The 57,099-nt window shown below is 54.2% G+C and carries 55 protein-coding genes and 1 pseudogene (1 of these 56 only partly in view); 14 read left to right on the forward strand and 42 right to left on the reverse strand.

The genetic code is table 11. The features are described from left to right. From KQJ18_RS02440 to KQJ18_RS02465, 6 genes and pseudogenes are all read right to left on the reverse strand, one after another. Window positions 1–394: hypothetical protein (locus tag KQJ18_RS02440; protein ID WP_216421346.1), on the reverse strand; the 394-nt coding region annotated here is incomplete at its 3' end. Between the two features lie 738 nt (window positions 395–1,132). Next, window positions 1,133–1,270 (reverse strand): annotated as a pseudogene (locus KQJ18_RS24600) (hypothetical protein); the annotation flags it as partial. 422 nt (window positions 1,271–1,692) lie between these two features. After that, complete coding sequence (gene yfeX, locus KQJ18_RS02450; RefSeq protein WP_085049238.1) at window positions 1,693–2,592, reverse strand: porphyrinogen peroxidase; 900 nt, start codon at window positions 2,590–2,592, stop codon at window positions 1,693–1,695. Window positions 2,593–2,685: 93 nt separating this feature from the next. Next, entirely contained in the window at window positions 2,686–3,261 is a 576-nt protein-coding gene (locus KQJ18_RS02455; RefSeq protein WP_159121837.1) for an RpoE-regulated lipoprotein, read from the reverse strand. Window positions 3,262–3,320: 59 nt separating this feature from the next. Then, on the reverse strand, window positions 3,321–3,770 hold the full coding sequence (locus KQJ18_RS02460) for a DUF2919 domain-containing protein (protein ID WP_216421348.1): 450 nt from the start codon (window positions 3,768–3,770) through the stop codon (window positions 3,321–3,323). Further along, window positions 3,757–4,182, reverse strand: a complete 426-nt coding sequence (locus tag KQJ18_RS02465) for a GNAT family acetyltransferase (protein ID WP_006683546.1) — start codon at window positions 4,180–4,182, stop codon at window positions 3,757–3,759. The genes KQJ18_RS02460 and KQJ18_RS02465 overlap by 14 nt, the downstream gene beginning before the upstream one ends. 211 nt (window positions 4,183–4,393) lie before the next feature. Here KQJ18_RS02465 and amiA point away from each other — a divergent pair, with 211 nt between their 5' ends. Next, window positions 4,394–5,263, forward strand: a complete 870-nt coding sequence (gene amiA / locus KQJ18_RS02470) for an N-acetylmuramoyl-L-alanine amidase AmiA (RefSeq protein WP_085049240.1) — start codon at window positions 4,394–4,396, stop codon at window positions 5,261–5,263. Between the two features lie 2 nt (window positions 5,264–5,265). Next, window positions 5,266–6,165, forward strand: coding sequence for an oxygen-dependent coproporphyrinogen oxidase (gene hemF / locus KQJ18_RS02475; RefSeq protein WP_216421350.1), 900 nt, complete (start codon window positions 5,266–5,268; stop codon window positions 6,163–6,165). 84 nt (window positions 6,166–6,249) lie between these two features. Here the strand turns inward: hemF and eutR are convergent, their stop codons facing one another. The 18 genes from eutR to maeB all read right to left on the reverse strand — a co-directional run bounded on the left by eutR (window position 6,250) and on the right by maeB (window position 23,558). Next, a complete protein-coding gene (eutR, locus tag KQJ18_RS02480; RefSeq protein WP_038642516.1) occupies window positions 6,250–7,302 on the reverse strand; it encodes an HTH-type transcriptional regulator EutR in 1,053 nt (350 codons plus the stop codon). 48 nt (window positions 7,303–7,350) lie between these two features. Further along, entirely contained in the window at window positions 7,351–7,881 is a 531-nt protein-coding gene (gene eutK, locus KQJ18_RS02485) for an ethanolamine utilization microcompartment protein EutK (protein ID WP_038642518.1), read from the reverse strand. 11 nt (window positions 7,882–7,892) lie between these two features. Continuing rightward, on the reverse strand, window positions 7,893–8,552 hold the full coding sequence (gene eutL / locus KQJ18_RS02490; RefSeq protein WP_003838537.1) for an ethanolamine utilization microcompartment protein EutL: 660 nt from the start codon (window positions 8,550–8,552) through the stop codon (window positions 7,893–7,895). A gap of 9 nt (window positions 8,553–8,561) precedes the next feature. Further along, window positions 8,562–9,458, reverse strand: coding sequence for an ethanolamine ammonia-lyase subunit EutC (eutC, locus tag KQJ18_RS02495; RefSeq protein WP_085049242.1), 897 nt, complete (start codon window positions 9,456–9,458; stop codon window positions 8,562–8,564). A gap of 20 nt (window positions 9,459–9,478) precedes the next feature. Beyond that, window positions 9,479–10,840, reverse strand: coding sequence for an ethanolamine ammonia-lyase subunit alpha (eutB, locus tag KQJ18_RS02500; protein ID WP_003038029.1), 1,362 nt, complete (start codon window positions 10,838–10,840; stop codon window positions 9,479–9,481). Between the two features lie 11 nt (window positions 10,841–10,851). Further along, on the reverse strand, window positions 10,852–12,255 hold the full coding sequence (gene eutA / locus KQJ18_RS02505; RefSeq protein ID WP_216421351.1) for an ethanolamine ammonia-lyase reactivating factor EutA: 1,404 nt from the start codon (window positions 12,253–12,255) through the stop codon (window positions 10,852–10,854). Further along, on the reverse strand, window positions 12,252–13,484 hold the full coding sequence (gene eutH / locus KQJ18_RS02510; RefSeq protein WP_038642526.1) for an ethanolamine utilization protein EutH: 1,233 nt from the start codon (window positions 13,482–13,484) through the stop codon (window positions 12,252–12,254). Before eutH ends, eutA begins: the two co-directional genes overlap by 4 nt. Window positions 13,485–13,603: 119 nt before the next feature. Beyond that, a complete protein-coding gene (gene eutG, locus KQJ18_RS02515; RefSeq protein ID WP_085049244.1) occupies window positions 13,604–14,791 on the reverse strand; it encodes an ethanolamine utilization ethanol dehydrogenase EutG in 1,188 nt (395 codons plus the stop codon). After that, entirely contained in the window at window positions 14,781–15,620 is an 840-nt protein-coding gene (gene eutJ / locus KQJ18_RS02520; protein ID WP_038642530.1) for an ethanolamine utilization protein EutJ, read from the reverse strand. The genes eutG and eutJ overlap by 11 nt, the downstream gene beginning before the upstream one ends. Before the next feature lie 12 nt (window positions 15,621–15,632). Beyond that, window positions 15,633–17,036 carry an aldehyde dehydrogenase family protein gene (locus tag KQJ18_RS02525; protein ID WP_038642532.1) on the reverse strand — a complete coding sequence of 468 codons (1,404 nt, stop codon included), beginning with the start codon at window positions 17,034–17,036 and terminating at the stop codon, window positions 15,633–15,635. Window positions 17,037–17,047: 11 nt separating this feature from the next. Then, window positions 17,048–17,335: an ethanolamine utilization microcompartment protein EutN gene (gene eutN, locus KQJ18_RS02530; protein WP_121529386.1), complete on the reverse strand. Its 288-nt coding sequence runs from the start codon at window positions 17,333–17,335 to the stop codon at window positions 17,048–17,050. A gap of 114 nt (window positions 17,336–17,449) precedes the next feature. Beyond that, on the reverse strand, window positions 17,450–17,743 hold the full coding sequence (eutM, locus tag KQJ18_RS02535; protein ID WP_003835054.1) for an ethanolamine utilization microcompartment protein EutM: 294 nt from the start codon (window positions 17,741–17,743) through the stop codon (window positions 17,450–17,452). Between the two features lie 40 nt (window positions 17,744–17,783). Beyond that, the gene (gene pta, locus KQJ18_RS02540) at window positions 17,784–18,800 is read right to left on the reverse strand and encodes a phosphate acetyltransferase (protein WP_038642535.1); all 1,017 of its coding nucleotides are present in this window, start codon (window positions 18,798–18,800) and stop codon (window positions 17,784–17,786) included. Continuing rightward, on the reverse strand, window positions 18,797–19,600 hold the full coding sequence (eutT, locus tag KQJ18_RS02545) for an ethanolamine utilization cob(I)yrinic acid a,c-diamide adenosyltransferase EutT (RefSeq protein ID WP_087856433.1): 804 nt from the start codon (window positions 19,598–19,600) through the stop codon (window positions 18,797–18,799). The genes pta and eutT overlap by 4 nt, the downstream gene beginning before the upstream one ends. 9 nt (window positions 19,601–19,609) lie before the next feature. Further along, window positions 19,610–20,314, reverse strand: a complete 705-nt coding sequence (gene eutQ / locus KQJ18_RS02550; protein ID WP_069324481.1) for an ethanolamine utilization acetate kinase EutQ — start codon at window positions 20,312–20,314, stop codon at window positions 19,610–19,612. Then, the gene (gene eutP, locus KQJ18_RS02555) at window positions 20,292–20,771 is read right to left on the reverse strand and encodes an ethanolamine utilization acetate kinase EutP (RefSeq protein WP_003037998.1); all 480 of its coding nucleotides are present in this window, start codon (window positions 20,769–20,771) and stop codon (window positions 20,292–20,294) included. The genes eutQ and eutP overlap by 23 nt, the downstream gene beginning before the upstream one ends. A 12-nt stretch (window positions 20,772–20,783) precedes the next feature. Beyond that, entirely contained in the window at window positions 20,784–21,119 is a 336-nt protein-coding gene (gene eutS, locus KQJ18_RS02560) for an ethanolamine utilization microcompartment protein EutS (RefSeq protein WP_003037995.1), read from the reverse strand. 159 nt (window positions 21,120–21,278) lie between these two features. After that, complete coding sequence (gene maeB / locus KQJ18_RS02565) at window positions 21,279–23,558, reverse strand: NADP-dependent oxaloacetate-decarboxylating malate dehydrogenase (protein WP_038642540.1); 2,280 nt, start codon at window positions 23,556–23,558, stop codon at window positions 21,279–21,281. Window positions 23,559–23,837: 279 nt separating this feature from the next. On the opposite strand from maeB, the gene tkt reads away from it, so the two are divergent. After that, window positions 23,838–25,832: a transketolase gene (tkt, locus tag KQJ18_RS02570; RefSeq protein ID WP_121529387.1), complete on the forward strand. Its 1,995-nt coding sequence runs from the start codon at window positions 23,838–23,840 to the stop codon at window positions 25,830–25,832. On the opposite strand, the gene KQJ18_RS02575 is transcribed toward tkt, so the two are convergent. From KQJ18_RS02575 to aegA, 3 genes are all read right to left on the reverse strand, one after another. Continuing rightward, entirely contained in the window at window positions 25,822–26,865 is a 1,044-nt protein-coding gene (locus tag KQJ18_RS02575) for a DUF1176 domain-containing protein (RefSeq protein ID WP_038642544.1), read from the reverse strand. The genes tkt and KQJ18_RS02575 overlap by 11 nt on opposite strands. 123 nt (window positions 26,866–26,988) lie before the next feature. Further along, window positions 26,989–27,564, reverse strand: coding sequence for a GDP-mannose pyrophosphatase NudK (nudK, locus tag KQJ18_RS02580; RefSeq protein ID WP_006683526.1), 576 nt, complete (start codon window positions 27,562–27,564; stop codon window positions 26,989–26,991). Between the two features lie 67 nt (window positions 27,565–27,631). Next, entirely contained in the window at window positions 27,632–29,611 is a 1,980-nt protein-coding gene (gene aegA, locus KQJ18_RS02585; RefSeq protein ID WP_216421352.1) for a formate-dependent uric acid utilization protein AegA, read from the reverse strand. A 263-nt stretch (window positions 29,612–29,874) separates the two neighbouring features. On the opposite strand from aegA, the gene narQ reads away from it, so the two are divergent. Both narQ and acrD read left to right on the forward strand, forming a co-directional pair. Then, window positions 29,875–31,572 (forward strand): nitrate/nitrite two-component system sensor histidine kinase NarQ, encoded by a 1,698-nt coding sequence (gene narQ, locus KQJ18_RS02590; RefSeq protein ID WP_087856429.1) that lies wholly within the window; start codon window positions 29,875–29,877, stop codon window positions 31,570–31,572. Between the two features lie 184 nt (window positions 31,573–31,756). Beyond that, window positions 31,757–34,870 carry a multidrug efflux RND transporter permease AcrD gene (gene acrD / locus KQJ18_RS02595; protein WP_069324476.1) on the forward strand — a complete coding sequence of 1,038 codons (3,114 nt, stop codon included), beginning with the start codon at window positions 31,757–31,759 and terminating at the stop codon, window positions 34,868–34,870. Between the two features lie 75 nt (window positions 34,871–34,945). Here the strand turns inward: acrD and ypfM are convergent, their stop codons facing one another. Continuing rightward, window positions 34,946–35,005 (reverse strand): protein YpfM, encoded by a 60-nt coding sequence (gene ypfM / locus KQJ18_RS02600; protein WP_001386977.1) that lies wholly within the window; start codon window positions 35,003–35,005, stop codon window positions 34,946–34,948. A gap of 387 nt (window positions 35,006–35,392) precedes the next feature. On the opposite strand from ypfM, the gene KQJ18_RS02605 reads away from it, so the two are divergent. From KQJ18_RS02605 to KQJ18_RS02615, 3 genes are read left to right on the forward strand one after another with little or no spacing between them, the layout of a single operon-like run. Further along, window positions 35,393–35,749 (forward strand): ArsC family reductase, encoded by a 357-nt coding sequence (locus KQJ18_RS02605; RefSeq protein ID WP_069324475.1) that lies wholly within the window; start codon window positions 35,393–35,395, stop codon window positions 35,747–35,749. A 3-nt stretch (window positions 35,750–35,752) separates the two neighbouring features. Further along, window positions 35,753–36,880: a succinyl-diaminopimelate desuccinylase gene (gene dapE, locus KQJ18_RS02610; protein ID WP_216421359.1), complete on the forward strand. Its 1,128-nt coding sequence runs from the start codon at window positions 35,753–35,755 to the stop codon at window positions 36,878–36,880. A gap of 27 nt (window positions 36,881–36,907) precedes the next feature. Next, window positions 36,908–37,108 carry a membrane protein gene (locus KQJ18_RS02615; RefSeq protein WP_003037974.1) on the forward strand — a complete coding sequence of 67 codons (201 nt, stop codon included), beginning with the start codon at window positions 36,908–36,910 and terminating at the stop codon, window positions 37,106–37,108. Window positions 37,109–37,211: 103 nt separating this feature from the next. On the opposite strand, the gene ypfH is transcribed toward KQJ18_RS02615, so the two are convergent. From ypfH to dapA, 6 genes are all read right to left on the reverse strand, one after another. Continuing rightward, on the reverse strand, window positions 37,212–37,910 hold the full coding sequence (ypfH, locus tag KQJ18_RS02620) for an esterase (protein ID WP_069324473.1): 699 nt from the start codon (window positions 37,908–37,910) through the stop codon (window positions 37,212–37,214). A 73-nt stretch (window positions 37,911–37,983) separates the two neighbouring features. Next, window positions 37,984–39,999 carry a GNAT family N-acetyltransferase gene (locus tag KQJ18_RS02625; protein WP_137347057.1) on the reverse strand — a complete coding sequence of 672 codons (2,016 nt, stop codon included), beginning with the start codon at window positions 39,997–39,999 and terminating at the stop codon, window positions 37,984–37,986. A 15-nt stretch (window positions 40,000–40,014) separates the two neighbouring features. Next, window positions 40,015–40,878, reverse strand: coding sequence for a neutral zinc metallopeptidase (locus KQJ18_RS02630; protein WP_085049253.1), 864 nt, complete (start codon window positions 40,876–40,878; stop codon window positions 40,015–40,017). Window positions 40,879–41,006: 128 nt separating this feature from the next. Continuing rightward, window positions 41,007–41,720 (reverse strand): phosphoribosylaminoimidazolesuccinocarboxamide synthase, encoded by a 714-nt coding sequence (gene purC / locus KQJ18_RS02635; RefSeq protein ID WP_003835086.1) that lies wholly within the window; start codon window positions 41,718–41,720, stop codon window positions 41,007–41,009. A 111-nt stretch (window positions 41,721–41,831) separates the two neighbouring features. Then, window positions 41,832–42,866 carry an outer membrane protein assembly factor BamC gene (bamC, locus tag KQJ18_RS02640; RefSeq protein ID WP_038642564.1) on the reverse strand — a complete coding sequence of 345 codons (1,035 nt, stop codon included), beginning with the start codon at window positions 42,864–42,866 and terminating at the stop codon, window positions 41,832–41,834. A 16-nt stretch (window positions 42,867–42,882) separates the two neighbouring features. Then, the gene (gene dapA / locus KQJ18_RS02645; protein ID WP_006683510.1) at window positions 42,883–43,761 is read right to left on the reverse strand and encodes a 4-hydroxy-tetrahydrodipicolinate synthase; all 879 of its coding nucleotides are present in this window, start codon (window positions 43,759–43,761) and stop codon (window positions 42,883–42,885) included. Window positions 43,762–43,906: 145 nt separating this feature from the next. Here dapA and KQJ18_RS02650 point away from each other — a divergent pair, with 145 nt between their 5' ends. Both KQJ18_RS02650 and bcp read left to right on the forward strand, forming a co-directional pair. Continuing rightward, entirely contained in the window at window positions 43,907–44,479 is a 573-nt protein-coding gene (locus tag KQJ18_RS02650; RefSeq protein ID WP_038642566.1) for a glycine cleavage system transcriptional repressor, read from the forward strand. Then, a complete protein-coding gene (gene bcp, locus KQJ18_RS02655; protein WP_038642568.1) occupies window positions 44,479–44,949 on the forward strand; it encodes a thioredoxin-dependent thiol peroxidase in 471 nt (156 codons plus the stop codon). Before KQJ18_RS02650 ends, bcp begins: the two co-directional genes overlap by 1 nt. 110 nt (window positions 44,950–45,059) lie before the next feature. Here the strand turns inward: bcp and iadA are convergent, their stop codons facing one another. The 4 genes from iadA to KQJ18_RS02675 all read right to left on the reverse strand — a co-directional run bounded on the left by iadA (window position 45,060) and on the right by KQJ18_RS02675 (window position 48,588). Continuing rightward, a complete protein-coding gene (gene iadA, locus KQJ18_RS02660; RefSeq protein ID WP_085049254.1) occupies window positions 45,060–46,223 on the reverse strand; it encodes a beta-aspartyl-peptidase in 1,164 nt (387 codons plus the stop codon). Window positions 46,224–46,234: 11 nt separating this feature from the next. After that, window positions 46,235–46,696 (reverse strand): YjiG family protein, encoded by a 462-nt coding sequence (locus KQJ18_RS02665; protein WP_003037948.1) that lies wholly within the window; start codon window positions 46,694–46,696, stop codon window positions 46,235–46,237. A 1-nt stretch (window position 46,697) separates the two neighbouring features. Beyond that, the gene (locus KQJ18_RS02670; protein WP_085049255.1) at window positions 46,698–47,357 is read right to left on the reverse strand and encodes a nucleoside recognition domain-containing protein; all 660 of its coding nucleotides are present in this window, start codon (window positions 47,355–47,357) and stop codon (window positions 46,698–46,700) included. A 166-nt stretch (window positions 47,358–47,523) separates the two neighbouring features. Next, complete coding sequence (locus tag KQJ18_RS02675) at window positions 47,524–48,588, reverse strand: AI-2E family transporter (protein ID WP_006683504.1); 1,065 nt, start codon at window positions 48,586–48,588, stop codon at window positions 47,524–47,526. 226 nt (window positions 48,589–48,814) lie between these two features. Here KQJ18_RS02675 and bepA point away from each other — a divergent pair, with 226 nt between their 5' ends. Next, on the forward strand, window positions 48,815–50,278 hold the full coding sequence (gene bepA, locus KQJ18_RS02680) for a beta-barrel assembly-enhancing protease (RefSeq protein ID WP_216421361.1): 1,464 nt from the start codon (window positions 48,815–48,817) through the stop codon (window positions 50,276–50,278). Between the two features lie 71 nt (window positions 50,279–50,349). Then, complete coding sequence (gene arsC / locus KQJ18_RS02685; RefSeq protein WP_216421366.1) at window positions 50,350–50,709, forward strand: arsenate reductase (glutaredoxin); 360 nt, start codon at window positions 50,350–50,352, stop codon at window positions 50,707–50,709. Between the two features lie 34 nt (window positions 50,710–50,743). Here arsC and KQJ18_RS02690 read toward each other — a convergent pair whose 3' ends face one another. The 4 genes from KQJ18_RS02690 to KQJ18_RS02705 form a co-directional block, all read right to left on the reverse strand. Continuing rightward, window positions 50,744–51,445, reverse strand: a complete 702-nt coding sequence (locus tag KQJ18_RS02690; RefSeq protein WP_216421371.1) for a DnaA inactivator Hda — start codon at window positions 51,443–51,445, stop codon at window positions 50,744–50,746. A gap of 95 nt (window positions 51,446–51,540) precedes the next feature. Next, window positions 51,541–52,830 (reverse strand): uracil permease, encoded by a 1,290-nt coding sequence (gene uraA, locus KQJ18_RS02695; protein ID WP_038642578.1) that lies wholly within the window; start codon window positions 52,828–52,830, stop codon window positions 51,541–51,543. Between the two features lie 96 nt (window positions 52,831–52,926). After that, entirely contained in the window at window positions 52,927–53,553 is a 627-nt protein-coding gene (upp, locus tag KQJ18_RS02700; RefSeq protein ID WP_038642580.1) for a uracil phosphoribosyltransferase, read from the reverse strand. Window positions 53,554–53,736: 183 nt separating this feature from the next. Next, on the reverse strand, window positions 53,737–55,167 hold the full coding sequence (locus KQJ18_RS02705) for a 6-phospho-beta-glucosidase (RefSeq protein WP_159121852.1): 1,431 nt from the start codon (window positions 55,165–55,167) through the stop codon (window positions 53,737–53,739). A gap of 295 nt (window positions 55,168–55,462) precedes the next feature. On the opposite strand from KQJ18_RS02705, the gene purM reads away from it, so the two are divergent. Together purM and purN are read left to right on the forward strand one after the other, a co-directional pair. Next, the gene (gene purM, locus KQJ18_RS02710) at window positions 55,463–56,500 is read left to right on the forward strand and encodes a phosphoribosylformylglycinamidine cyclo-ligase (protein WP_069324467.1); all 1,038 of its coding nucleotides are present in this window, start codon (window positions 55,463–55,465) and stop codon (window positions 56,498–56,500) included. Then, window positions 56,497–57,099 carry the 5' portion of a phosphoribosylglycinamide formyltransferase gene (gene purN / locus KQJ18_RS02715; RefSeq protein ID WP_216421367.1) on the forward strand. Its footprint extends 39 nt past the window's final position, so the window shows 603 of its 642 coding nt (coding positions 1–603); it begins with the start codon at window positions 56,497–56,499; its stop codon lies beyond the right edge, outside the window. The genes purM and purN overlap by 4 nt, the downstream gene beginning before the upstream one ends.

The raw sequence follows: 57,099 nt of genomic DNA on the forward strand, positions 1-57,099 counted from the left end.
ACAGGTTTGCGCAGGTCATAACTCCTGCCAGACTCTGGTTCTGCTTACGATTCACGCTGTTATCCATGCTTTCATACAGCGTGGCAACAGTATCATCATCAAGGCCATGACTTGCTGAGAAAACAATCTTGTTGGCATCACCAAGTAAATAAGAGTGTTTCTGCGCGTTCTTATTACGTAATACGCTTACACACTTACTTATTTCGATAAATGAGAAAATAACAATAAATGTACCGGTCAGATACATAATAATAATGATGGAACTGTAGAATGCCGCGACATGCCATGTTTCAAAAACATAGGCGCGTAAGCCAGGAATGCACAGCAAAATAACAGGCAGAAATGCGAACACTAATGCAATAATAAATGCATGATACCGCTTTAAGTTATTCATTATTTATCATTCACTCTTGGTAATGACGGCACTATTCGTCAACGTTGTTGCATCATTAACGACTGAGATAGAAACTTCCGTGTTAGGATATTTGCTTTTGACGACCTTTAGCAGGATCACACCGCGCTCGTAGGCCAGACGCATCGCATCTGAAATAGCGATGGAGGGACTGACATAGGCATAAACCACAATGCTGACCGGCTTATCTGTGCCAAACCATTTAGCCATCTCATCAATGATTTCTTGCGGATAGCCTTGCTCCATTGATTTGAAATGAACAATGAACTGATTGCTCTGAGTCTCCCAGGATGGGTTCGCTTTCGAGGTATCGAATTGACCGGAAGTTTGCCCTTTAATCGAGGTGGCAGTTTGGTTATCGGCCAGTCTAATCACGTCACTTTTTTTATCTTCACGGCCCGCTTGCTCTGACTCGTCTGCAGGAGATGCTGCTGAAGCGGCAGTAGAATCAGAGGCGGTGGCGAAATCTGCACCGGTAGCAGCGCCAGCATCAGTTGAAGCAGAAGCAGAAGCAGAAGCAGAAGCAGAAGAAGCGGCCAACATATCAGCCTCAGCATCCTGGCTACGATTTTTATTATCGTCTGCCGCAGTTGCTTCAACTGGCTGTGTTTGATCACCCGTACGGGTTTGATTGGGTGTTGTGCTGACAGCACCACTGCTGGATCCGCTACCACTTACCGAGGAGGCTACTGGCTGAACAGTTTGTTCAGCCAGTAAAGGGGCTTCATAACGTTTTTTAGAGCTTTCATACATGATTAACATACTGTTAAGTACGAAAACTAACATCAGAAATATAAAAATACATAAAACCGTTGAAAATGCATCAACGAATGTTGGCCATGGGTTACTCTCTTCCATAAAAGCACCATATAAAATAAATTAATCATTCCTCAGCGGACATTATATTCATCAAAAAATAGAAAAAATACTCGCAAATTATATTTTAAGAAAAAACCAATACACCAAACAATATAAATAAATTCATTTTCATTCATCAAAATAATATCGCCAACAAAAACAACAGTCATCACCGAGCGACGCCTTTAATTTACCCGCTTGAATTCTAAATAATATAAAACATGCCGCACGCTTGTTTTTTAGATGAAAGAAAATCCGTTCATGTAAAAGCGATCCCAAGAATCATTAATATTATTTATGTAAGAAAACGCAGTTTATGGGGCGTAAAAAAAACGGCTCCTTATTACAGAAGCCGTTGTGGTATCACCGTTTTAATCTGTTCAGCATTGCCCGCGGGCAATGCTGCTAATAATAGTGCGACATTACAGTGCCATCAGTCGGTCCAGCGACGGAGCAAAGTAATAACCACCGGTCACCGGTTTGGTGAAGCGCAGCATGGCGTCGCGCTTACCGTCAGTGTCACCGAACATGCTTAGCAGTTGCTGCTCAATATTATGCAGACGTGCGCAGTAAGCGCAGAAATAGAGACCGTGCGTGCCGCTGGCCGTGCCGTATGGCAGGCTCTGGCGCACAATTTTGAGCCCTTTACCGTCTTCTTTCAGATCAACGCGGCTCAGGTGAGAAGTAACCGGACGGTCATCACCGTCGATCTCTTCGTTAGCTTCTTTGGTGCGACCAATCATCATTTCCTGGTCATGAATGCTCATGCGGTTAAGCTGCTTCAGGTTATGTTCCCAACGCTGCACAAACACATAGCTGCCGCCAGCATCCACGCCATCTTTGATCACCGCGACTTCACGGCGCGTTTCTTCACCAGCCGGGTTTTCCGTACCGTCAACAAAGCCGCTGAGATCGCGTTCTTCAACCCAACGGAAACCGTGGATCTCTTCTTTGACGTCAACACAGTCACCAAATGCTTCCATTGCCGCCTGCGCGACGGAGAAATTCACGTCATGACGCAGAGAGAGTATATGGATCAGCACGTCATATTGGGTAGCCGGCGCCAGACCTTTACCATAAGGGATAAAATCTTTTAACTCTTCCGCCCCAACGCCGCCGCTTAATGCACGCCAGGTGTTGTTGCCGAAAGCCACAACCGCGCCCAGATGCGCATCCGGGAACTTCGCTTCAAAGGTCGCCAGTTTATCGGCAAAGATTTTGCTGGCCGCACGCAGGGCCTCAACGTCGCCTTTTACATTGGCTTCAATCCAAATCGCCGCACGGCAATGTTCTGGCAAAATGCCACTCTGAACCTGAGACATTGTTCCTCCTGAAAAAAAGATGCCACGACCTCGTGGCATTGATTGGCGCTATTCTACCTGTTTTTTTAGCAAGTCGATTTGTTCAGACGCAAATTAACGCCGCCAGATGATTTTGCTGACTTTCCACGTTTTCAGCGTGTCGTCCGACGGCATTAAGCCCTCAGGCCCGCTCCATTCGCCGGAAAAAATATAGCTAATATGCTGACTGCCTTCAGCTTTACATTCAACGTTCGCACTGTCATCGCCGGTTGCTTTCTGGCAATTACCAAAGGCTTTGGTGTAAAGGTCGCTAAACGGTGTACCGATTTCGGCACCCGCGTCTGATGAAATATCGCTGTCCAGGACATCAATACGGCTGATGGTTCCCTGACTGCCATTGATGACCATTGCCAGCTTGTCATCTTTCATCGCTTCATAGAAGCGCACCACATTACCGTCATCGGTCTTCATCCCGCTGCGCAGGCGGTAATCACCGTCCAGCGCATCAGCAATAGCTTTTTCATCCAGCGGCGTAGCGCCAGTTAACGCGCCGACGCCCTGCTCAGTGACCTGCGTTGAAGAACCGAACCAGTTCCACGGATTGGCGGCAGACCAGTTCACCGACGACAGCGTGGAACACCCGGCCAATAGCAGCGGCATCGCGCATAAAGTCAAACGCAGTGATTTCATTTCACTTCCTTCCTTATTTATCAACGTTGCTTGGAGTCCGGTTTCGCCAAAAAGTGCCGTTATTCTTTCTCAAGGGAAAAACAGGCGCGCAGACGTTGATTGGTTAACAGCCAGACCAGCGCGACGATATCCGCAACCAGCAGCGCCAGTCCGATGCCGTTGACAGGATCGCCTGCCAGCCACATCGCCGGTTGCCAGCAAAGCAGCACCAGTTGCGCGAGAATCAGCAATCCGCGCAGCCAGCGCCACAAAACAGGAAACGCAAAACGCCACCCGCTGAGTAAAAAAGCCACCACCGCGGGAACGCCGGGAAGCAACCCCAGCCAGAACGCGTTATGGTCGGGATAAAACAGATTCAGTAGCGTATTGCCCTGCTCCCGGGAAGAGCCGGCAATCACAAACAGTACCCAGGTGCGTGCCTGCAGCAGCAGTACGCACCAGAACAGAAAAGGCAGGCGCAGACGTCCGTGACCGTCATAGTCGGCGGGGTGAAATTCAGTACTCTTCATCTTCGATCAAGCGCTTACCGAGATTGAGTACATCCGCATGTTCATAGCCCAGGCGTTCATACATCCCCAACACCAGATCATTATCCTCACGCACCATGATTTGAATCTTCGGACACCCGCGGGCGATGAGTTTTTTCTCCAGTCGGTTAAGCAGCGCATTGGCGATGCCGCGACCGCGAAACTCAGGATGCACGCCCAGGTAATAGGCCGAGCCGCGATGGCCGTCGTAACCGCCCATCACCGTACCGACTACCTCGCCGTTCACTTCAGCGACCAGGAACAAGCTGACGTCATGATTTACTTTACGCTCAATGTCCATTTCCGGGTCATTCCATGGACGCAGCAAATCACAGCGCTCCCAGAGGGTGATCACCTCTTCGAAATCTTCCTGGCGAAAAACGCGTATTTCCATGGTATTGGTTACCTTTTCAGGACGTTAAAAAGCGATTATGGCGCGAACGGCTGATTTAGCCAATATCTGACGCGAAGCGGCGGAAAAAATGGCATAATACGGAATTGTCACGTATTGAAATGAAAAGTAAAACAATTCTTATCCCGATCCGTCGCAACGGACTACGCGATACGATATAACGTCTGGAACCTTTTTTTACAACTCAGGCCGTATGAGCACTTTTAAACCACTAAAAACACTCACATCGCGCCGCCAGGTGCTGAAAGCCGGGCTGGCCGCCCTGACGCTGTCAGGCATGTCGCAAGCCATCGCTAAAGAAGAAGCGCTAAAAACCAATAATGGACACAGCAAACCGAAAGCGAAAAAATCAGGCGCTAAACGCGTGGTTGTCCTTGATCCGGGTCACGGAGGGATAGATACCGGCGCAATTGGACGCAACGGTTCGAAAGAAAAGCACGTGGTACTGGCGATTGCCAAAAACGTGCGCTCTATTCTTCGCAATCAGGGGATTGATGCGCGCCTGACCCGCTCTGGCGATACATTTATTCCGCTTTACGATCGCGTCGAGATCGCCCACAAACACGGGGCCGATCTGTTTATGTCGATTCACGCCGACGGTTTTACCAACCCGAGCGCCGCGGGCGCATCGGTCTTCGCGCTGTCCAATCGCGGCGCCAGTAGCGCTATGGCAAAGTATCTGTCCGATCGCGAAAACCGCGCCGATGAAGTCGCCGGGAAAAAAACCACCGATAAAGATCACTTGTTGCAGCAGGTGCTATTTGATCTGGTGCAAACCGATACCATTAAAAACAGCCTGACGTTAGGCTCGCATATTCTCAAGAAGATCAAACCAGTACACCGTCTGCACAGTCGCAGCACGGAACAGGCCGCCTTCGTGGTGCTAAAATCACCCTCAATTCCTTCGGTACTGGTCGAAACGTCGTTCATTACTAATCCGGAAGAAGAACGTCTGTTGGGTACGGCGGCATTTCGTCAAAAAATTGCTACCGCTATCGCCAATGGCATCATCAGTTATTTCCACTGGTTTGATAACCAGAAAGCACACTCGAAGAAACGTTAATCATGAAGCCCGATGCACAGCGCGTAAAACAGTTCCTGCTTAGCCTGCAGGACGATATTTGCCAGCGATTATCCGCCGTAGACGGCGCCGAGTTCAGTGAAGATAGCTGGCAGCGTGAAGCGGGCGGCGGCGGGCGCAGTCGGGTGCTGCGTAACGGAGGTATTTTCGAGCAAGCGGGCGTCAATTTCTCTCACGTCCACGGCGACGCGATGCCGGCCTCGGCCACCGCCCATCGACCAGAGCTTGCCGGACGCAGCTTTGAAGCCATGGGCGTCTCGCTGGTGGTACATCCACTCAATCCCTACATTCCGACCAGTCATGCCAACGTGCGGTTTTTTATCGCGGAAAAACCGGGTGCCGACCCAGTCTGGTGGTTTGGCGGCGGCTTTGACTTAACGCCCTACTACGGCTTTGAAGAGGATGCGGTACACTGGCACCGTACGGCGCGGGATCTGTGTCAGCCGTTCGGTGATGACGTTTATCCCCGTTACAAAAAGTGGTGCGATGACTACTTCTTCCTTAAACACCGCAACGAGCAGCGCGGCATTGGCGGGTTGTTTTTCGATGATTTGAATACGCCGGGTTTCGACCACTGCTTCGCCTTTATGCAGGCGGTGGGGCAAGGTTACACCGAGGCGTATCTGCCCATTGTTGAGCGACGTAAAGCGATGAACTGGGGCGAGCGCGAGCGTGATTTCCAGCTTTATCGTCGCGGGCGCTATGTCGAATTTAACCTGGTGTGGGATCGCGGCACATTGTTCGGTCTGCAAACCGGTGGGCGCACGGAATCAATTCTGATGTCAATGCCGCCGCTGGTGCGCTGGGAGTATGACTGGCTGCCGGAAGCGAACAGCCCGGAAGCTGCCCTTAGCGAGTTTATTCAGGTCCGCGACTGGGTGTAATTGCCTGATGGCGCGACGCTTATCCGGTCTACAATCCGTAGGCCGGATAAGACACAAAGCGTCGCATCCGGCACCATAATCTTATCACGCCCACTGCCGCATACGCTGATGCAGCGTCAACGACGGTTTTTCCGCAAACAACTGCTGGTAGTCGGTAGCAAACTGCCCTAAATGCCAGAATCCCCACTGCATGGCGGCATCTTTCACCGTCGTACTCTGCGACCACGGGCTTATCAGCTCGCGACGCACGGCGTTCAGGCGAATACGTTTTAACCAGGCATTCGGACCAATACCCAGAATCGCGTGAAAGGCGTTTTGCAACGTCCGGCGACTAACGTGCAGTTGGTTACACAAATCGAGCACGGTCAGCGGCTCTGACATGTTTTCCAGCACATACTCGCGCGCACGCGACAGCAAACGACGATAGCTCTGATGGCTGATGCTCTCAGCGGTTATAATCGGCTGCGCTTCTTCCAGCATAGTCCCCATCGCCAGCAACAGGTTATCGCCCAATACCTTGCGTACCGCAGGTTGACGCAGGTTTTCCGGATTCTCGCTAAACGTCGCCAGCGCCTGCTGCACAAAGCCCCATAGCGCGGCTTTGTGCTGTTCTTTGACTTCCAGCGCCGACTGGTTACGCAGCATATGCAGCACCCTTTCCGGGTTATGCAGGAAGTTGGCCTGACGGGCAATCGCCTCTTCCGAAATGACAACCCCCAGAATGGTGTAATCATCCGGCGTACTCAGTTCAAACTCCGTCCCGCCTGGACGGGTGGCAATTTCAGCACTGCCCAGACATTGGGCGCCAATAAATCCCTGTTCGCCGCGCGTGGCCGGAATACCAAACCAGAACGAGTTCGGCCAGACAAGGCATGACTGGCGCAGCGCGAGTCCGGTGTATTCACGGAAAACCTGAATATCGTCGAGCAGGATTTCCGTGAACTCGCCATGAAATTTTCCCGGATGCAGCTGGTCGTAAATCTGCTGCCAGGCGGTAATCGTCAGCGCGTGTTCATATACATCCGTTGTTCGCCGCTGGTGAACGTTGTCCACCTCTACTTTCGGCGTAAGTTTAACGTCTTCGGGTAGTGCTTCATGATAAAGATGGTGCAAGTTTGCAGTACGGTTCTTTTTCATGATCTTTTAAGCCGGAAGCTTCAGGGAAGCCCCCGGCCCTCCGACAGGTTAATTTTTTAAGCGATAGCGACTACTACGTTTACGCAACGCTCCGTCAGAAAAGAGCTGTTCCAGCGCCTTTCTGGCTTCATCAAGTGACCAGCCAAAGTGGGCAGCCACTTCCCCTGCCGTCATTCCTTGACGGACCGATGCCAACAGCGTCAGAAGTTGTGCAGAGGATTCAGACGTCAACGGGGCGTCCTGCGTCTTCTCTGCTTTTACGTCTGTTTTTACATCTGGCTTCTGTTCTGGTTTTTTCGGCTGGCGCTTAAAACCGCCGATCAGCCACTGGGTGTCATCGTCCGGTCGGCCTATCTCTTTACGGCTGATAACACGGCCTGTACGCGCTGCGGCGGCGCTGCCGGCATCAAGCGCTGCGCGGCACGCCGCCAGATCGCCTTCCACCACCAGCGTCAACCTGCCAGGATCGAGCACTTCGTGGCTCAGCAGGCGTACGTTCGCGGCTTTCAGCATGGCATCCGCCGCGTCTACGGCAGCCACCATGCCATCCACTTCCAGTAATCCCAGTGCATTGATCATCACAACCTCTCTTACGCGCGCTGGATTGGATTACGGGCAATATCCAGAACGGCATCGGCAAAGGCGTTACATGCGGCTTTACAAGCGGCCTGGCTACCGGTCAAAAACGCTGCTGAATAGTTGGTTTCTGACGGCGGCGGCACGTAGGTCACCAGTTGTACATCGGCAGATTTCAGCGCCGCATCAATACCAAATGTTGCTTCCAGCGGCGGCGCCACCAGATACGCCATCGGATCGCCAAGTCGGCATCCCGCCGTCGCGGAAAGATACGAACCGGTACGCGAAACCACGTGCGCCAGGAAAGCGGTATCTTCTGCGTCATTCGCCCACTGGAACGCTGCGCCGCTTTCAATGTTGGCCACCATCGCGTCCAGACCCGCACGAACTTCAGCCGGGTTGGGTCCACCGAGCATAATCAGTACTTCGCCCGAGGTTGGAGAGGGACTATGCGCCGCCCCGGCATACAGCGAGCGGCCATAAACCACTTCCACCATCGCCTGTTTTGTCGCTTCGTCTGCGGCAATATACGCCACGTCATCAGAGTCTGCTGTGATGAGTCCGAGGCTACGGATATGTGGCGGTAACTTAAGCTCGCGGGCAAAACCGTCATTTACCGAGGCAATCACGCGCATTGCGGTGACTGAAGGTCTAATCAAATCTAATGCTGGCATGATGCCTCCTTAACGGGTCATATTGATGCCGGAGGCTTTTTGCTCCAGCATGCGCTTGGCCAAATCCACAATTACCGCCGCTGCTTCAACCGGTGGCGTACCGCCCTGGTGAATGTTCGAGATACAGGTACGGTCAGCTTCTACGGTCGTCGCAACGCGCGGCGAATAGACGGCGTAGCAGGAGAGACTTTCCGACTGACCGAGGCCCGGACGTTCACCCACCAGCAGGATCACCGCTTTCGCGCCCAGCAGCTCGCCAATCTGATCTTCGATTTTCACGCGACCATAGCGAACGAAGAACGGGGTCCCAACCTTCAGTCCGGCCTGTTTTAAGCCCGACAACAATGGCGGCAGAATCTCTTCGTAGTTAGCGGTGATGGCGTCAGTAGACAGGCCATCAGAGATAATCACCTGCACATCCGGGTTCATCACACACTGCGATTTCAGCGCATCAATGGCTTCCGCGCTCAGACGACGGCCAAGATCCGGGCGCGTCAGATACAGGTTTTTGTCGCTAATTTCCGAGCGTACTTCCAGCAGTCCCTGCGCTTTTACCCACTCTTCCGGCACTTCTTTTAATACCGTATCTTTTGAACGCGAGTGGTCGGCCAGGAAGCGCAGCAACGCCTGGGTACGCGGACGAGGACCGGCGCGACCGGTACATACACGCGCCGCGGTACTGCGCCGCAGTTCAGTCAACACCTCTGCGCGGTGCGGATTCTCAACGCCTATCCACGCTTTGGCTTCGGCTGAACCTAAGTCCATCGCACAACTTTCACCAGTCGGCGCGGCGCACTGCGTGGTGCTGCATTTTGCTGGTGCTGACGATTCTTGAGCCTGCGGCTGCGACTCCCCCATTGACGCCATTACGCTGCGTACAATTTCTTCAATCTGTTTTTGATCCATCGTGTTTCATCCCCGCATCATCAAAAGAACAGTGACGGATCGCCCGCCCGTTTGGTCAGGCGACCGTTTGCCATAATGCCCATGGTTTCCAGCCAGCGTTCAAATTCCGGCGACGGGCGCAGGTTCAGCAACTGGCGGACGGTCGCGGTATCGTGGAATGCGGTGGTCTGATAGTTGAGCATGATGTCGTCGCCGAGCGGCATGCCCATGATGTAGTTGCAGCCAGCGGTGGCGAGCAGAATCATCAGGTTTTCGTTAAGGTTCTGGTCAGCATCAGCATGGTTGGTGTAGCAGCAGTCGCAGCCCATTGAGATGCCGCTCAGCTTGCCCATAAAGTGATCTTCCAGACCGGCGCGAATGATCTGACGGTCGTTGTAGAGATACTCCGGCCCGATAAAGCCCACGACGGTATTCACCAGGAACGGATCGTAGTGGCGCGCCAGCCCGTAATTACGCGCTTCCATTGTTACCTGATCGGCGCCGAAGTTTGCGCCAGCGGAGAGCGCCGACCCTTGTCCGGTTTCGAAGTAAAGACAGTTTTCCCCGGCGATACGGTTGAATTCAGCGCCAACTGCGCGCGCTTCGTCGAGCATTGCCAGCTCAACACCGAACTCTTTTAAGCCTTTCTCGCTGCCGCAGATACTCTGGAAGATCAATCCACCCGGCGCGCCGCGACGAATCGCTTCAATCTGGGTGGTAACGTGCGCCAGTACACAGCCCTGGGTCGGAATATTGAATTTATCGATAACGCCGTACACGGTATCGAGCACGCGGCTTAAGTTTTCCACGTCATCCGTTACCGGGTTTACGCCGATCACCGCATCGCCCGCCCCGAAAGACAGCCCTTCATAGATTTGCGCCGCAATACTCTGCACGTCGTCACGGGTGTCGTTCGGCTGCAAACGGCAGCTAAAGGTGCCCGGCAGACCGATGGTGGTGTTAGCCTTTTTGATCACTGGCATTTTCTTGCCGCCGTAGATCAGGTCCGCGTTGGAGCAGATTTTTGCTACCGCAGCGACCACCTCCGACGTTAACCCTTTGCGCGTAAACGCGATGTCATCAACGGAAGTTTCATCGCTCAGCACGTACTCGCGCAGCTCGCTGATACTCCAGTTTTTGATGCGGTTATAGGCCGTTTCATTGACGTCATCCTGAATCAGACGCGTCACGCAGTCCTCTTCATAGGAAATCACCGGGTTATTGCGGATATCCGCTACCGTCATTTCCGACAATACCTGCTTGGCCGCCACGCGTTCCTGTGAACTGGTTGCAGCTACCCCTGCCAGCACATCCCCCGAACGCAGTTCGTTGGCTTTAGCCAGCACCTCTTTAACATCCTTAAACTGATAAACATTGCCGAACAATGTGGTCTTTAGTTTCATAAGTCGTTCCCTCAGGAAGGAAATGCGAGTGATTTCACCGTCACCGGCACAACCGATCCGCCAAAAAGAGGCGTACCAATGTCGATATAGTCCCCCGCCCGGACAACCACCTCATCGATGACCGCCAGCGGGTGTTGCTGTAACTGTGGGCGTAACAGCATGCCCAGGGCTTTACCAAAATCCTGCTCGGCTACCACCAGCAGGGGATGCGGATTCGGATAACGCGCGACAAAAGCCAGCAGCGCATCAATTACCGTTAACAGCGCGGCGTAGCGCACCGGCAGAGAACCGGGCAACGCCAGCACGTAGGCGTCCGTTTGCGGATCCAGATCGAGCCGCATTAACGCCTGTTGCCAGGCGGCCACCAAATCAGCCTCATCAACCGGAATAGCCACCGGCAGATTGCGCAGCGGAAGCGCCACGCCTTCCAGCCAGATGGTGCTGCCCGAAAGCGACAGCGTATGCGCCCCGGCGCCAATCACCGTGGCGCGCACGGTTTGCGCCGGGAACTGCACGTTCATCTCACGCAGGCGCGGATGTTCATGCAGCGCCGTGGCGAGCAGCGGTCCAATGTCGGAAAAACAGAACGGATCGGCAGGTTGGTTGCGGTAGCACTCGCCTACCCCGCCGGACAACGTAATCACTTCCGGCTTCACGCCCGCAGGCAGCAGACCGGTTTGCATCAGCGCCTGCGCCAGCGGTGAAAGCGTGCCGTCAATCACCTCCACAATCAGCGCCGCCATGCGTCGCGCCACCGCAACCAGTTGCGCCGCATTGAGGGTTCGGGCGTCAAAGCCCGGACCAAATACGTCATCAACAATCATCTGTCCCGGCTGATGCGCGTGCACCACGTGCCCCTGACCGTCGGTTTCCAGCAGTCGCCCGCCGACGTTCAGACAGGCCGAACCACTGACTTTTCCGGCGTCGAACAGCGCATAGTTCGACGTCCCGCCACCGATGTCGATATTCAGTACACGGCACAACTTCTGCTCAGACAGCGTTTGCGCCCCCGCGCCGTGACCGGCGATCACCGACTCCAGATGCGGACCGGCGCTGGCAACCACGAAGTCCCCCAGCGACTGGGAGAGCGTCATTACCGCCGGGCGGGCGTTACGGGTTTTGGCGCTTTCTCCGGTGATGATGATCGCGCCGGAATCAACGGTCTCAGGTGCGATGCCTGCCGCCTGATACTGGGCAAGGATCAGTGCCTTAAGTTCGGCCTCTTTCAACCCGCCCTGCTTATCAACAGGGGTAAAGAACACCGGGCTTTGCCAGCTAATTTCGCGTTTGATGAATTCATAGCGCGGCACCTGCGACACAGCCGCACGGTTAACCAGCTCAAGGCGCGAGAAGATCACCTGAGTCGTGGTGGTGCCGATATCAATACCGACGCTCAGTAGCTGGCGAGTGTTCACGATTGCGCCTCCGGGTTGGTTTCTACTTCTGCTGGCACGTTTTCATCTTTCGGTACCAACAGCATAGCCACGCCAATCGCCGTTACGCCGCCTATCAGCTTGCCGACAATCATCGGGAAGATCATGGCGTTCATGTTGGCGGCGGCGAAACCTAAGTGGTCACCCAGGGCGAAGGCCGCGGAGACCGCAAAGGCGCAGTTGATCACTTTCCCGCGGGTATCCATATTCTTCATCATGCCGAACATTGGGATGTTGTTGGCCAGCGTCGCCACCATGCCAGCAGCCGCAATATTATTAACTTTTAACAGGTTACCGACACTCATCAGCGGCTTTTCAAACCAGCGGGTCAGCAGCAGCACCATCGGGTACGCACCCAGCAGCACGCAGGAGATAGAACCGATAACTTCGATGGCGCGCATTACTTCACCCGGCTTGTCGCCCGGTGCCATGAAGATAGGGTCCAGACCCGGGATCAGCTCCCAACCAAGCAGGAATTTGATGACTGCCGCCGCCAGACCGAGAGTGATCAGCGCCACCAGAAATTTCGCGAAGATCTGGAAACCGTTGATCATTTTTTCCGGGATAAATTTCAGCCCCAGCGCCACCAGCACAGCAACGATGATCACCGGGATCATGTTCATCAGGATCAGCGCGAAGGTAAACTCCACCGGCTGCCCGTTGATTTCGACGCCGGAGTACATCGCGACCAATCCCCCCGCGATACAGCCAATCGGAATGGTGACGATACCGGCCAGCACGCCCAGCGCCAGATAACGACGGTCAGACGGTTCAATAATCCCCAGCGCAACCGGAATAGAGAACACCAGAGTCGGCCCCATCATCGCCCCAAGGATCAGGCCAGAGTACAGCCACGCCGCAACGTCGCCGCCCGCCAGTTCTTTCGCCAGGAAGAAGCCGCCCATGTCGCACGCCAGCAGCGTTCCGGCAAACATCGACGGGTTCGCGCCCAGCATTTCGTACAGCGGAATAATCACCGGTCCGAGCAAATGCGCCAGTACCGGCGCCAGTGCGGTCATACCGACCATCGCCAGGCCCAACGCGCCCATCGCCATAAAACCTTCTTCAAACTGACCGCCCGACCCCTCAATACTCTTACCGAATTTACCGAGGAAGCGCGCTGAACCGCCGAACTGCGACAGGATCCTGTCCACGGCGGCAATCAGCATAAAGAACATCATGATGTACATGATGATTTCGTTAATTCCCATAGCCCCTACTCCCTGTCATTTGTGATTTGTAGGCCGGATAAGACGTTTCCGTCGCCTCCGGCATTAACGCCGTGTTATTGCCGGATGGCGGTGCGAGCACCTTATCCGGCCTACAGGCATTACCCGGCAACCGCGTACAGGTCGATAATCTGCGCCTGCGTGGCGGTGCGAGGGTTACTGCGAATACAAATATCCTCCAGCGCGGCGTCAGCCCATGCGCTGTAATGCTCGGGCTTTGCCCCAACGTCAGAGAGCCGTTTGGTCTGGCCCACTTCGCTAATCAGCTCGCTGACGGCATTGATGGCATCGCGATCGTCCGCCTTCTTGTTGGTTAACGCCCGTCCGATATGGCTGAAACGCTCGCGACACACCATGCGGTTGAACCCCATTACCGTGGGCAGCAACATGGCGTTAGCCTGTCCGTGCGGGATGTGCAGCGTAGCACCCGGCTGGTGCGCCATCGCATGACACAGGCCCAGCCCCGCGCTGGAAAACGCCATCCCGGCCATACAGGAGGCCAGCAACATGCTCTCCCGCGCCGCCAGATCCTGCCCATAGCCGACGGCCTTCGGCAGCGATTTACCGATCATCGCAATCGCACCAATCGCCAGGCTGTCGGTAAACGGCGTCGCGTTCAGGGCGCTGTACGCTTCAACGGCATGCGTCAGCGCATCAATACCCGTCATCGCCGTAACGTGCGCGGGCACACCTTCCGTTAGCGCTGCATCAAGAATCGCCACGTCCGGCATCAGAGACGCATGCGCCAGTACTTTTTTAAGTCCGCTCGCGGCGTCGATAATCACCGTGACATTAGTGGTTTCCGACCCCGTTCCGGCGGTAGTCGGTACGGCAATCAGCGGCAAACGCGGTCGTAACGCGCTGTGCTCGGTCATGTCAGCCAGGGTCTGCGTGGGATTAGTCACCAGCAACGCCACTGCCTTAGCGGCATCCAGTACGGAACCTCCGCCAAAGGCCACCACGCCGTCGCACTTCGATTCACGCAGTTGCGCGACCGCGGCGCAGACATCCGTAATGCACGGTTCGCCCACCGGGCACGGCCACAGCGTCATCGCCACACCTTTCATCGCCAGGCTGCGTTCCAGTGCGGCGGTCATTCCCGCCTGATGCAGGAAGCTGTCGACCATGACAAACATGTGCGTCAGTCCGCGCGTTTGTGCTTCCTGTCCGCAGGTACTGAGCGCTCCCAGCCCACAAAGGGTGACCGGTGGAACGCTAAACGTTTTTACGCGTTGCAGATTCAGGGTATCGAATGCCTGAAAGAGCGCGGTCTGCAATTCAGCTTGCATAGATTCCTTCCGCTTTTTCTTTTCCGCTGTTGGCAATCGCCAGCGGGGTCATAAACAGGCTGTGCTGAGGTAAATGCACCTGCAGTTCCGGGAAGCGCTTACGGAACAGCTCATCCACGCCCGGCTGCATGCAGGAACCGCCGGCCAGCCATAAATCGGTGACACCCTGCCCGGCAATATGGTGAGCCACGATTTCCGCCATTTTTTCGTAGACTGGCTTCACCACCGGCCAGATCTCCTGACCGTTGCTGCGTTTGTACTGTTCGGCTTCTTCCAGTTGGATACGGCGGTTCCCGGCCAGCGTCAGAGAAATGTGGTGCCCGCCGGTCGCTTCATCGGCGGAATACGTCACTTTGCCCTGCTTAACAATGGCTATCCCGGTGGTGCCGCCACCGATATCCACCACGCCAGCGTTATCGAGCTGCAACAGATCCGCCACGGCGGTCGGCTCGTCGAGCACATGACTCACTTCAAGTCCGGCTGACTCCAGCACGTTGATGGAGATACGTGGGTCCGTTCCCGGTGGGAATGAGGTTGCCGCATGGGTAAATCGACAACCCAGTTGTTGCTCAAGCGTATCGAGATGGCGACGAACAATGGTTACTGCGCCGAAGAAATCCCAGACGATGCCATCGCGCACGACATCGGCCCAGTCGAGGCAAACCGCTACCGGCTGCCCGTCACCGTCGACGACCATCGACACCACATCACACGTCCCCAAATCAACGCCCAGCCATAGCGGTGATTCGCTCTCAGCAGGCGTCTGGTTGCATAGCGTGGCTGCTTTTTGCAGTCTGGGTGTCAGCCAACGTTGTTCGTCGTGCGCCATCTCTTTTACTCCTTATACAATTCTGAAGGCGTCCACCAACACACAGCGACGCAGACGCACAAACGTACGCGCGCTGGTCACCCCTTCCCCGGTTGGCGTGGTAATGGTCATCGTGGTCCAGCCTTCGCCGCCAAGTCCCAGACCGGCAATACACGGCCCGTTCTTAACGAAAATGCTGGTATCAATGGCGTTCGCCATGCGGTTCATGTTGTCGATGTTGCGTGAGTGCATCGCCGCCGTATGGTGACAACCGCCTTCAAGCCTGACCGCCAGTTCAATGGCGTCATCGACGTTAGCGACTCGCACGACCGGTAGAACCGGCATCATCAGTTCGGTGACGGCAAACGGATGCGTCGCGGAGGTTTCGACGAATAACAGCCGGGTTTGCTCCGGTACGTTCAGACCAATCGCCGCTGCGATTTTTCCTGCATCGCGCCCTACCCAGTCACGACTGACCGTGCCTTTACCGCGCTCATCGATATTTTTCAGCAGCACTGGTTGCAGCTGTTCAGCCTGGGCCGCGGTCAGTTTCACCGCATGCTGGCTTTCCATCAGACGCATCAGCTCATCGGCGACGCTGTCGACCACAATCAGCACTTTTTCGTCGGCGCAGATGATGTTGTTGTCAAACGAAGCACCCTTGACGATCGACTGCGCCGCGCGGGCCAGGTCGGCCGTTTCATCGACCACCACCGGCGGGTTACCCGCACCGGCGGCAATCAGACGTTTGTTGGTGTGTTTACGCGCGGCATCTACTACGGCTTCGCCACCGGTGACGACCAGCAGGCCGATACCTGGGTACTTGAACAACCGCTGGGCGGTTTCGATGTCCGGGTTAGCAACGGTCACCAGCAGGTTTGCCGGACCGCCTGCAGCGACCACCGCCTGGTTAAGCAGGGTGATTGCGCGCTGAGAAACTTTTTTCGCCGCCGGATGCGGCGCGAAGACCACGCTGTTGCCAGCGGCGATCAGGCTAATGGCGTTGTTAATAACGGTTGCGGCCGGGTTGGTGGACGGTGTCACCGAAGCCACCACGCCCCACGGTGCGTTTTCAATCAGCGTCAGGCCGTTATCGCCGGTCAGGACCTGTGGAGACAGGCATTCCACTCCCGGCGTGCCGCGCGCCTGCGCCACGTTTTTGGCAAATTTATCTTCTACGCGTCCCATGCCGGTTTCTGTAACGGCAAGCTCCGCTAATTCTCTGGCGTGCTTTTCGCCCGCCTCACGTAGCGCCGCGATAGCCAGTTGGCGCATGGCGACGCTTTTCAGCCCTTGCTGGGCCAGTTTTGCTGCCGCCACTGCGTCATCCAGGGAGGCAAAAACGCCCATTTCTTGAACGGCACTGACGGGTTGGCTGCTGTCTTTCATTTTCAGCAGTACCGCTTTCACGACCTGTTCAATATCCTGTTGATTCATGATTTTCTGCCTTATTTATGGAAGATCACCTGACCACCTGCCACCACTTCATCGACAATGCCAATCACGCACAGATCGACAGGTGATGATTCGTTACGGTGCGCCTGACGGGCTGAGCTTCCGCTGACCAGCAGCACCCACTCTCCGGTTCCCGCCCCGATGCTGTCGATAGCAACAGCACATTGCCCGTTGGGATTACCCTGGGCATCAATCATTTCCACCATCAGCAACTTGTCGTGCGCGAGCCCCTGATGGCGTACGGTACAAACAATTTGTCCTGTGACGATTGCCAGTTTCATACGCGCCTCCGTGGCATATTTCAGGTAAAACCTCCCCCTACCCTCCGCAGAAGGTAATGTGAAAAGGAGAGAGGGTGACGCCAGCAATGCAGTCTGTGGCGTCACATGGACGACTTACATGTCGTTGCTGTCGCCTTTAAAGCTGATCGGGAATACTTCTTCCAGATCGCCATGCGGACGCGGGATCACATGTACGGAAACCAGCTCGCCAATACGCTGTGCAGCCGCAGCACCTGCGTCCGTTGCGGCTTTGCATGCCGCTACGTCGCCACGGACCATGGCAGTGACCAGACCGCCACCGATCTGCTTCACGCCAACCAGTTTCACGCGTGCCGCTTTAACCATTGCGTCAGAAGCCTCAATCAGTGCAACCAGGCCCCGGGTTTCAATCATTCCTAATGCTTCCATTATGCTTTCCTCTTAAGTCAAAGGGGTCCAGAACGGGACCTTATACAACCAGTGTGTGCGAGGCGTTTTCACGACTCACGTCAGTCTGGCGCGGCACTGCTGCCACCAACGCCAGTTCGATAATTTCCTGTACGCTACAGCCGCGAGAGAGGTCATGAAGCGGTGCGGCAAGCCCCTGGATCAGTGGCCCGACTGCACGATAACCTCCCAAACGCTGGGCGATTTTGTAACCAATATTGCCTGCTTCAAGCGACGGGAAGACCATCACATTGGCATTGCCCTTTAACGGACTTGCAGGCGCTTTTTGCGCGGCGACATCCGGAACAAAGGCGGCATCAAATTGCAGTTCGCCATCCACCATAAGCTGCGGCGCACGTTCACGAACGATCTCCGTGGCCTGCTGCACGTTAGCGACGTTGGGGTGACGGGCACTGCCATTACTTGAAAACGACAGCATGGCCACGCGCGGTTCTTCCCCCGTAATTGCCTGCCAGGTCTGCGCGCTGGCAATCGCAATATCCGCCAGTTGTGCGGCGGTGGGCTGGGGTACGACGCTGCAATCGGCAAAGCCTAATGACGGTCCGAGATACTGCGGCAGCATCAGGAAAATTGACGACAGCGTTTTACAGCCAGGCTGTAGCCCAATAATGCGTAACCCGGCGCGCAGCACGTTTGCCGTCGACGAAAGATTGCCGGCAATACAGACATCCGCTTTTCCCGCGCTAACCATTGCGGCGGCGAACATTAATGGGTCATTGAGTTTTTCCAGCGCATCGGCTGGCGTTTTATCTCCCGCGCGGGCCAGCCAGCGCAGCGCAAACTCTTCGCGCATTGCCAGATTGCTTTGCGGATCGATAACCTGGATACCATCCATCGCCACCCGATGGCTGAGAGCAAACTGGCGCAAGGCAAATGGACTGGCGACGAGAATGGGGCGCGCCAGACCGTGCTGATGCAGATAATTCGCCGCTTTCAGCACCCGGACATCCAGCGCATCCGGGAACACCACCCGGGCAGGTGAGCGTTGGGCGAGTTGACGAGCACGTTCAATGATCATGGCTTCTCCCCCAGTCGCTGTTGAATTTGGCTAACCGTCAGCGGATGCTTCGCCACGCTCAGAATCATCATCACGTAGACTGTACTGGAAAGGCGGTTAAGCGCCTGCATGATGTCCGGTCGCATAACGTCAAAACTGCGGGTGATGAAGACCTGCGCCGCCACCGTCTCCGTTTCACGGACTTTGGTACGCAGCAGATTCAGCAACGCGCAATCACGTCCGTGGCTGGCCTCAGGCACCAGATGATCGTGATCCAGATAGCGCAGCGGATGATGTGAAAGCCGGTGTAAATCTTCGTCGCTCAAACCGACGATAGCTTGTGCGGCCAGCGGCTCGTCCATAGCATCGGCGCGCATAATATTGCCCAGACGTGAGCGAATATCCGCCAGCCATGGCTGCCACGGTTCCGCCAGCTCGATCTGCAACCACACGGCCAGAGCGATAGTGCTGTCCAGCGCGGCGCGAAATCCCAGACGCGGATCGCTTTTGGCTACCATCTTGTCTGCCGTCAGATGCGTCAGCGTGTCTGGTTTCTTCGCCACCGGTTGATGACACAGTTCGCAGCTGGCCTGGGGATGGGTAGCGCTGCTGGTTAAACCATGCACCGGCTGCGGCTGCTGTTCTTCGTCATCAATAAACAGGCTGCCCTGCTCGTCGATAAACTTAATGCGCAGATGTCGGCTTTCCAGTAATTCCCGGGCAGACGGCGTCAGGCGAGCATCAGCGGGGAGATGAATTTCAGCCCCTTCGCTGAGCGTATGATTCGCTCTGAGCCATGCTTCGGTAATGAAATCCTTCATACATCCGCCTTAGCAGGACTGCCAGTTCGCAGGCCAGGCCACATACAGAAACTTCACCGTCGATGGCGTACCAAATTCAATGCTGGAGCCTTTCGGGATAAACATGACGTCCCCGGCTTTAGCAATCATGGTTTCGCCTTCGTGACGAACGTGCAGCTCGCCTTCCAGAATCATGTCGATTTCGTCGTAGTTCAGCGTCCATGGGAAAAAGGCGTTATCCCACTGCATGAACCCGGCGGCCATGCTGCTACCGTCCTGGTCGGTCACCAGGTCGGTTAAGCCAACGCAGTGCGGTTGCGCGCCGTCAAAACGCCCAAACTTCACGCTGCTACCGTCGATGACTTTGACACCACCTTTGCCGGTGACCGATTTAAAGCTCGGCTGCATTCCGCCCTGCTCCAGCGACTGTTTCTCCTTCATGACTTTGTCCATCAGCTGCGCGACCAGGCTTTCGGTAAATTGCCCTTCGGGCAATTGCGCAATGATGGTTTCACGAATGCGCTGGCTCTCCGTTTTGCCATCATCCGCCGCAGCCGGTGCAGCAGCGGCGGCAGTTGGCGCGGATTCGTCGCATTCACGGATAGTGACGCCCAGCAGCTCCGCCACTTCGCGTGCCTCTGGGGTGATGATGCTGGCGCGCAGAACAACCGACATTTCCTGTTCGCCGCGTGCGTGGGCCGCACGAATATCGTTAGCTGTGATGAGTTTTTTCACCTGCCCTTTCCTCCTTTTGGCTGAGCTCAGTCAGATAATCCACCAGGTGCTGCACGCTGCGCGGGTCATGGCTATTGAGCTCGAAAATCGGCTCCTGAAACCCCATCCCGCGAAGTAATTGTCGCGTTGCGGCGACGTCGGCATCCGGCATGTCCGTTTTGCTGATAACGGCGATTTGTCGTTTACTGGCGCCGATATCCAACAGCCCGGCAGGTAAGCGACTTTCTTTATCATTTGCCGCGTGTATATAAATCAACGTATCGACATCCTGCAGCGTGGTAATTAAGGCGTGGTACCAGCGCGGATGGCTAAAATATTCTCCCGGCGTATCGATATCGCCATTTTCATTAAACTCAACGGCCTGTGTTTTTCTGGCGAGGGAATAATTCCCCTGTAGCGCATTAAAGAGCGTTGTTTTCCCCGCGCCCACCGTACCGACAAACGCAATACGTTTCATCGCCGCCTCTGATTAACTTTTTGTCAGGTTGCACAACGTGAAATTTAATAACCGACCCAGACCGCTCACCGTCTGTAATAGCGCTTCTTCTACCGCGCCTACCGAGCCATAAATCACCAGTGCCCCGCTGAATCTATCGAGAAAGCCGATATGTACATCCGCCGCCTTCATGGCTAAGTCACCGGCAATCATCGCGGTTTCGCCTGGCGTCAGCGTCATAATGCCGATGGCGCCCGCCTCGGGAACGCCGATCTTTTTCGCCAGTTCTTCGCCAGGGTGCGCAATGAGATGCGCCAGCGTGACCTGTTTCCCCGGCACAAATTCCTGAATGATGCGTTCTTTTTCCATTGCTCACCGCCTCCGCTGAAACTGCCCTCATCGTGGCAATTTTTTGTCAGAGTAAATAACAAAATTCGGCAACCAGGTTTAAAAGGTGAAGTGGATCACTAAGAAAAGGAAAATAAAAAGGCGCGGGAGAGACCCGCGCCAGAAATAATTAAAGTGAAATTACAGCGGCTGTGTTTGAGCTTCTACAACGGCCAGCGCCACCATATTAACGATACGACGAACAGAGGCGATCTGCGTTAATACGTGCACCGGTTTCGCTACCCCCATCAACACTGGGCCGACCGTTACGCCTTCGGAGCTGGAAACACGTAGTAAGTTGTAACTAATACGAGCAGCCTCCATATTCGGCATCACCAGAATATTGGCTGAGCCTTTCAGTGGGCTATCCGGCATACGGTCGTTACGGATACTTTCCACCAGCGCGGCATCACCGTGCATTTCACCGTCAATCATCAATTCTGGCGCACGCGCCTTAATCAGCGCCAGTGCTTCACGCATTTTGCTGGCAGACGGACAATTTGATGAGCCAAAGTTGGAATGTGACAGTAATGCCACCTTCGGTTCGATACCAAAGCGACGCACGGTTTCTGCCGCCATCACGGCGATTTCAGCCAGTTGCTCCGGCGTTGGGTCATCGTTGACGTAGGTGTCGGCGATAAAGGTGTTACCGCTTGGCAGCAGCAGTGCGTTCATCGCCCCGGCTGTATGCACGCCATCACGGTGACCAAACACCTCTTTCACCACGCTGAAGTGCTCATGATAGTCACCAATCGTACCGCAGATCATCGCATCGGCTTCACCGCGCTGCACCATGATCGCGCCGATAACCGTAGTGTTGGCAATCACCGCACGCTGCGCCTGCTCCTGGGTAATACCACGGCGCTTCATGATCTGGTAGTACTCGTTCCAGTACTCTTTAAAGCGCGGATCGGACTCATTGTTAACGATTTCAAAATCGACGCCGGCTTTGATCTGCAGTCCCAGTTTCTGGATACGCATTTCGATCACACTCGGACGACCAATCAGGATCGGCTTCGCCAGACCTAAGGTGATCAGCTCCTGAGTCGCATGCAGCACACGCGCCTCTTCCCCTTCCGTCAGCACCACACGCTTCGGCGCTTTACGTGCCTGGGAGAAAATCGGCTTCATGAACAGGTTGGTTTTGTAGACAAATTCGGTCAGCTTATCGATATAAGCGTCAAAGTCAGCAATCGGACGCGTTGCCACACCGGAGTCCATCGCCGCTTTTGCTACCGCCGGGGCGATTTTAACAATCAGACGCGGGTCGAACGGTTTAGGGATGATGTATTCCGGGCCAAAGCTCAGGTCCTGGTCGCCATAGGCGGAGGCCACCACTTCGCTCTGCTCGGCGTGCGCCAGCTCAGCAATGGCGTGTACCGCGGCCAGTTTCATCTCTTCGTTGATGGCGGTAGCGCCGACGTCCAGCGCGCCACGGAAGATGAACGGGAAGCAGAGAACGTTGTTAACCTGGTTCGGATAGTCGGAACGACCGGTACAAATGATAGCGTCCGAGCGCACCTCTTTTGCCAGCGGCGGCAGGATTTCCGGTTCCGGGTTGGCAAGTGCCAGGATCATCGGCGCACGCGCCATCTTCTTGACCATTTCCTGGGTCAGCACTTTGGGACCGGAGCAGCCGAGGAAAATGTCTGCGCCGTCAATCACGTCATCCAGCGTACGTTTACCGTCATCCACTACCGCGTAAGCCGCTTTGGTTTCCGCCATGTTCGGTTCGCGGTCTTTGTAAATCACGCCTTTGGAGTCGCAGACCACAATATTGTGTTTCTGCATCCCCAGCGCCACCAGCAGGTTCATACAGGCAATCGCCGCCGCACCTGCGCCGGACACCACCATGCGTACGTCAGAGATATTTTTCTCTACCACCCGCAGACCGTTAAGAATTGCGGCGGTGCTGATGATCGCCGTGCCGTGCTGATCATCATGGAATACCGGTATATTCATACGCTCGCGCAGTTTTTGCTCAATGTAGAAGCATTCCGGCGCTTTGATGTCTTCGAGGTTGATGCCGCCAAACGTTGGCTCCAGGGCCGCCACGACATTGATAAATTTATCCGGATCAAGCTCATCCACTTCGATGTCGAACACGTCAATCCCGGCGAATTTCTTAAACAGAACGCCTTTTCCTTCCATCACCGGTTTGCCAGCCAGTGCGCCTATATTGCCAAGGCCCAGCACCGCTGTACCGTTGGAGATAACCGCAACCAGGTTGCCGCGCGCGGTGTATTTGTAGGCCGCCAGCGGGTCCTTTTCAATTTCCAGACACGGCGCTGCAACGCCTGGCGAGTAGGCCAGAGCAAGATCACGCTGTGTTGCAAGAGGCTTGGTCGGAGAAACCTGAATTTTACCTGGTACTGGAAATTCGTGGAAATCGAGGGCGCTTTGTTTTAACTGGTCATCCATCTTGTTGTTCCTTTCACGTGTCGATCAAAAAAGTGGCGCGGGTAACCATGCTACGAGCCGCACATTATCACCTCAGTCAGCGGCCCAAACTTTGAAGGTCCCCAAACTCTCGCCATTCAAAGAAAGAATTTGTTATCAACTTATAACAGCCATGTTACCTGCTTAATCCAGCAATGCCATGCTTGTCTGCTATGCTTTTTGCGTGTGCAGCCCGCAATTTTCCCAAAAGTGTGAATTAACACACGCATCTAACGCTTTACTTTTCAAGGAGTATTTCCTATGACCCGTAAAGAGCTTGCCAATGCCATTCGTGCGCTAAGTATGGATGCCGTACAAAAAGCTAACTCAGGCCACCCCGGCGCACCAATGGGAATGGCCGATATCGCCGAAGTACTGTGGAATGATTTCCTCCGCCATAACCCGACCGATCCCACCTGGTACGATCGTGACCGGTTTATTCTGTCCAATGGTCACGCTTCAATGCTGCTTTACAGTCTGCTGCATCTTTCCGGCTACGATTTGCCGTTAGAGGAGTTGAAGAACTTCCGCCAACTGCATTCGAAGACGCCAGGGCACCCGGAAATCGGCTACACGCCGGGCGTGGAAACCACCACCGGCCCGCTGGGTCAGGGTTTAGCCAACGCGGTTGGCCTGGCGATTGCCGAACGCACGCTGGCGGCGCAATTTAACCAGCCGAATCATGAGATTGTTAACCACTATACCTGGGTGTTTATGGGCGACGGCTGCCTGATGGAAGGGATTTCCCACGAGGTTTGTTCCCTGGCGGGAACCCTGGGACTGGGCAAACTGATCGGCTTCTACGATCACAACGGCATCTCGATCGATGGCGAAACCGACGGCTGGTTTACCGACGATACCGCGAAACGCTTTGAGGCCTATCACTGGCATGTGGTGCATGAGATTGACGGTCATGATCCTGAGGCGGTGAAAAAAGCGATTCAGGAAGCGCAGGCTGTTACCGATAAGCCATCGCTGATTATCTGCCGCACGGTGATTGGTTTTGGCTCACCGAATAAAGCCGGGAAAGAAGAAGCGCACGGCGCCGCGCTGGGCGAAGAAGAAGTGGCGCTAACCCGACAGAAGCTGGGGTGGCACCATCCTGCTTTTGAGATCCCCAAAGAGATTTACCGGGCGTGGGATGCACGGGAAAAAGGTGAGAAAGCGCAACAGGCCTGGAACGAGAAATTCGCGGCGTATCAACAAGCACACCCGCAGCTGGCGACTGAATTTACCCGTCGAATGAGCGGCGGGCTACCGGAACAGTGGGAAGAGACGACCCAGAAGTACATTACCGACTTACAAGCTAATCCGGCCAAAATCGCCACCCGTAAGGCCTCGCAAAATACCCTGAACGCCTACGGTCCGATACTGCCTGAGCTGCTTGGCGGCTCAGCGGATCTGGCGCCGAGCAACCTGACCATTTGGAAAGGATCTACGTCGCTTAAAGAGGATCCCGCCGGAAATTACATCCACTATGGCGTGCGGGAGTTTGGCATGACCGCGATTGCCAACGGTATCGCCCATCACGGTGGCTTTGTGCCGTACACCGCCACGTTCCTGATGTTTGTCGAATATGCCCGTAATGCCGCGCGCATGGCGGCGTTGATGAAGGCCAGACAAATCATGGTTTATACCCACGACTCGATTGGTCTGGGGGAGGATGGTCCTACGCACCAGGCCGTCGAACAGCTCGCCAGCCTGCGTCTGACGCCTAATTTCAGCACCTGGCGACCGTGCGATCAGGTTGAGGCGGCAGTAGGCTGGAAGCTGGCGGTCGAACGCCATGACGGGCCAACGGCGCTAATCCTCTCCAGACAAAATCTGGCGCAGGTTGAGCGTACACCTGAACAGGTGCAGCAGATTGCCCGCGGGGGATATGTGCTGAAGGACAGCGGCGGTAAACCGGATGTTATTTTGATTGCTACCGGTTCAGAAATGGAAATTACGCTGCTGGCGGCGGAAAAACTGACCGGTGAGGGTCGTAACGTGCGTGTGGTTTCTCTGCCCTCGACCGATATTTTTGACGCTCAGGATGAGGCGTACCGGGAATCGGTCTTACCGGCAAACGTCAGCGCCCGGGTGGCGGTGGAAGCAGGCATTGCCGATTACTGGTACAAATATGTCGGTCTAAAGGGGGCAATTGTCGGCATGACCGGTTATGGAGAATCAGCTCCGGCAGATAAATTGTTCCCGTTCTTCGGCTTTACGGTAGATAACATCGTCGCCAAAGCGCATAAAGTGCTTAACGCGTGATCCACAATGTGGGCCAGGCATCTGGCCCATGCCAGTTATCGCAACTTGGTTCCTGGGCATAACGCGCCAGGCGAAACCGCTGTCCGTCATAGCGCCAGCGCGTCTGGATACCGCAATCAGCCAACCCTCGTCCTTTGGCGAGGGTGACCAGTTCCCGCGACTTCTCGTCAAACGTGGCGTTGGTCAGTTCCATATCCCGACTTTCGGCATCCGTTTTAAATGGCAGACTCAAACGGACGGCACTGGAGGTTAACGGTTTTGCGCGTGAAACAATCCACGCCAGATCGATGGTGTTATACGCCCCGGCTTCACAGCCGATCATCAGTAGCGCTTTGTCATCCGTCAGGGCCGTGACGCGCATCTCGCGACGCAGTGGATCGATCGAGCAGCGAATACCATTGATGCGCCAGTTACCATAATCGAGCAGCTCACTGCGCTCTTGTTGCGTTAAGGGCGTTGGCGTTGGGTTAATGACAGCCACACCTTTCAGGGCCGGGGCTGGCGGTACGCTGAGCGGCGGCTCATCACCTTTTTCGATCCAGGCGGTTTCGCTCCCCACGCGTTTTTGCTGGGCGTCGATAAACAGTAATGCGGCTTTTAATCCGATCAGTGAAAGATTTTGCGCGCCTTTTTGCAGGGTTATTGCCTTCGCGTCCTGTACGGTTTGTAAAAATGCGCTAATAGTGACCGGATCATCGGTCATCAGTTGCCAGGGCGTAATACGCCAGTGCTCACCGCTAAGCGAAAGCGGTGCGCCATCCAGCAACAGGCGCGGCGCAATTTCGCTCTCTTTAGCATGGGAAGGCTCCAGCCCTCCCAGTTCAATACGCAACACCGCATCGGTGTGCGCCCCGGCGCTGCGGCTGAGGGTCATGACCAGGCCGTGATGTTCTCCGGTATTGCGCGCCACGCAAAAATTCTGGTTATTACACGTCACCTGCCAGTCAGAAAACGCCTGCTGCGCGGGCGCGGCCCACAGCAAACGGACGGGAATCAGCCCGAGCAGAAAAATGAAAATGACGCGATAGCGCATGGACGGTACAACCCCGGAATTAAAACACACAGCCTAAGCGGTATCTTCCTTGCGCGACTGATGTGGCTCAATAAGAATCGTCGGATTGGCCGTCTATTTGTAAAGAAATATTAATACTCAGGGTTAATCCATAAGGTGCGACGACTGCAGGTAGTTCAACAACAGCACCGTTTTGCCGTCACGGATCTCACCCGTTTTAATCATTTCCAGCGCCTGCGTGAACGGCAACTCCAGAACCTCAATATCTTCATCTTCAACACCGCCGCCTGCATTTGCCCGCTGACTGTCGCTGTATTGCGCGATAAAGAAATGGATCAGCTCCGTCACGCCGCCCGGCGACATGTAGAGTTCGAACAGTTTACGCACTTCCCCCACTTCATAGCCGGTCTCTTCAATCGCCTCTTTACGAATACACGCTTCTGGTTCGTCGTTATCCAGTAGTCCGGCGCAGGTTTCAATCAGTTGGCCGTCTTCGTTACCGTTGACCCAGGTCGCGACGCGGAACTGACGGATGAGCACCACGGTTTTCTTCTCCGCGTTATACAGCAGAATTGTGGCGCCGTTGCCGCGATCGTAAACCTCGCGCTTGTGACGAATCACCTCACCGTTACTTCGGGTCAGATCATAGGTAATATTGCGCAGGATGAAGTAGTTATCAGAAAGGACTTTATCTTTGATGAGGGTAATTTTTTGCGACATACCGGCTCCACGGCGAGAAGTGAGAAATAATACTACGCCGTGAAACCGGGTTTGTCTTGACCTTCGGCTAGTGAGATTTGACTGATTTTACGCCCAGCCAGTCGACGATCCCTTGGGCAGCATGCCGCCCTTCAGCCATCGCCGTGACCACCAGGTCCGCACCGCGTACCGCATCTCCGCCGGCAAAGATTTTCGGGTTACTGGTTTGATAACGGTACGCGCTCTCAACGTTGGCGGCAATGCGTCCCCAGTTATCGACCTTAACGCCATGCGCCTCCAGCCACGGCATACCGTGCGGGTGGAAACCAAACGCCATGATCACCGCGTCTGCGGGCATAACAAACTCACTCCCGGCGATCGGCACCGGGCGTCGACGCCCATTCGCGTCCGGCTCGCCAAGCTGGGTACGTAAGAAACGCACGCCACTGACTCGTCCATCGGCATTCAACACCAGCTCAACCGGCTGGACGTTAAACTCAAAGTTCGCCCCCTCTTCGCGCGCGTTTTTCACCTCTTTTTTCGAACCCGGCATGTTGGCTTCATCACGACGATAGGCGCAGGTAACCTGGCTTGCCCCGTGACGCAGCGCGGTACGCACGCAGTCCATCGCCGTATCGCCTCCGCCCAGCACCACAACGTTCAGCCCGGCGGTATCGATAAACGGTTCTTCAGGCAGTTCATCCAGCCCCATCACCTGTTTGGTGTTGGCAATCAGGAACGGCAGCGCATCATAAACGCCCGGCGCGTCTTCATTCGGCAGGTCCGCCTTCATGGAACGATAGGTCCCCACGCCCACAAATACGGCATCGTACTCTTCCAGCAGCGTCGCCAGCGCCACATCCCTACCCACTTCACAGTTAAGTTCGAAATGAATGCCCATGGCGCTGAAGATTTCACGGCGACGCGCCAGCAGCGTTTTGTCCAGCTTGAAGGCCGGTATGCCAAACGTCAGCAAACCGCCGATTTCAGGATGGCGATCGTATACGGTGGCGCTAACGCCGTTTCGCGCTAACACATCCGCACAGGCCAGGCCTGCCGGACCCGCGCCGATAATCGCGACGCGCCTATCCACTTTCTGTACGTGGCTTAAGTCCGGTCGCCAACCTTTGCTCAGCGCCCGGTCAGAAATATAACGCTCAATATTACCGATAGTCACCGCGCCATGCTCGTTACGCACCGTGCATGCCCCTTCGCAGAGCCGGTCCTGGGGACACACGCGCCCGGTCACTTCCGGCAGGCAGTTGGTCTGATGAGAAAGCTCAACCGCCGCGTCGATGTTCCCGGCTTTGACCAGTTCTATCCACTGCGGAATATGGTTATGCAGTGGGCAGGTCCATTCGCAAATACTGTGGTCGCCGCATTTCAGGCAGCGGGATGCTTCCCGTTCCGCCTGCGCCGTGCGAAACGGCAGATAGATCTCTTCAAAGCTGGTTTTTCGGGCTTCAATCGCCAGCTTATCTGGCTCACCACGCACAGGCGTCGCCTGCATTTGCTCACGTTTGGTGATGGCATCCTGAACAAAATCGGTAGCGCTACTGTGCCAGGGCTGACTCTCCAGACTGGCTGTACGCAGTCTGCGCGCTTTTGACAGGCCGGTAAGCGCGTTTTCCGTCACCAGCTGTAACGCCTGTGCCGGACAGTTTTCCACGCAGGCGGGGCCTTCTTCACGCCCCTGGCACAAATCGCATTTATGCGCAGTCGCTTTCACCTTTCCTTTAGCCACGGGAGTGAGTACGATCTGCATCGTGCCAAAGGGACAGGCCACGACGCACGATTTGCAGCCAATACACTTTTGCGGGTTCACCTGCACGCTGTCGTTATCATGGCTGATTGCCCCGTTTGGGCAACTTCTGGCGCAGGGGGCGTCTTCACAGTGGTGGCAGGTCACCGCACTGCGCTGTTGCTGATGCTTGATAACAGTAATTCGGGGCTGAAAATGCCGCGGGCTCAGGACATGCTGCTCGCCATTGTGGGCCATGACGCAAGCGACCTCACAGGCATGGCAACCCAGGCACTGCTGGCTATTGACCATAATAAAACGATTCATGGCTTCCTTCTTTTTTGGTTGCAAAAACCTTATTCTTTATATGACTGTTGTTATTAACCGACACGGAAGGAAGCGGCAATGTTCATTTGCCCAGGAAGCACAACTATTTATCCAGAACCTGTGGCAGATCAATTTATTTCATCGCATATGAAATTGTGTTTCAGTTACCATCCAGTTTCATGGCGTTTTATTAACATTTATCAAATACACCGTATCGTTCGGGCTGTATCAAGGCGCGACGTGTATTGTGTGAGGATGCACAAGTGACGGTAAAGCGTCCGGTCTCGGCCAGCCTGGCCAAGGCTTTTTTCTACATCGTGCTGTTGTCGATTCTCTCAACGGGTATTGCGTTGCTCACGCTGACCAGCAGCTTGCGGGATGCTGAAGCCATCAACGTTGCTGGCTCATTGCGCATGCAAAGCTACCGTCTGGGTTACGATCTGCAAAGCCAAAGCCCGCAGCTCAACGCCCACCGCCAACTTTTCCAGCAGGCGCTAAACTCGTCGGCATTACAAAATCTGAATGCGTGGTATGTACCGCAAGCGGTGAAAAGTCGCTATGGACGACTGCATGCAAACTGGCTGGAAATGAACGCCCGTCTGATCGATGGCGATTTAAAATGGTACCAGGCCAATATCAATAACTATGTCGATCAAATCGATCTCTTCGTGCTGGCGTTGCAACATTACGCCGAACGCAAAGTGATGCTGGTTTTTGGTATTTCGCTGGCAGGCGGGATTGGCATATTCACGCTCGTCTTCTTTACCCTGCGGCGCATTCGCCAGCAGGTGGTGCGGCCGCTAAATAAGCTGGTAATGGCCAGCCAGCATATTGAGCACGGTCAGTTTGATATCCCACCGCTGGATACCGGTTTACCCAACGAACTGGGGCTGCTGGGCAAGACCTTTAGCCAGATGTCGAGTGAATTACACAAGCTGTACCGTTCACTGGAAGCCTCGGTCGCAGAGAAAACCCACGATCTCCACGAAGCCAATCGCCGTCTGGAAGTGCTGTATCAGTGCTCTCAGGCGCTCAATACCAGTCAGATTGATGTGTACTGCTTCCGCCATATTTTACAGATTGTCCGCGAACATGACGCCGCGTATTTCCTGGAGCTTACCGTCGGTGATAACTGGCGGATTAGTGAAGGGAGCAAAAGCCCCGAGCTGCCAATGCAAATCCTGCCGGTCACGATGCAGGAAACCGTCTACGGCGAACTGCACTGGCAAAGTCCAAACGTCAATGCCTCGACCCCGCTGCTCAACAGCGTATCTTCTATGCTGGGACGCGGGTTGTACTTCAACCAGGCGCAAAAACATTTTCAGCAGCTGTTGTTAATGGAAGAGCGCGCGACCATTGCACGTGAACTGCACGACTCGCTGGCGCAGGTGCTCTCTTATCTACGCATTCAGCTCACGCTGCTGAAGCGCTCGATTCCAGAGGATAACGCTCCGGCACAAAGTATTATGGCGGATTTCTCTCAGGCGCTGAATGATGCCTATCGTCAACTGCGCGAGCTGCTGACCACCTTCCGTCTGACCTTACAGCAGGCTGATTTACCCTCCGCCCTGCATGAAATGCTGGAAACGCTGCAAAATCAGACCTCAGCTAAACTGGTGCTCGATTGCCGGTTGCCTACGCTGGCGCTGGATGCGCAAATGCAGGTGCATCTGCTGCAGATTGTTCGTGAAGCGGTACTGAACGCAATTAAGCATGCTAACGCAACCGAAATTGCCGTCAGTTGCGTCACCGCGCCGGATGGCAATCATACGGTTTATATTCGCGATAACGGCATCGGCATTGGCGAACCGCATGAGCCCACCGGGCACTATGGATTAAATATTATGCGTGAACGAGCGGAAAGACTGAGCGGCACGTTGACCTTCTCGCAGCCCTCCGGCGGGGGAACGCTGGTAAGCATCAGTTTTCGTTCGGCTGAATCCGACAGTAAGCTAACGTAAAGAACCGCAAAGCGCCGTCGGGTCTGGATCCAGGTCTGACGGCGCTGGCACAAAAGGTATGCTGTAAACGGGCATGATAATTTACATTATCTTCTTTTTTTCTCCACGTTTGCCCCGTACCTTGCCGCTAAAGTGAAGCAAGTCATACCCATAACGATACGCAGAAACACGAGGTCCCCTTTTAATGGCGAATTTTTTCATCGATCGCCCCATTTTTGCCTGGGTGTTAGCTATCCTGTTGTGTCTGACAGGAGCCCTGGCTATTTTTTCGCTACCCGTTGAGCAATATCCCGATCTGGCCCCGCCCAATGTGCGGGTAACCGCCAACTATCCTGGTGCATCTGCACAAACGCTGGAAAACACCGTGACCCAGGTCATCGAGCAGAATATGACCGGTCTCGATAATCTGATGTATATGTCATCACAGAGCAGCGGGACAGGCCAGGCGACGGTTACGCTGAGTTTTGTCGCCGGGACCGATCCTGATGAAGCCGTACAGCAGGTGCAAAACCAACTGCAATCGGCAATGCGTAAGCTGCCGCAGGCGGTACAGGATCAAGGGGTCACGGTACGCAAAACCGGGGATACCAATATTCTGACCATCGCCTTCGTCTCTACCGATGGCTCCATGGATAAGCAGGACATCGCCGATTATGTGGCGAGTAATATTCAGGACCCGCTCAGTCGTATAAACGGCGTGGGGGATATCGACGCCTACGGTTCACAATACTCCATGCGTATCTGGCTCGACCCGGCCAAACTTAACAGCTTCCAGATGACCGCCAAAGATGTGACCGACGCTATCGAGTCACAGAATGCGCAGATTGCCGTCGGGCAACTTGGCGGCACGCCTTCAGTGGACAAACAGGCGCTGAATGCGACGATTAATGCCCAGTCGCTGCTGCAGACTCCGGATCAATTCCGCGATATTACTCTGCGCGTTAACCAGGATGGTTCGGAAGTTAAACTGGGCGACGTGGCGACGGTCGAAATGGGGGCTGAAAAGTATGATTATCTCAGCCGCTTTAACGGTAATCCCGCCTCCGGTCTGGGCGTGAAGCTGGCCTCCGGCGCCAATGAAATGGCAACGGCAACGCTGGTTATTAACCGCCTGAACGAGCTGTCGCAATATTTTCCGCACGGGCTGGAATATAAGGTGGCGTATGAAACCACCTCCTTCGTAAAAGCCTCAATTATCGACGTGGTAAAAACGCTGCTGGAAGCGATCGCGCTGGTATTTTTGGTCATGTACCTGTTCCTGCAAAATTTCCGCGCCACGCTGATTCCCACTATCGCCGTTCCCGTCGTGCTGATGGGTACCTTCTCCGTGCTCTACGCCTTTGGCTATAGCGTGAACACGTTAACCATGTTTGCGATGGTGCTGGCGATCGGCCTGCTGGTGGATGACGCCATTGTGGTAGTGGAAAACGTCGAGCGTATTATGAGTGAGGAGGGCCTCTCACCGCGTGAAGCCACGCGAAAATCGATGGGACAAATCCAGGGCGCGCTGGTCGGTATCGCCATGGTACTGTCGGCGGTGTTTATCCCAATGGCCTTCTTCGGCGGCACTACCGGGGCTATTTATCGCCAGTTCTCGATTACCATTGTTTCCGCGATGGTGCTGTCCGTTCTGGTGGCGATGATCCTCACCCCTGCGCTGTGCGCCACGCTGCTTAAACCGCTGCATAAAGGCGAACAACACGGGCAGACCGGTTTCTTCGGTTGGTTTAACCGCATGTTTAACCGCAATGCCGAACGCTACGAAAAAGGCGTTGCCCGGATCCTGCATCGCAGCCTGCGCTGGATCCTGATCTACGTTCTGCTGCTCGGCGGTATGGTCTTTCTGTTCCTGCGTCTGCCGACTTCCTTCCTGCCGCTGGAAGACCGCGGAATGTTTACCACCTCGATACAGCTCCCCAGCGGCTCCACCCAACAACAAACGTTGAAAGTGGTAGAGGAAGTAGAGAAGTATTACTTCACCCACGAAAAAGACAACATCATGTCGGTCTTTTCCACGGTAGGATCCGGCCCCGGCGGGAACGGACAAAACGTGGCGCGTATGTTCGTGCGTTTAAAAGACTGGGATGAGCGTGACACCACCACCGGGACCTCCTTCGCCATCATCGAACGCGCGACCAAAGCGTTTAATAAGATTAAAGAGGCTCGCGTCTTCGCCAGCAGCCCTCCAGCCATTAGCGGCCTCGGAAGTTCGGCTGGTTTTGATATGGAACTGCAGGATCACGCCGGCGCGGGCCATGACGCGTTAATGGCCGCACGCGACAAGCTGATTGAGCTGGCCGGGAAAGACGCGTCCCTCACCCGCGTTCGTCATAACGGACTCGACGACAGTCCACAATTGCAAATTGATATCGATCAGCGCAAAGCCCAGGCGCTGGGCGTGTCCATTGACGACATCAACGACACATTGCAAACGGCCTGGGGCTCCAGCTACGTTAACGACTTTATGGACCGCGGCCGCGTGAAGAAAGTCTACGTCCAGGCGGCGGCAAAATACCGCATGCTCCCGGACGATATCAACCTGTGGTACGTTCGCAATAATAGCGGCGGCATGGTGCCTTTCTCGGCCTTTGCCACCTCGCGCTGGGAAACCGGCTCACCGCGCCTGGAGCGTTATAACGGCTATTCTGCCGTCGAGATTGTCGGTGAAGCCGCGCCCGGCGTCAGTACCGGTACGGCGATGGACGTGATGGAGTCGCTGGTCCGTCAATTGCCGACCGGATTTGGCCTGGAATGGACGGCGATGTCTTATCAGGAACGACTGTCGGGTTCTCAGGCCCCCGCCCTGTACGCCATCTCTCTGCTGGTGGTGTTCCTGTGTCTGGCGGCGCTGTACGAAAGCTGGTCGGTGCCCTTCTCCGTCATGCTGGTCGTGCCGCTGGGGGTTATTGGCGCGCTGCTGGCCACCTGGATGCGCGGTCTGGAAAACGATGTGTATTTCCAGGTCGGGTTATTAACCGTTATCGGACTCTCAGCGAAGAACGCGATATTGATTGTTGAATTCGCCAATGAGATGAACGAGAAAGGACACGATCTGCTTGATGCCACGCTGCATGCCTGTCGCCAGCGCTTACGCCCGATTCTGATGACGTCGCTGGCGTTCATCTTTGGGGTGTTGCCGATGGCCATCAGCAATGGCGCAGGTTCCGGCGGTCAACATGCGGTGGGGACCGGTGTAATGGGCGGGATGATTTCAGCCACAATCCTGGCAATTTACTTCGTTCCCCTGTTCTTTGTGCTGGTCCGTCGACGCTTCCCATTGAAGCCACGCCCAGAATAATCGGACACAAAAAAGGCGACTTACGTTGAGTCGCCTTTTTTTATCCTTTGCAGGATATGAATTTCTTCCAGAAAATTATTTACGAAGCATGACTTCGATAAAGTCTTTCCAGTTCCCCAGTTCACGTTCAATCATAACAACCTCTCTTATTATTATGAGCATTCTACGAAATCATCATCATCAAAAGAAGATCATTTAACCGATGGTTGTGATTACATCCTCCCGTGTTTGGGTATATGTGATCACTATGCGCTAAACCCATAAATTTTATGTGACTTACTGCAACATTTTGAAATATTCATACATCATCTACTACTTTGACAATTCTGATGGAAAAACAGGCTGATGCAAACAGGCAAATTCTGATTTTCATTTATACGATAGTTTTGGAACTTTCAGGAATCATTATTCACCCTTGTTCAACAATGTTATATTTCTCTATAACGCCTGAATGACAATATGTATTATTCATGTTCACAAAACATAGGCATAAATATTCAAATTCCATCAATAAGGATTCAGATGATTACTCTCTACGGCATTAAGAATTGCGATACGATTAAAAAAGCCAGACGCTGGTTAGAAGAACGAGGGATCGACTACCGCTTCCATGATTATCGCGTCGACGGCCTGGACAACACGCTATTACAGTCCTTTATCAGCGAATTAGGTTGGGAGCCGCTGCTCAATACGCGTGGAACCACCTGGCGAAAACTGGATGAAGCCACGCGTAGCCAAATCACTACTGCGGACGCCGCCGCCGCGTTGATGATTGAAATGCCTGCAATTATCAAACGCCCATTGCTCTGCGCGCCGGGTAAGCCTATGCTGCTTGGTTTCAGTGATTCCAGTTATACGCAGTTTTTTAATGAGGTGTAATCTATGTCGTGCCCGGTTATTGAGCTGACTCAGCAGCTTATTCGCCGTCCTTCTCTGAGCCCGGATGATGCCGGGTGCCAGGCGTTAATGATTGAACGCCTGCGCGCGGTAGGTTTTACCGTTGAGCGAATGGATTTTGGTGACACGCAGAATTTTTGGGCATGGCGCGGTAAAGGTGAGACCCTGGCATTTGCCGGTCACACTGACGTAGTGCCTGCCGGCGATATCGATCGCTGGATTAATCCGCCGTTTGAACCGACCATTCGCGATGGCATGTTGTTTGGGCGTGGCGCTGCCGATATGAAAGGTTCACTGGCGGCGATGGTCGTGGCCGCAGAACGCTTTGTCGCCCAACATCCTAATCATCAGGGCCGCCTGGCATTCCTGATAACCTCTGACGAAGAGGCCAGCGCCAAAAATGGCACCGTGAAGGTGGTTGAAGCGCTCATGGCGCGGAACGAACGCCTCGATTATTGTCTGGTTGGCGAGCCGTCCAGCACGGAAATCGTTGGCGACGTGGTGAAAAATGGTCGTCGTGGTTCACTGACCTGCAACCTGACCATTCACGGCGTGCAGGGGCACGTAGCCTACCCGCATCTGGCTGATAACCCGGTACACCGCGCAGCACCTATGCTCAATGAACTGGTGGCGATCGAGTGGGATCAGGGTAACGAGTTCTTCCCGGCGACCAGCATGCAGATTGCCAATATTCAGGCAGGAACCGGCAGCAACAATGTTATCCCGGGTGAGTTCTTTATTCAGTTCAACTTCCGTTTCAGCACCGAATTAACCGATGAAATGATTAAAGCCAGGGTGCTGGAACTGCTGGATAAACACCAACTGCGTTATACCGTCGACTGGTGGCTCTCCGGTCAGCCGTTCCTGACCGCACGCGGTAAACTGGTGGATGCAGTAGTGAACGCCATTGAGCACTATAATGAAATTAAACCGCAGTTACTGACTACAGGCGGGACATCCGACGGGCGTTTTATTGCCCGCATGGGGGCACAGGTAGTAGAGCTTGGGCCGGTCAATGCGACCATTCATAAAATTAATGAATGCGTTAATGCCGCCGACCTGCAACTGCTGGCCCGTATGTATCAACGTATCATGGAGCAACTCGTCGCCTGATGAGTGTTCCTGTAAGAGGAAATGAGCATGGACTGGCTGGCAAAATACTGGTGGATTTTAGTGTTGGTGTTTCTGGTAGGCGTATTGCTGAACGTGATTAAAGATCTCAAGCGTGTCGACCCTAAGAAATATCTCGCCAATAAGCCGGAGCTTCCCCCGCATCGTGACTTTAACGATAAGTGGGACGACGACGACGATTGGCCAAACAAGGATCAACCGAAGAAATAATTTCCAGGCCGATAAGTTCCGTAGGCCCGGTAAGCATTAGCGCTACCGGGTATTAAGTGCCGGATGGCAACGCTTCGCGTTTTATCCGGCCTACAGTGATCAATCAGATCATCTCAATCACATCATCATCGTGAGGCTTACCACCGCTCAGCGCTTCATCAAAGTAGTGTTTCGGTACGGTAAAACGCAGATGATCGAGCGCAAACTGCATGCTGTGTTCATCAATGGCGTGCCCCAGATTTTCGACGATATCCAGCGTCACATCTCCACCGGCGCGAATTAACGCTTCCTGCGCAGCAACGGCGTGAGATAACTCAATCACCCGGTCTTCACCGCCGTGAATCAAATGTACCGTCGTAGCCGTGGTTGCAACCTCTGGTAAGGTGGCGTAGCGACCATTGAAGGCGATGACCCGCGATGCCAGCCCCGGCTCGGCTTTAATACTCTCAAGCGACATAATCGCCCCCTGAGAAAAACCAATCAGCGCGGTAGCCTGAGGTGAAACGCCGCTGTGTTTTTGCCAGTAGCGCACGGTTTCAATAAAGACCGGCATAATGGCGTCAACACGCGCCTGCCGGTTCTCCTCCGTTACGCCCTGAACCGAAAACCACTGACGTCCGGAAGGAGAACCATAAGGCTCAGCCCCGCCAATGCTGACGATGAGCGCATCCGGAAACAGCGGTGCAAACCAGGAGCCGATTTCGCCCATGGCAACCGGGTTATCGCCGACGCCATGAAACAGCAGCAGTAGCTGTTGAGCGGGTTTATCAGGACTTTGAACAACAAAATGGTCATGTTTCATGGCGATCTCCTTAACTGATGAGAATCATTCTACGCCGCTTAACCGCAATGACCATGTCAGTAAATTGAAGAAGTTAGTGAAAATTTTGCCATTGCATAATGCGATTTTGTAGCCGCTGTATACGTTCAGCATCCAACTGTTTCAGCGCCTGCGCCGCCTCGGCCCGTTGAACGACCAGCAGTGCTTTACGCCCGGGGATCTTCAACTGCTGGCACAATTCGACATCGCTGCGTTTAGCCTGTAAGCGCCCCCGCAAGGCCGGGAGAGGTAACTCGCTGTGCTGAAGCAGACGAGTCAGACAGCCAAGCGACGTCAGTAATGGCCGATGGGCGAAGGCAAATCCCGCCAGATCATTCCAGTCATCTTCATTAAGCGTAGACTCTTTCAACGGGTCCAGCGGAATGCCCTCACCGTTCCACTGCGTAAGGATCTCCGCATCGCGACGCAGACGCAGGTGTTCGCGCCCGGCGAGGCGTTTTCCCGCTTCGCTAATAGGCAGTAACGCCATGGCGGTATAGCACCCGCTGCTGGCTTCGCGGTGATTGCCCATTCGCACCAGAACAAAACCACAGCGCTGCCAGAAACGCCAGAGTTCGACCGTATACCCAAAACTGACGGACAGATAGTCACACTGCGTGGAGTAACGCCGGGCCTGCATTATCAACTGCTGCCCGATACCTTCTCGCTGGCGAGCAGGATGAACCGCAATTCGGCTTACCCGCCGTCCAATGAGCGTTGCCGCCAACGGATCACCGCCGTGCGCCGCCAGTGACTGTGCAACCAGATTTCCTCGTGGTCGGCGATATCCTGCCCAAACGGCCTGGCTTAATTCTGCAGACAGTCCCCCTTCATCCACCAACCAGACGGCGCCCGCCACCGAGTCTGCACACGATGCCTGAAGGAAATGCTGGCCAGGCGCGTCCATCATTCGCCGCAGATCCAGTGGCGAAGTGCGATAGTGCGCCCCGGAAAGCAGTTGATATACCGCAACCGGCAGCGCCGGGTTGTCATGCCAGGACTGTTGTCCAAATGCACTGAAATGGAGATCGCCCGACGGGGCATGCGTAAACGTTTCGTCGTCAAACAGCAGCGCATCGCTGACGATTTTCTCCAGCGGACATCCCAGCGCCCAGCGTACGGGCTGTTGTAACTCAAAACGTCGAAGATGGGGAAAGCGGGCGCAGAATTTCAACAAGAAGCCTCTGCCGGTTCCCTCATAGCCCTGAACGGTGGTGGTTAATAGCGTGCGGGGAAAACGCGCGACTAACTGATGCAGTAGCGGCGCGGGGATTGCGGCGGCTTCATCAACGATAAGCCAGTCTGCGGTTGCAGAACTGCTTAACAACGCGTCCGGGGCCATAAAGCGGTAACGTTCTGCGGCAAATTGCGCCAGCACATCGGTTGCCGCTTTGGCTGGCGCGGTAACAATAGCAGTCCCGTTGATACGTGCAATCAGTTGCCCCGCCAGCGCAGATTTTCCCCGACCACGCGCCGCCGTCACGACAACCACGCCAGAAGGCATAGTCAGTAACTGCGCTAAAATCAGCGCCTGTTCAGGCTGAGGTTCACCGGTTGCCGCGTGCCAGTCGGCGCGAGCAGCAAAATGGGGATATGTAGCAGGCTGATGCTGCTGCCAGTGCAAAGCCTGTCCATCACGGGAAATGACCCGTTTGACGTGTTCAACAAAATGCGGCGTTGGAATCGGGTCAGCGCAGTCACTCCAGCGCAGTGAATCCGCGTCAGGATGCGTGTGCCAGCTATGCCAGGGGGGAGTCAGCAACACCAGCCAGCTGCCGGCGATCAGCGTGCCGCTTAAGGCGGCAAACGCCGCAGCGTCAAATCCCCGCCCGGCGTCAAAAACCGCATGATGGAATTCGCGCCCTAGTAACGTTTGCAGCGCCTGCGGCGTACAGTTCGGTTCAGCAGGGGCTTGCGCCCCTACCCATAGCCAGTCACCGGGTAACGCGTTGCGTAGCGCTAACGCTTGCGCCTGACGCCAGCTATTCTCGCCGCTGATAACCAACAGACGGCGGATGCCTTCGCGGGTCATCTGTTCAGTTAACGCCCTCAGCGTCGTGTTATCAGACATCCCTGCCTCTGTCTCTTAAATGCCTTTTCCAAAAGTATTGCACTGCCCCGGATCGCCGCTGTCAAAGCCACGTTTGAACCAGGTAAAGCGCTGTTCAGAGGTTCCGTGGGTAAAGCTGTCCGGTACAACGCGGCCTTGTCCTTGCTGCTGCAAGCGATCGTCACCAATAGCTTGCGCGGCGTTCAGCGCCTCTTCCAGATCGCCGGACTCCAGCACGCCCTGCTGCTGCATACTATGGCCCCAGACGCCGGCAAAGCAATCCGCCTGCAGTTCCATACGCACGGAAAGACGGTTCACTTCAGCCTGTGAGGCATTCTGTTGCATCTGACGAACTTTCGGTTCAATACCCAGCAGTTTCTGCACGTGGTGGCCCACTTCATGGGCGATAACATAGCCCTGAGCAAAATCACCATCGGCGCCCAGCTTGTTTTTCATATCGTCGTAGAAGGAGAGGTCGATGTACACGGTGCCATCCGCCGGGCAGTAAAACGGGCCCATCACGGACTGGCCTGCGCCGCATCCGGTACGCGTAGCGCCCCGATACATCACCAGCTTCGGCTGTTGATAGGTCCGGCCCATTTTTTCAAACTGCTGTCCCCAGGTATCCTCCGTGGTGGCCAGAATCACCGAGGTAAATTTTGCCGCTTCATCATCATTTGGGCTGATGGAGTGTGATGATTGCTGTTGGGAAACGGGTTGACCGGTCATTAATCCGGTGAGATCCACGCCATAATAACCTGCGACCAGCACCACTATCAGCAGGATGATGCCGCCTTTACCACTGGGCAAACGAAAACCAGGCCCGCCCATAGAAGGGCCGCCAGAGCTGTTTCGTCTGTCTTCTACATTGTCACTTTCACGACGCCCTTGCCAACGCATAATCACCTCAACTTTTTATTCATTATGATGATGATCGTAGGCGGTTCGGAACAGGATTACCATAAGAAACAGTAATCAAAATCGGCGAGATTGATGAGCCGGTGAGCGATCGCCGGCTCAAAGGGGAATTAGTCTAACTTGACACCCAGGCGATGCGCGACGGCTTCATAGGCTTCGATCAGACCGCCCAGGCTCTGGCGGAAGCGATCTTTGTCCATTTTATCCAGCGTTTCTTTGTCCCACAGACGGCTACCGTCCGGTGAGAATTCATCACCCAGCACCACTTCACCTTTATACAAGCCAAACTCAAGTTTGAAATCGACCAGAATCAGGCCCGCATCATCGAACATCTTTTTCAGCACGTCGTTCGCTTTGTAGGTCAGCTCTTTCATACGCGCCAGATTCTCTTTGCTCACCCAACCAAAAGTTTCGCAATAGGAATCGTTAATCATTGGATCGTGCATAGCATCGTTTTTCAGGAACAGATCAAACAGCGGCGGATTCAGTTCAATACCTTCCTCAACGCCTAAACGCTTAACCAGTGAGCCCGCCGCGCGGTTACGCACCACACATTCAACCGGTACCATCTCCAGTTTTTTCACCAGACATTCGGTATCGGAAAGCAGTCGCTCCATCTGGGTAGGAATGCCCGCTTCTTGCAGTTTAGTCATAATGAAATGGTTGAACTTATTATTCACCATGCCTTTACGGTCAAACTGTTCAATGCGCGCGCCATCCCCTGCTGACGTATCATTGCGGAATTCGAGCACCAACAGGTCCGGGTTTTCCGTGCTGTATACGGTCTTCGCTTTACCACGATACAACTCAGCTTGCTTTTGCATCTTTATTACTCCTGGGTGTGAATTAACGATAAATATTGCGTTTTTCTGCCGACGCACACGTTTGCGTATCATATCAGAAAAAAAGGGCTGGAGTTATCCAGCCCTTCATTTTTACTTACTGAACGCTGCCTGGAAGACGGCGACCAGCGCGTCGTTCTGGCTTTGCGTCAGGGTATGCCCCTTCGGATCGATAAACTGCATACTACTGCGGTTATCTAAATCACCGACCTGCAGTTTATAGTCGCCAGACACTAAACCTGGATCGCTTGCGCCCAGTTCCTGCCAGCTGCTATCAGACAGTGGTTTGTAGGTCACGGCGATGCTGCCCTGAGAACGGGTGCTGTCGGTCACTTTCATGCCCACTTTCTCAAGCGCTGCCGGCAGACGCTGCCACACCACGTTGAACGGTCCACGCACCACCAGCATTGGTAAACCAGTGTCGTCGGCGGCGCTCTGAACATCCATGGTTGCTGCAGAGCGGTTCTGCGCGGCATTCGCAGCATCTGTGGCGTTCTTATCCAGACCAGCTGAGATGACGTTCATCATCTCAGCGCTGTAACGCTGCATAGATGCCGCATCGGCTACAGGTTTACCCGCCTGCTCGAGGTTAGTCAGTTTCACCGTTACCGCTTGCTGATAGCCCTGCGGTTTAACCGAGATTTGATAACGTCCACGGTACTGCTCGTCTTCATCCAGACGGTTCCAGTCAACCCAGTCGGTGGTCAACGTCTGGCTGGCATCATCACGCTTAGCGATCGTGTAGTTTTTAGACTGAATGACGCTAACGACCTGTGGCCACAGCGTGTTGCCACGACCATTTTCCACCAGTAATGTCGACGTATCACCTGCGATCTGGGTACGAGCGCCAGTGACTAACGCTAACGGCTGGGCCGGTGGGCGAATATCCAGCGCTTTACCCACGGCACCGCTACCGTTGGTTACCGGGATATTATAATCACCTGACATAACCGGCAGAATCATCCCAGCTGGCGCATGAAGCTCAGCAAGCGGTGCGGCCTCCAGATAGGATTCATCACCGCTCACCTGGCGCTTATAGCGCGAGTCAGAACTACAGGCCGCGAGCAACATAACAAGCGAAACACCCGCAACCTTGGCCAGGCGCGACTTTTGTACTGAGTAAGCCATCAAATCTCCCTAAACTTTACAGCAAACCGGCATGCTTAAGCGCCGCCTTGACGATTTCACGAGCATTGTCCGTGATTGGCGTCATCGGCAGACGCAGCGTATCGGTCGCCACAAGTCCCAACTCCTTACATGCCCATTTCACTGGGATAGGATTGGGTTCGACAAAAAGTTTGTTGTGTAACGGCATCAGACGCTGGTTAATTACCCGCGCCTCGGCAAAATGCCCTGCAGCCGCCAGTTTGCACATTTCAGCCATGTCACGCGCCGCAACGTTAGACGTTACGGAAATCACGCCATGACCACCGAGCTGCATAAAATCCAGTCCGGTCGCGTCATCACCGCTGAGCAGAATGAAGTCGTCTGAAACCAGCTCTTTGATCTGGTGAACGCGACTTAAGTTCCCCGTGGCCTCTTTAATAGCGATAATATTTTTTACTTTCGCCAGACGGCCAACGGTTTCTGGCAGCATATCGCAGCCAGTACGGGACGGCACATTATACAGAATTTGCGGCAGGTCAGTATGTTCAGCGATGGCTTTGAAATGCTGGAACAAACCTTCCTGGGTTGGGCGGTTGTAATACGGCGTCACCGTCAGACAGCCGACAACACCGCTATCGTTGAAACGCTGCGTCAGACTAATGGCTTCTGCGGTCGCATTGGCGCCCGTTCCGGCAATAACCGGAATACGCCCGTCGGCCAGCTCCAGCGTCATCATCACCACATCGCCATGTTCATCATGACTCAGGGTGGCAGACTCACCGGTGGTGCCAACCGAAACGATCGCCGAGGTGCCGCTGGCGACATGATAATCAATCAGTTTTTTCAGGCTCGACCGGCAGACTTTACCTTTCTCATCCATCGGCGTAACAAGCGCGACAATACTTCCCGTGAACATGGGCCATCCTCTGTGCAAACAAGTGTCTCAATGGTACGTTTGGTACGACAATAAAAGCAAGCGACCAGAGCCGTTCTGATTGTTGTATGCATGTTTTTTTTATGCTTTCCTTATGATTACCTCACCGCTCAAAGGAAGAACAGGTTTGACATCGTCATCGCAACACTATCTGGTCATTACTGCGCTGGGTGCCGACCGCCCAGGAATTGTGAACACCATCACGCGTCATGTCAGCAGTTGCGGCTGTAATATCGAAGACAGCCGACTGGCGATGCTGGGTGACGAATTCACATTTATCATGCTGCTGTCAGGCACCTGGAATGCCATCACCCTGATTGAATCAACCTTGCCGTTGAAAGGCGCTGAGCTGGATTTATTGATTGTCATGAAGCGCACGACTGCGCGTCCCCGCCCAGCAATGCCCGCCACGGTATGGGTGCAGGTCGATGTCCCCGATTCTCCACATTTGATTGAACGCTTTACCGCCCTGTTTGATAGCCACCAAATGAATATTGCGGAACTGGTTTCACGCACGCAACCGGCTGAGAATGGAAAGACGGCGCAGCTGTTTATTCAAATTACCGCACATAGTCCTGCGTCACATGACGCGGCAAATATTGAAGATGCGTTTAAAGCACTCTGTACAGAACTCAATGCGCAAGGCAGTATTAACGTCGTCAATTACTCACAGCATGATGAACAGGATGGAGTTAAGTAATGAACCCACTGAAAGCCGGTGATATCGCACCGAAATTTAGCTTGCCGGATCAAGACGGAGAACAAGTAAATTTAACCGACTTCCAGGGACAGCGTGTTCTGGTTTATTTTTACCCGAAAGCCATGACACCCGGCTGTACCGTACAGGCCTGCGGCCTACGCGATAACATGGATGAGTTAAAAAAAGCAGGTGTTGAAGTGCTGGGAATCAGCACCGATAAACCGGAAAAACTTTCCCGATTCGCGGAGAAAGAAGTTCTTAACTTCACGCTCTTGTCCGACGAAGATCATCAGGTTTGCGAGCAGTTCGGCGTCTGGGGTGAGAAGTCATTTATGGGCAAAACCTACGATGGCATCCACCGCATCAGCTTCCTGATTGATGCTGAAGGGAAAATTGAGCATGTGTTTGATAACTTCAAAACCAGCAATCACCACGACGTGGTAATGAACTGGCTGAAAGAGAACGCCTGATTCACGTTTTTCTGAAAAAAGCCTGATGGCGCTTTGCTTATCAGGCCTACAATTTGCACACTTTATAGGCCGGATAAGGCGTTTACGCCGCCATCCGGCATCAACCTCGGTTATTCAAACGTCCCTTTGACGCAGGCTTTTTTCTCTCTGACTACCACTTTTCCCTTCGCCCACAGGTGATTCACCTCCAGCGCGTCGTTCAGCACCAGAATATCCGCATCGCATCCCACAGCCAGACGCCCTTTATGCTCCAGCCCTAAAAATTCTGCCACCGTACGCGTCAGCGGACACAGCGCCTGTTCCAGCGGTATAGCATGAACCTTCACCAACTGGCGCACCGTTTCCGCCAGTGATTCAAACCCCGCGACGCCAATCCCGGTGAGATTACCTGACTCATCAAATTCCGGTTGGCTGCCGTTGCCGTCCGAGCTCAGGGTAATGCGCGACAGCGGCACATTTTGGCGCAGCGCCGTGGCAATAGCCGTGGCCGGATCAACAGGCTCATCAATGCTGCTGGTAATATCGATAAAACCGCCTTTGCGGGCATACTCCAGTGCCGCCTGGAACAAGGGTTCCGCACGGTTAACGTGAGTCGGCAACAGTTTAGTTATCGGCACGTCGCAGTTTTCAAGGATCTGATACAACGGTTCCAGCATGCGCGGGCTGTCGCCCATATGGAAAACGCTGATCCCCGGTTTGCGCCCTAACAATCCACCGACGCGCGACTGCGCCGCCATGTTCGCCAGTGCCTGAGTATCTGGTGCTGAAGAACGATGGTCCGAAATCGCACACTTCACGCCAATCACTTTATCGATCAGCGCTACGTCGCGATCGATGCTGCCGGTGATAGTCGGGGAAGGCAGAGAATACGCACCGGTCAGCATCCAGGCACTGATACCTTCAAACTCCAGCGCGCGGGTTTTCGCCAGCAGCGACTCCGGATGACGGGTAATACCATCTGTGCCCAGCAATCCCACCACCGAAGTGACGCCAGCTTCAACCAGCCGTGACAAACGCACTTCCGGCGTGCGGGTGTGCGGACCCGCTTCACCGCCACCGCCAATCAAATGGACGTGCTGATCGATAAACCCCGGGCACACAATCGCGCCGTCCAGATTGACGCACTCGCAGCCGGGAAAGTCTTCAGGGGAAATCGACGGCGCGATGGCAACAATTTTGCTGCCGGATACCAGTATATCCTGTCGCCCTAAATCTTCCGGCGCGTACACATGTCCCTGCTGGAACAATGTCAAATTAAGAATTGAACAGTTCATAACCTTCCTTGTCAGGCAATAACCTGCATGACCCAAATAGAGAGCAGTGCATTAATGACGCACACCGCAATAATAAGCGGATAGTAACGAGGATGGACCCCCGCAGTCCCCAAACAACGTCCCACATTTTGCACCGGATTACCCATCAGGTAGATAGCGGGTAATAATACCGTGGCATCATGTCCCGAAAGCGTACCGGCAACAACCAGGCTGGCGCAAACACCGACGCCGCCTCCCATACTCATGACCGCCGCCAGCAGGACGGTGGCAGATTCGCCCGGCAGCCCCCATAACGCCATCACGGGCTCACATACCCGCCCGACAATCTCGAGCAGCCCCGTTACTTTCAGCGCCTGGATAATCACAAACGCCATCACCACGTTCGGTAACAGGCTGGTTGTTGCTATGGTAAACCCCCGCCGTGCGCCATCGATAAACATATCCATGACGTTTTTACGTACCTGCGTTGTCATCTCAGGCCTCCTGCTGCGTACGGCGATTTTCCAACTGCGCAATCCATAAGCGCAGCAGGTTAGCCCCCACAAATTTGAACACGAGGATCACCGCCAGCGGCGTAATCACCGGAACGGTAACCATCGTAAACAGCGCGGCCCCTGAGGAAAAATAGTTGGTAATACAGGCGCTGCCGCTGGTTTGCCAGCAGGCAAAAACGGCACGTTCCTGTTCAGTGATAATGCCCTCTTCAGCCATTTCTTTCGTCATCCCGGCTGCGGCATCGGTATTTTGCAAATTCGCGATCAGCGCCAGCGAACAAACACCTGGAATTCCGAGCAACGGGCGCAGGACTGGCGTCATTAACTGTTGTGCGGCGCGCAATCCACCTAACCCTTCGGTGACGGAGATAATCCCCAGAGAAAGAATGACGGAAGGCGCCAGCTCCAGTGCGAATAAAAAGCCATCTTTAGCGCCCATGCCACCCGTGCCGCGAAAAGAGATCGCCGTATCGCCTGCCGCATTAACCTTCCCAAACGCACCGTTAAGGACGGTGAAGTCAAATACCCGCCACCATTCGGTACTTTTCGCAAACATGCCGGAAAAAAGAATAATTGTAATAAAAAAAGCGAGATAACCGCCCCATCCCACCTTTTGCTGCGTGTGTGTGTTGTGACCCATGTTGTTCTCCTGTTGGTCTTATTCCTTGCGTGACGAAAAGACATCACGCGGGTCAAGTTAAAGACAAACGCGGAGAAAAACGACACCAGAGGAGATTATTCAGAAAGTGTGGATAGAGGTCAGACAAGTTCAGCTCCGGCGACATTGCATCGCCGGAGTTTGCAGATTAAGGTTCGTCAACGGCCTGACCATCAGGCCAGGCATGCATGACGGCTTTGATAAGCGTCGCCAGAGGAATCGCAAAGAATACGCCCCAGAATCCCCACAGCCCGCCAAAAATAACGACCGACAGAATAATCACCAGCGGGTGCAGGTTAACGGCCTCGGAGAACAGTACCGGGACCAGCAGATTACCGTCCAGCGCCTGGATTATCAGATACACGGCAAAGCAGCTCCAGAACTCGGTGCCAAGCCCGAACTGGAACAACGCCACTCCGACGACCGGAATCGTCACCACAAAAGCGCCGATATACGGGATCAAAACCGAGAACCCCACCAGCACCGCCAATAGCAGAGAATAGTTGAGGCCAAACAGCAGGAAGCCGAGCCAGGTCGCCACGCCGACCACCACCATTTCCAGCACCTTTCCGCGGATATAGTTGGTGATTTGCTGATTCATCTCTTTCCATACCTGTCCCGCCAGTCCGCGATTACGCGGCAGTACCCGACGCACGGCGTTCAGCATCTGACCCTTATCTTTGATCAGGAAGAACACCATCAACGGGACAAGCACCAGATAGACCGCCAGCGTCAGCAATCCGACCAGAGAGGCTAACGAATATTTCACCACCGAATCGCCCATGGTGAGCATCCGCGAGCGCATATTCTCCGCCATCGCATCAATAATGCCCGCATCCATCAGCGCCGGATAACGTCGTGGTAAAGTGGCGGCAAAATCAGATAATTTATTGAGCATACCGGGCATATCGCGGATCAGGTAAATCCCCTGCTGCCACGCGACGGGCATCACCACAAACGCCATCAGCAGCAAAATACCGACAAACACCACCAGCACAATTGATGTCGCCCAGCGCCGTGAACAGCCGATATGTTCCAGCCGTACAGTCGGCCACTCAAGCAGGTACGCCAGCACAATGGCGACCAACAGCGGCGCCAAAAGACCGCTAAAGAAGAACAGGATGCCAAAACCGGCAACCAGAATAATTAGCAGGGCGATGGCCTCGGGGTCGCTAAAGCGGCGGCGATACCATTGCATCAACATTTCGAGCATAAAACCCTTCCATGAACCCAATAGCGGGATTGCGATCCCGAATTGTATCGAAATGTCACAAAAAAGACTTCGCTTTTTATGGCTGATTACGCAAAGTGAAAAGACATTTTTCCTGGGTGTTCATCGTCAGGTTTCACAGTTACACTCCCTAAGCTTGCGGAGTGTGAACGATACTTCACGGCATTGGTCAAATGGCTATCTCAAAAAAGAATACAGGACAGAGGTTATGTTCAGGCAGTTGAAAAAAAACCTGGTTGCTACCCTCATTGCCGCACTGACCATCGGTCAGGTTGCGCCCGCATTTGCCGACCCCGCGGACACCCTGCCTGATATGGGAACCTCGGCAGGGAGTACCCTTTCCATAGGACAGGAAATGCAGATGGGCGATTTTTATGTACGCCAGCTGCGGGGCAGCGCGCCGTTAATTAACGATCCGTTGCTGACCCAATATATTAATAGTCTGGGGATGCGTTTAGTTGCACACGCCGACTCGGTAAAAACGCCCTTCACCTTCTTTTTAATCAACAACGATGAAATTAACGCCTTTGCCTTCTTTGGCGGCAACGTTGTTTTGCACTCCGCACTGTTCCGCTATTCCGATAACGAAAGCCAACTGGCATCGGTTATGGCGCACGAAATTTCCCACGTCACGCAGCGTCACCTGGCGCGAGCGATGGAAGATCAGAAACGCAGCGCCCCGCTAACGTGGGTCGGTGCGTTAGGATCCATTTTATTGGCGATGGCCAGTCCCCAGGCGGGTATGGCGGCGCTGACCGGTACGCTGGCGGGTACGCGCCAGGGAATGATCAGCTTTACGCAGCAAAACGAACAGGAAGCGGACCGCATCGGTATTCAGGTACTGCAACGTTCGGGATTCGATCCCCAGGCCATGCCGACGTTCCTGGAAAAACTGCTCGATCAGGCCCGTTACTCTTCGCGTCCACCGGAAATTTTGCTGACCCACCCCCTGCCAGAAAGCCGTCTGGCAGATGCGCGTAACCGCGCCAACCAGATGCGCCCGGTCGTCGTCCAGTCTTCAGAAGATTTTTATCTGGCCAAGGCGCGAACCTTAGGCATGTATAACTCTGGTCGCAACCAGTTGACCGATGACTTGCTGAGTAGCTGGTCGAAAGGCAACGTACGCGAGCAACGTGCGGCGCAGTATGGTCGGGCGTTGCAGGCAATGGAGGCCAGTAAATACGACGAGGCGCGTAAAGCGCTGCAACCATTGCTGACGGCCGAACCAAACAATGCCTGGTATCTTGACCTGGCAACGGATATCGATCTCGGCCAGAAGAAAACCGGCGACGCGATTAATCGCCTTAAAAATGCTCGAGACCTGCGAGTCAACCCGGTACTGCAGCTCAACCTGGCAAATGCGTATTTACAGGGCGGACAAGCCAAAGAAGCAGCCAATATCCTGAATCGTTATACGTTTAACTATAAGGATGACCCTAACGGCTGGGATTTGTTAGCGCAAACGGAGGCTGCTCTCGGTAACCGCGATCAGGAACTGGCTGCCCGTGCGGAAGGGTATGCCCTTGCAGGGCGTCTTGACCAGGCGATTTCGATGCTCAGCAGCGCAAGTTCGCAGGTCAAACTGGGAAGCCAGCAGCAGGCCAGATACGATGCCCGTATCGACCAGTTGCGCCAGTTGCAAGAACGTTTTAAACCGTATACGAAGATGTAATTATCGAACTCTTGCCGGATGGCGATGCTGTAGCGTCGCCATCCGGCAGTATTGTTATGCAAGGAGAAGTCATGCCAGACGCGATTAAAATCTACCATAACCCACGTTGTTCCAAGAGCCGCGAAACGCTGGAATTGCTGAAGTCCAACGGCGTGGACCCGGAAGTAGTACTGTATCTGGAAACGCCAGCAGACGCCGCAACCTTGCGTGAACTGCTGCAGATGCTGGACATGTCCAGCGCGCGCGAACTGATGCGCCAGAAAGAAGATCTCTACAAGTCGCTTAACCTGGCGGACAAGAATTTGAGTGAAGATGCGCTGATTCAGGCCATGGTAGACAACCCGAAACTGATGGAGCGCCCCATTGTGGTTGCCAAAGGCCAGGCGCGGATCGGACGTCCGCCGGAGCAGGTACTGGAAATCGTCGGTTAACCAGAAATCGCCGCACTCTTTTCGGCTGCGGCGTTTACAGTTTCAAAATCTCTTTTACGAACGGAATGGTCAGCTTCCGCTGGGCGGTGATCGATGCGTGATCAAGCTGATCCAACGTCATAAACAGCGTACGCATTTCCCGATCCAGACGTTTAAGCAGGAAACGTCCCACATCTTCCGGCAGTTCAAACCCACGAAGCCTGGCGCGTAATTGCAGCGCCTGCAGCTTATCTTCATCGGAAAGCGGCTGCAGCTTGTAGATCTGTCCCCAGTCCAGGCGCGAGGCGAGATCCGGTAACCCCAGATTGAGCTGCCTTGGCGGGCGATCGCCGGTGATCAGCAGACGCGTTTTCCCCGACTCCAGAATACGGTTGTAGAGATCAAAGATCGCCATTTCCCACAGCGAATCACCGGCCACACATTCGATGTTATCGATGCATACCAGTGATAAATGCTCCATACCGTCGAGCACCTCGGGAACAAACCAGGTGCGCTTATCGAGCGGCACGTAGCCTACCGCATCGCCGCGCGAAGACAGTTCCGCACAGGCTGCATGCAGCAAATGACTACGGCCAGCGCCTTCACGCGACCAGAGATAAATATACCCGCTATGTTCCTGACGCAGCACGTTTTGCAGTGCAGCCAGTAAAGAGGAGTTATCCCCCGGCCAGAAACTTGCAAACGTTTCGTCGTCAGGAAGATAAAGTGGCAAAGAGAGCTGTGCCGGTGTGTTCAGAGATACCTCAACCCAGGATTTCATAAAATCGCGTTGAGTTTAACACAGAAATGCGTCGCGATAGAACCGGGCAGCGATGCCGCCCGGTCAGAGACTTACTGTTGCGGGCTGTCTGCATCTTTTGCGTCGAGCACCACTTCTTCCGGACGCAGCAGGCTGATGACTTTAAAAATCAGGCTCAGGCAGACACCGACGATAGTCGCCAGCGCCATGCCTTTCAGCTCTGCGGCGCCAATGTGAACTTTCGCGCCACTCACGCCAATGATCAAAATGACCGAGGTCAGGATCAAGTTCTGAGCTTTGTTGTAGTCAACTTTTGATTCGATCAGTACGCGAATACCGGAAGCACCAATCACGCCATACAGTAACAACGATACGCCGCCCATGACCGGCAGCGGGATGATCTGGATCGCCGCCGCCAGCTTGCCTACACAGGAGAGCAGAATGGCAAAAATCGCGGCGCCGCCAATAACCCAGGTACTGTAAACGCGGGTAATCGCCATTACGCCGATGTTTTCGCCATACGTGGTGTTCGGCGTAGAGCCGAAGAAACCGGAGATGACCGTAGACAGGCCGTTGGCGAACATAGAACGATGCAAACCAGGATCGCGAATCAAATCTTTTTTCACGATATTTGCCGTCACTACCAGGTGTCCGACGTGTTCAGCGATAACCACCAGCGCAGCAGGCAAGATGGTCAGAATGGCAACCCATTCAAAACGCGGCGTGTAGAGAGTCGGCAGCGCAAACCAGTGCGCCTGGGCAATCGGCGTGGTGTCCACAACGCCCATCACGAAAGAGAGCGCATAACCGGCCAGCACCCCAATCAGAATCGGGATAATCGCCATAAAACCGCGGAACAGTACGGAGCCAAATACCGTCACCGCCAGCGTCACCATCGAGATGATGATGGTTTTCGAATCCGGTAATTGCCCTTCAGCAGGCAGTAATCCCGCCATGCCCGCAGCAACACCTGCCAGCTCCAGGCCGATGACGGCAACGATTGCGCCCATCGCCGCCGGAGGGAACATCACATCCAGCCAGCCGGTGCCTGCTTTCTTAACGATGAAAGAAACCAGGCAGAACAGGACGCCGCACATAATGAAACCGCCCAGCGCCACTTCATAACCTAACGGCAGCAGCAGCAGCACCGGAGAAATAAACGCAAAGCTGGAACCGAGATACGCGGGAATTTTACCCTTACAGATAAAGAGATACAGCAACGTACCAATGCCGTTAAACAGCAAAACGGTAGCCGGGTTGATGTGGAACAGAACTGGCACCAGTACCGTAGCGCCAAACATGGCGAACAGGTGCTGCAAACTAAGCGGGATTGTCTGTAAAAGCGGCGGTCTTTCACTTACCCCGATAGCACGGCGCGTCATAGTGTTTTCCTCTGAGTGTTGTTTGTTATTAGCGATTAGGTTGTTGTATTCAAAAAAAAGCCGACTGTTAAAGTCGGCTTCTTTTCACTTATTCGTTTACTTAGTACCAAAAATCTTATCGCCGGCATCGCCAAGCCCCGGAATAATGTATCCGTGCTCGTTCAGTCCCTGATCGATGGAGGCCGTGTACAGCTCAACATCCGGGTGCGCTTTTTCCAGCGCCGCGATACCTTCCGGCGCCGCAACCAGCACCAGCACTTTAATGCTGGTGCAGCCAGCATTTTTCAGCAGGTCGATGGTGGCGATAACGGAACCGCCGGTCGCCAGCATCGGGTCTACGATCAGCGCCATACGCTCATCGATGTTAGAAACCAGCTTCTGGAAATACGGAACCGGCTCCAGCGTTTCTTCGTTACGGTACATACCGACAACGCTGATACGCGCGCTCGGAACGTTTTCCAGTACGCCTTCCATCATGCCCAGACCGGCACGCAGGATTGGCACAACGGTGATTTTTTTACCTTTGATTTGGTCTACTTCAACCGGACCGTTCCAGCCCTCAATGGTCACCTTTTCGGTTTCCAGATCAGCGGTTGCTTCATAAGTCAGCAGGCTGCCAACTTCCGAGGCGAGTTCACGAAAGCGTTTAGTGCTGATATCGTTTTCACGCATCAGTCCCAGCTTGTGTTTGACGAGTGGGTGTTTGACTTCCACGATCTTCATACTCTTCTCCTTTCCTCAGACGAGTGGCAACCACAAAAAAAATCGCCGGATTATACCGCTTTTCGTCTCTGGCGCAACACTGCATCCGCTTGATATGGATCAACCAAAGTCGTTTGCGTCTGGATGATGAGTATAAAACAAGCCCCGTACTCATGGCGGAGCTTGTTATCAATGCTATGAATTTTAAAGATATTCAGCATTAGTCTGGATGACGTTTTGATACCATGAAAAAGATTTCTTGGGCGAGCGTGCTAATGTCCCACTACCGTCATTATTTTTATCGACGTAGATAAACCCGTAGCGTTTTTTCATCTCCCCCGTCCCGGCCGAGACTAAATCAATACACCCCCACGGGGTATATCCCATCAGTTCCACGCCATCTTCCACCACCGCTTTTTTCATCTCACGTATGTGGGCGGCAAGGTAGTCGATACGGTACTGGTCGTTGACTGTACCATCGCTCTCGCGCACGTCGATGGCGCCAAATCCATTTTCGACAATAAATAGCGGCAGTTGATAATGATCCCAGAACCAGTTCAGCGAATAGCGCAGACCGACCGGATCAATCTGCCAGCCCCAGTCCGATTTTTTCACGTACGGGTTAGGTACCAGACTTTTCGACTCATCGTAATCCAACTGGGGGTTATCCGCCGTAGCCTGCGTCGCGAAAGACATATAGTAGCTAAAACCGATGTAATCAACGCAGCCCAGGGCCAGCGCCTGACGGTCTTCCTTGGTGATATCGAGTTCAAAGCCACGGCGAGCAAAGTAGTTGAGAAGATGTTGCGGGTATCTACCACGCACATGCACGTCGGTAAACCAGTAACGACGGTGCATGGCGTTCATCGCCATCATCATATCGTCTGGCGCGCAGGTCAGCGGGTAGATTGGACACATGGCAATCATGCACCCTACCTGCAACGCGGGGTTAATTTCACGCGCGGTCTTCACCGCCAGCGCGCTTGCCACCAGTTCATAGTGCGCAGCCTGGTACATGACCGGCTCGCGATCTTCACCAGGCTGGTACTTCAGACCAGAATTAGTAAAAGGGGCGAAGTCTTCGTGATAATTCGCCTGGTTGTTAATCTCATTAAACGTCATCCAGTACTTCACTTTGTGCTGATAACGCGTGAAAACCACCCCGGCAAAACGGACAAAGAAATCGATAAGTTTACGATTGCGCCAGCCGCCGTATTCCGTCACCAGATGGTAAGGCATCTCAAAATGCGACAGCGTAATTACCGGCTCAATGCCATATTTCAGACATTCGTCGAACAGATCATCATAAAACTGCAGGCCGGCTTCATTGGGTTGCGCTTCATCGCCTAATGGGAAAATACGCGTCCACGCAATGGAAGTACGAAAACATTTAAAGCCCATTTCAGCAAACAGCTTTATGTCCTCTTTATAGCGGTGATAAAAATCAATCGCCTCATGGTTAGGGTAATTTTTACCGGCGATCACACCGTCAGTAATTTCACGCGCCACACCATGCGCCCCCGCCGTCATCACATCAGCAACGCTAATTCCCTTTCCACCTTCCCGCCAGCCACCTTCCAGTTGGTGAGCGGCTACAGCGCCCCCCCACATGAAATCTGCTTTAAATCCAGACATACCTTCCCCCTATCTTTATTGCCCTGTTCAAAACACTCTCGGTGAGGTCCGTAACAGAGAACAGAAACCGGTTTCAGTACGATACTGCGCATTTGGCTGGCTGGTTTCAAGAACAAGAATGTACCCGGTTTCATTTTCGTGGCGCGATTCAAACAAATAGATAAATGACTGTAAAATGCTGAAAAAATCAGCAGATAAAACTTGATGCAGAGCAGGCTCGCAAACGTTTGCTTTCCCTGTTAGAATTGCGCCGAATTTAACTTTTACTGCAAGTAAACATGTGGGGAAGCAGGCAGTGACCGATAAAACCTCTCTTAGCTACAAAGATGCCGGTGTTGATATTGATGCAGGTAATGCTCTGGTTGATCGAATCAAAGGCGTAGTAAAGAAAACGCGTCGCCCGGAAGTGATGGGTGGTCTGGGTGGCTTCGGTGCGCTGTGCGCATTGCCGCAAAAATATCGTGAACCGGTACTGGTTTCCGGCACAGATGGCGTAGGCACAAAACTGCGTCTGGCGATGGACCTGAAACGCCACGACACCATTGGCATCGACCTGGTCGCGATGTGCGTCAACGACCTCGTGGTTCAGGGTGCTGAGCCGCTGTTTTTCCTCGACTACTATGCGACTGGCAAACTGGATGTGGATACCGCAGCCAGCGTCATTAATGGTATTGCCGAAGGCTGTCTGCAGTCAGGCTGTGCGCTGGTGGGCGGTGAAACGGCTGAAATGCCGGGCATGTACCACGGCGAAGATTACGACGTGGCTGGCTTCTGCGTTGGCGTCGTCGAAAAATCCGAGATTATCGACGGTTCAAAAGTGGCTGACGGCGACGTGCTGATTGCGCTCGGCTCCAGCGGCCCGCACTCCAACGGCTACTCCCTGGTACGTAAAATCGTTGAAGTCAGCGGTTGTGACCCTGAAACCACCGAGCTTGAAGGCAAGTCGCTGGCCGATCACTTACTGGCCCCGACCCGTATTTACGTAAAATCCATTCTGGAGCTGATCGAGAAGGTTGATGTGCATGCCATCGCCCACCTGACCGGCGGCGGCTTCTGGGAAAATATTCCGCGCGTCCTGCCAGACAACACGCAGGCAGTGATCGACGAATCCTCATGGCAGTGGCCAGCCGTCTTCACCTGGCTGCAAACGGCGGGTAACGTCAGCCAGCACGAGATGTACCGTACCTTCAACTGCGGCGTCGGCATGGTCATCGCCCTGCCAGCTTCGGAAGTTGACAACGCCCTCGCTTTGCTCAACGAGAAAGGTGAAAACGCATGGAAAATCGGTATCATCAAAGCCTCTGATTCCGAACAGCGTGTGGTCATTGAATGAAAAACATTGTGGTGCTCATTTCCGGTAACGGAAGCAATTTGCAGGCGATCATCGACGCCTGCGAACAGAAAAAAATCAATGGCACCATACGGGCAGTATTCAGTAACAAGGCCGATGCGTTCGGCCTTGAACGTGCACGAGAAGCGAATATTCCGGCACATTCGCTGGAGGCCGCTCAGTTTGCCAGCCGTGACGCATTTGACCGCCAACTGATACAAGAGATTGACGCCTACGGCCCCGATGTCGTGGTGCTGGCCGGTTATATGCGCATCCTCAGCCCGGCGTTTGTTGCTCACTATTCGGAACGGTTGCTGAATATCCACCCGTCTTTATTGCCGAAGTATCCCGGTTTGCACACGCACCGTCAGGTACTGGATAACGGCGATGAAGAGCATGGAACCTCCGTCCATTTTGTTACTGATGAACTGGACGGTGGACCGGTTATTCTCCAGGCCAAGGTTCCGGTATTTGAAGGCGACAGCGAAGATGACGTCACTGCCCGGGTTCAGGCCCAGGAACATGCGATTTACCCGCTGGTGGTAAGCTGGTTTATCGATGGTCGCCTGAAGATGCGCGATAACGCAGCATGGTTGGACGGC

This window comes from Citrobacter sp. S55_ASV_140, assembly GCF_018919505.1.
Taxonomy (GTDB): domain Bacteria; phylum Pseudomonadota; class Gammaproteobacteria; order Enterobacterales; family Enterobacteriaceae; genus Citrobacter; species Citrobacter werkmanii.

What these genes read in the sequence shown, in the direction of transcription:
- bepA (WP_216421361.1), top strand. Translation starts at nt 48,815, where the DNA reads ATGTTCAGGCAGTTGAAAAAAAACCTGGTTGCTACCCTCATTGCCGCA.
- KQJ18_RS02575 (WP_038642544.1), bottom strand. Translation starts at nt 26,865, where the DNA reads ATGCGCTATCGCGTCATTTTCATTTTTCTGCTCGGGCTGATTCCCGTC.
- eutC (WP_085049242.1), bottom strand. Translation starts at nt 9,458, where the DNA reads ATGGATCAAAAACAGATTGAAGAAATTGTACGCAGCGTAATGGCGTCA.
- KQJ18_RS02605 (WP_069324475.1), top strand. Translation starts at nt 35,393, where the DNA reads ATGATTACTCTCTACGGCATTAAGAATTGCGATACGATTAAAAAAGCC.
- eutP (WP_003037998.1), bottom strand. Translation starts at nt 20,771, where the DNA reads ATGAAACGTATTGCGTTTGTCGGTACGGTGGGCGCGGGGAAAACAACG.
- eutS (WP_003037995.1), bottom strand. Translation starts at nt 21,119, where the DNA reads ATGGAAAAAGAACGCATCATTCAGGAATTTGTGCCGGGGAAACAGGTC.
- acrD (WP_069324476.1), top strand. Translation starts at nt 31,757, where the DNA reads ATGGCGAATTTTTTCATCGATCGCCCCATTTTTGCCTGGGTGTTAGCT.
- eutM (WP_003835054.1), bottom strand. Translation starts at nt 17,743, where the DNA reads ATGGAAGCATTAGGAATGATTGAAACCCGGGGCCTGGTTGCACTGATT.
- dapA (WP_006683510.1), bottom strand. Translation starts at nt 43,761, where the DNA reads ATGTTCACGGGAAGTATTGTCGCGCTTGTTACGCCGATGGATGAGAAA.
- uraA (WP_038642578.1), bottom strand. Translation starts at nt 52,830, where the DNA reads ATGACGCGCCGTGCTATCGGGGTAAGTGAAAGACCGCCGCTTTTACAG.
- yfeX (WP_085049238.1), bottom strand. Translation starts at nt 2,592, where the DNA reads ATGTCTCAGGTTCAGAGTGGCATTTTGCCAGAACATTGCCGTGCGGCG.
- nudK (WP_006683526.1), bottom strand. Translation starts at nt 27,564, where the DNA reads ATGTCGCAAAAAATTACCCTCATCAAAGATAAAGTCCTTTCTGATAAC.
- KQJ18_RS02455 (WP_159121837.1), bottom strand. Translation starts at nt 3,261, where the DNA reads ATGAAATCACTGCGTTTGACTTTATGCGCGATGCCGCTGCTATTGGCC.
- arsC (WP_216421366.1), top strand. Translation starts at nt 50,350, where the DNA reads ATGCCAGACGCGATTAAAATCTACCATAACCCACGTTGTTCCAAGAGC.
- ypfH (WP_069324473.1), bottom strand. Translation starts at nt 37,910, where the DNA reads ATGAAACATGACCATTTTGTTGTTCAAAGTCCTGATAAACCCGCTCAA.
- KQJ18_RS02670 (WP_085049255.1), bottom strand. Translation starts at nt 47,357, where the DNA reads ATGGGTCACAACACACACACGCAGCAAAAGGTGGGATGGGGCGGTTAT.
- pta (WP_038642535.1), bottom strand. Translation starts at nt 18,800, where the DNA reads ATGATCATTGAACGTGCTCGTCAACTCGCCCAACGCTCACCTGCCCGG.
- KQJ18_RS02525 (WP_038642532.1), bottom strand. Translation starts at nt 17,036, where the DNA reads ATGAATCAACAGGATATTGAACAGGTCGTGAAAGCGGTACTGCTGAAA.
- bamC (WP_038642564.1), bottom strand. Translation starts at nt 42,866, where the DNA reads ATGGCTTACTCAGTACAAAAGTCGCGCCTGGCCAAGGTTGCGGGTGTT.
- eutB (WP_003038029.1), bottom strand. Translation starts at nt 10,840, where the DNA reads ATGAAACTAAAGACCACATTGTTCGGCAATGTTTATCAGTTTAAGGAT.
- eutK (WP_038642518.1), bottom strand. Translation starts at nt 7,881, where the DNA reads ATGATCAATGCACTGGGATTACTGGAAGTGGATGGCATGGTGGCTGCC.
- KQJ18_RS02625 (WP_137347057.1), bottom strand. Translation starts at nt 39,999, where the DNA reads ATGTCTGATAACACGACGCTGAGGGCGTTAACTGAACAGATGACCCGC.
- eutL (WP_003838537.1), bottom strand. Translation starts at nt 8,552, where the DNA reads ATGCCAGCATTAGATTTGATTAGACCTTCAGTCACCGCAATGCGCGTG.
- amiA (WP_085049240.1), top strand. Translation starts at nt 4,394, where the DNA reads ATGAGCACTTTTAAACCACTAAAAACACTCACATCGCGCCGCCAGGTG.
- KQJ18_RS02630 (WP_085049253.1), bottom strand. Translation starts at nt 40,878, where the DNA reads ATGCGTTGGCAAGGGCGTCGTGAAAGTGACAATGTAGAAGACAGACGA.
- KQJ18_RS02460 (WP_216421348.1), bottom strand. Translation starts at nt 3,770, where the DNA reads ATGAAGAGTACTGAATTTCACCCCGCCGACTATGACGGTCACGGACGT.
- tkt (WP_121529387.1), top strand. Translation starts at nt 23,838, where the DNA reads ATGACCCGTAAAGAGCTTGCCAATGCCATTCGTGCGCTAAGTATGGAT.
- iadA (WP_085049254.1), bottom strand. Translation starts at nt 46,223, where the DNA reads ATGAACTGTTCAATTCTTAATTTGACATTGTTCCAGCAGGGACATGTG.
- eutN (WP_121529386.1), bottom strand. Translation starts at nt 17,335, where the DNA reads ATGAAACTGGCAATCGTCACAGGACAAATTGTTTGTACCGTACGCCAT.
- eutG (WP_085049244.1), bottom strand. Translation starts at nt 14,791, where the DNA reads ATGCAAGCTGAATTGCAGACCGCGCTCTTTCAGGCATTCGATACCCTG.
- bcp (WP_038642568.1), top strand. Translation starts at nt 44,479, where the DNA reads ATGAACCCACTGAAAGCCGGTGATATCGCACCGAAATTTAGCTTGCCG.
- KQJ18_RS02615 (WP_003037974.1), top strand. Translation starts at nt 36,908, where the DNA reads ATGGACTGGCTGGCAAAATACTGGTGGATTTTAGTGTTGGTGTTTCTG.
- KQJ18_RS02665 (WP_003037948.1), bottom strand. Translation starts at nt 46,696, where the DNA reads ATGACAACGCAGGTACGTAAAAACGTCATGGATATGTTTATCGATGGC.
- purC (WP_003835086.1), bottom strand. Translation starts at nt 41,720, where the DNA reads ATGCAAAAGCAAGCTGAGTTGTATCGTGGTAAAGCGAAGACCGTATAC.
- eutH (WP_038642526.1), bottom strand. Translation starts at nt 13,484, where the DNA reads ATGGGAATTAACGAAATCATCATGTACATCATGATGTTCTTTATGCTG.
- upp (WP_038642580.1), bottom strand. Translation starts at nt 53,553, where the DNA reads ATGAAGATCGTGGAAGTCAAACACCCACTCGTCAAACACAAGCTGGGA.
- dapE (WP_216421359.1), top strand. Translation starts at nt 35,753, where the DNA reads ATGTCGTGCCCGGTTATTGAGCTGACTCAGCAGCTTATTCGCCGTCCT.
- maeB (WP_038642540.1), bottom strand. Translation starts at nt 23,558, where the DNA reads ATGGATGACCAGTTAAAACAAAGCGCCCTCGATTTCCACGAATTTCCA.
- eutT (WP_087856433.1), bottom strand. Translation starts at nt 19,600, where the DNA reads ATGAAGGATTTCATTACCGAAGCATGGCTCAGAGCGAATCATACGCTC.
- aegA (WP_216421352.1), bottom strand. Translation starts at nt 29,611, where the DNA reads ATGAATCGTTTTATTATGGTCAATAGCCAGCAGTGCCTGGGTTGCCAT.
- KQJ18_RS02675 (WP_006683504.1), bottom strand. Translation starts at nt 48,588, where the DNA reads ATGCTCGAAATGTTGATGCAATGGTATCGCCGCCGCTTTAGCGACCCC.
- eutR (WP_038642516.1), bottom strand. Translation starts at nt 7,302, where the DNA reads ATGAAAAAGAACCGTACTGCAAACTTGCACCATCTTTATCATGAAGCA.
- eutJ (WP_038642530.1), bottom strand. Translation starts at nt 15,620, where the DNA reads ATGGCGCACGACGAACAACGTTGGCTGACACCCAGACTGCAAAAAGCA.
- KQJ18_RS02465 (WP_006683546.1), bottom strand. Translation starts at nt 4,182, where the DNA reads ATGGAAATACGCGTTTTTCGCCAGGAAGATTTCGAAGAGGTGATCACC.
- KQJ18_RS02705 (WP_159121852.1), bottom strand. Translation starts at nt 55,167, where the DNA reads ATGTCTGGATTTAAAGCAGATTTCATGTGGGGGGGCGCTGTAGCCGCT.
- hemF (WP_216421350.1), top strand. Translation starts at nt 5,266, where the DNA reads ATGAAGCCCGATGCACAGCGCGTAAAACAGTTCCTGCTTAGCCTGCAG.